Raw genomic sequence first — 57,671 nt, 5'->3', positions numbered from 1 at the left:
GGGGGTCGCGGTGATGGAGGCCCATCCCGGGCGGATCGAGGCCAACATCACCGAGCACGCCGAGCTGCTGGAGGCGATCCGGGGCGGGAACCCCGAGGAGGCCGCGCAGGTCGTGCGGCGCCATGTCGGGCGCGTGCGGGAGCTGGTCAGGGGTGAGGACCGGTGAGTTCAGGGGCCGCGCCCACCCTCCCGCTGCCCGGTGACCCGCCCGGGGGCCGGCGTGCCGCCTGGGTCTGGGGCATCGGCGTCGCCGTCTACTTCGTCGCCATCATCTTCCGTACGAGCCTGGGGGTCGCCGGACTCGACGCCGCCGACCGGTTCGACGTCAACGCCTCCGCCCTCTCCACCTTCTCCATCCTCCAGCTCCTCGTCTACGCGGGGATGCAGATACCCGTGGGGCTGATGGTCGACCGGCTCGGCACCAAGCGGGTCCTCACCATCGGGGTCGTCCTGTTCACGGTCGGCCAGCTCGGCTTCGCGCTCTCACCGTCGTACGGGATGGCGCTCGCCGCTCGTGCCCTGCTCGGCTGCGGCGACGCGATGACGTTCATCAGCGTGCTGCGGCTCGGCAGCCGCTGGTTCCCCGCCCGGCGCGGGCCGCTGATCGGCCAGGTCGCCGCCCTCTTCGGGATGGCGGGCAACCTCGTCTCGACCCTCTTCATCGCCCGGGCCCTGCACAGCTTCGGCTGGACCACCACCTTCGTCGGGAGCTCGCTGGCCGGTGTGGTCGTGCTGGTGCTGCTCCTGCTCTTCCTGAAGGACCACCCCGAGGGCCACGAGCCGCCACCGGCCGAGCACGCCGGAGCCACGTACGTGCGCAAGCAGATCGCCGCCGCCTGGCGGGAGCCGGGGACGCGGCTCGGGATGTGGGTGCACTTCACCACCCAGTTCCCGGCGATGCTGTTCCTGCTGCTCTGGGGGATGCCGTTCCTGGTCGAGGCGCAGGGGCTGAGCCGGGGGACGGCGGGCACGCTGCTCACCCTGGTGGTGCTCTCCAACATGGTGGTGGGGCTCGTCTACGGGCAGGTCATCGCCCGCCACCACGAGGCACGGGCCCCCATCGCCCTGGGCACGATCGGGACGACCGCCCTCCTCTGGGGCTGCGCGATCTTCTACCCGGCCGCCCACACCCCCGTGTGGCTGCTGACGGTCCTCTGCCTGGTGCTGGGCGCCTGCGGCCCCGCCTCGATGGTCGGCTTCGACTTCGCCCGGCCGGCCAACCCGCCGGAGCGTCAGGGCACCGCGTCGGGGATCGTCAACATGGGCGGGTTCACCGCCTCCATGACAACGCTGTTCGCCGTGGGGGTGCTGCTGGACACCACGGGCGGCAACTACCGGGCCGCCTTCGCCTCGGTCTTCGTCCTCCAGGCGCTCGGCGTCGCCCAGATCCTGCGGCTGCGCCGCCGTGCGGCCCTCCGGGAGCGCGACCACCATGTGGTGAGCCGCGTGGAGGCCGTGCACGTACCCGCGTAGGCGCTCGCGGTACGTGTCCTGCGTGCCGCCGCCGTCCGTGTACGGCGGCGCGCCCGCCCGTGAACTCCGGGGCGGGCGCCGCCGATGAGGGGCTTACGGACTTACGGGGTCACGGCGAAGTGGTCCAGGATCGCCGTGGCCAGCTCCTGGTCGCCCTCGGCCTTGATCCGGTCGGCCACGGCCGTGTGACGGACCCGGCCGCAGGCGAGCCGTACGTACGTCTCCCAGTCCATGGACAGCGTCACCGCCGGGCCCAGCGAGGGCGAGCCGTCGACCGAACCGCGGCCCTCCGCGTCGACCCGGACCGTCCGCAGGAACTCCACCGGGCCGTGCACGTCCAGCACCACCGCCGAGTTGGCCGGGGCGCCCGCGTCCTTGGCGACCACCTTCGGCAGCGCGGCGAGCAGCGCGTCCCGGGTGATGAGCGCACCGGGGGAGTCCAGGTTGCCCGGCTGCCCGAGCGCCGCCCGCAGGTCCTGCTCATGCACCCAGAGGTCGAAGGCCCGCATGTGGTAGGCCACTTCGAGGGTCTGCTCGGCACCCAGCGGCGCGCGCACCGTCGTCTCGGGGGCGCGCGACTCGTTGCGGAGGTGCCGGGCACGGCGGATGAGGACGTACTCCAGCTCGGACGTCATCTCCGGGGCGGTGTGGTGGCGCCGGACGTCCACCTGCATCTCCATGTAGCGCGCGAAGTCGCTCTGTACGTGGTAGAGGTCGCGCGGCAGCGTGTGGATGGGACGGGGGTCCCCGAGCATCTCGCACTCCATGCCGATGACGTGCGACACGATGTCCCGCACCGACCACCAGGGGCACGGCGTACGGCGGTTCCACTCCGCCTCCGCGAGCGGCTTGACCAGGTCGGATATCGCTTCGATGGAGTGGGTCGCGGCGTCGGTGTAGTTCTGGAGGCTGGGATGGAGCGTCACGGGACCCCTCGGCGGTTCTCGGTGCATGGGCTGGCGAGCAGGGAGTGCTGTCACGGGCGGGCGGGCACTGACGGCGCTGTCGGCGAGCTGCGTGGGAGGTTCGGTGGCTAAGTTACGCTGCGAGCAGGCACCCCGGCAGTGCTTTCGTGTGACGATCGTAGGCCCGTGTTGACGGCTCGAATGCCAGGACGGTGGTAGTGTGCGCGCCTCCCTCATCCAGATCGCAGTAGACCCGGACGAATCCGTCGAGGCCCGGCGGGAGCGAGCGGCCTCCCTGGTCCTCGCGCAGCGCGGCGCCGACCTGGTGGTCCTGCCCGAGCTGTGGCCGGTCGGGGCGTTCGCCTACACCGTCTTCGAGCAGGAGGCGGAGCCGCTCCAGGGCCCCACCCACGAGGTGATGGCGAAGGCGGCGGCCGAGGCCGGGGTCTGGCTGCACGCGGGCTCGTTCGTCGAGCGCGCGCCGGACGGCACCCTCTACAACACCACGCTGGTCTTCGCCCCGGACGGTGAGCGCTCGGCGGTCTACCGCAAGATCCATCGCTTCGGCTTCGACAAGGGCGAGGCGGTGATGATGGGCGCCGGCGAGGAGCTGGTGACCGTCGCCCTGCCGCAGACCACCCTGGGCCTGGCCACCTGCTACGACCTCCGCTTCCCGGAGCAGTTCCGCGGCCTCGTCGACGCGGGGGCCGAGACGTTCGTCGTGGCGGCGGGATGGCCCGAGCGCCGCCGCGCCCACTGGACGCTCCTCGCCCAGGCCCGGGCCGTCGAGAACCAGGCGTACGTCCTCGCCCTCAGCACGGCGGGCAGTCACGCGGGCGTCCCGCAGGCCGGGCACAGCATCGTCGTCGACCCGTGGGGCGAGGTGCTGGCCCGGGCGGGGGCGGACGAGGAGGTACTCACCGTGGAGTTCGACCCGGCGAAGGCGGGCGTGACGCGGGAGGAGTTCCCGGCGCTCAAGGACCGCCGCCTGGGGCTCGCACCGCCGCCGCGCTGAGCATGCCGCCCGGACACCGTGTTTCACGTGAAACCGGCAACCACGGCACACCGCCGTGTTTCACGTGAAACGAGGAACCGCCTTACGGGACACCGGGCTTGAGCCGGTCTACTCCTTCTCCGCCAGCACGATCACACAGATCGACACGGCGATCAGCAGCGCGATGTCCGCGTCCTCCCGCACCACGTCGATGCCGTACGTGTCCCGGATCGTCAGCCAGCGGCGCGAGATCTGGGCCAGCAGCTCACCGTCGTACTCGATGGCGAACTCGCGGTCCAGGATCTTGCCGCTGACGTCCATCTCCGTACCGTCCACCAGGGTCACCCGGTAGTGGTTGCGGAGCAGCGAGAGCCGCTTGCGCTTGACCTGGGCCAGCTCCTCGCCGCCGCGCTCGATGAGCATGGTGCCGCGCAGGCTGACCAGCTTCTGGCGCAGCTCGACCAGGACCCTGCCCTCGGAGTCCTTCAGCTCGAAGGTGTCGCGCAGCCGCATGGCCTTGCCGTCGACCAGGAAGAGCTTGCGGCCCTCGGCGTCCTCGATCCAGTAGTCGTCACCGATGGAGAACAGGCGCTCACGTACGAGAAGTCTCATGGGAGACAGGTTCCCCCGGCCCCCGGCGGAATGCGTGCAGGCGGTGGCGGTGTTGACTGGTGGCATGGCAACACGTGCACGCGTCCGCGCCCCCGAACTCATCGGCAAGGGCGGCTGGCTCAACACAGGCGACCGGCAGTACACCCTCTCCGAGCTGCGAGGACGCATTGTCATCCTCGATTTCTGGACCTTCTGCTGTGTGAACTGCCTCCACGTCCTCGACGAGCTGCGGGAGCTGGAGGAGAAGCACCGGGACACTGTGGTGATCATCGGCGTCCACTCCCCGAAGTTCGTCCACGAGGCCGACCACCAGGCCGTCGTCGACGCCGTCGAGCGGTACGGGGTCCACCACCCGGTGCTCGACGACCCCGAGCTGGCCACCTGGAAGCAGTACGCCGTACGGGCCTGGCCGACGCTCGTCGTCATCGACCCCGAGGGCTATGTCGTCGCCCAGCACGCGGGCGAGGGGCACGCCCACGCCATCGAGAAGCTGGTCGAGGAGCTGGAGGCCGAGCACGCGGCCAAGGGCACACTCCGCCGGGGCGACGGCCCGTACGTGGCGCCCGAGCCCGTCGCCACGCACCTCCGCTTCCCGGGCAAGGCGCTGCTGCTGCCCGACGGCGGCTTCCTGGTCTCCGACACCACCCGCCACCGCCTGGTCGAGCTGGACGCGGACGGCGAGACCGTACGGCGCCACTTCGGCACCGGCGAGCGCGGGCTGGGCGACGGCGGCCCGGACGAGGCCCGGTTCAGCGAACCGCAGGGGCTCGCGGTCCTCCCCGACGGCCGCATCGCCGTGGCGGACACCGTCAACCACGCGATCCGCGCCCTGGACCTGACGACCGGGGCGGTCACCACCCTCGCCGGGACAGGCCGCCAGTGGTGGCAGGGGAGCCCGGCCGACGGCCCGGCGCGCGAGGTGGACCTCTCCTCGCCGTGGGACCTGGCCTGGTTCGGCGACCGGCTGTGGATCGCCATGGCGGGCGTGCACCAGCTGTGGACGTACGACCCCGAGGCCGGGAGCGTGGGTGTCGCGGCCGGGACCACCAACGAGGGGCTGGTCGACGGACCGGTCGCCGAGGCCTGGTTCGCCCAGCCGTCCGGGCTCGCGGTCTCCGCCGACGGCGAGCGGCTCTGGGTCGCGGACTCCGAGACCTCGGCCCTGCGCTGGGTCGACCGGGACGGCCAGGTGCACACCGCCGTCGGCACCGGCCTCTTCGACTTCGGCCACCGTGACGGGGCCGCCGCCCAGGCGCTCCTCCAGCACCCGCTCGGCGTGACCGCGCTGCCCGACGGGTCCGTGGCGCTCTCGGACACGTACAACCACGCCCTGCGCCGGTACGACCCGGCCTCCGGCGAGGTCACCACGCTCGCCACCGACATCCGCGAGCCCAGCGACGCGGTGCTGGTCGACGGGGACCTGGTGGTCGTCGAGTCCGCCCGCCACCGCCTCACCCGCCTGCGGCTGCCCGAGGAGGCCGTACGCGTCCCCGACCAGGCGCACCGCACCCAGCGCGCGGCCACCGGGATCGCCCCGGGCACGCTCCGGCTGGACGTGGTCTTCCAGGCGCCGGCCGGGCAGAAGCTGGACACCCGCTACGGGCCCTCCACCCGGCTGCTGGTCTCCTCGACCCCGCCCGAACTGCTGGCGGACGGCTCCGGTGCGGGCACCGACCTCGGGCGGGACCTGGTCCTCGCGGACGGGGTCACCGAGGGCGTGCTGCACGTCTCCGCGATGGCCGCGTCCTGCGACGACGACCCGGCCAACGAGTACCCGGCCTGCCATGTCCACCAGCAGGACTGGGGCGTGCCGGTCCGGGTGACCCCCGAGGGCGCGGCCCGGCTGCCGCTGGTGCTGGCGGGGATGGACGAGCAGGGCTGAGGCGAACACCGCCCGCCGGGGCCTGGGGCCTCGGCGGGACGGCCTCAGTGGTAGCGGTGCTCGTCGTCCTGGACGACCGTCGTGGTCGGCGGCACGACCATGCGGCGGCGGCGCGCGATGCTCATGTAGACGAAGACCCCGATGAGGCCGACGAGCATCATGATCCAGCCGACCAGGTCGAGGTTGATGCCGTCGGCCTTCCAGTCGGTCGCGAACGCCAGGATCGCGCCGCCACCGATCAGGAGAATGCATCCTCCGAGTCCCATGATTCCCGCCTCCTCGACGGTCCGGTGTATCCGGACCGGTGTACGGGTCGCGTACCCGGCCCGGCAACAACCATGTCCGAGGCGGCCGTTGGGCGTCGGTGCCGTTCTGGGTCCCGGCCGGTGTCAGTCCGTCAGGAACGCCGTCAGCGCGTTGGCCAGCAGATACGGGTCGTCCGCCCCGCACAGCTCACGGGCGCTGTGCATGGAGAGGATCGCGACGCCGATGTCCACGGTCCTGATGCCGTGCCGGGCGGCGGTGATCGGGCCGATCGTGGTGCCGCAGGGCATCGAGTTGTTCGACACGAACGTCTGCCACGGCACCCCCGCCTTCTCGCAGGCGGCGGCGAACACCGCGCGGCCGCTGCCGTCGGTGGCGTACCGCATGTTGACGTTGACCTTGAGGATCGGCCCGCCGTTGGCGACCGGGTGGTGCGTCGGGTCGTGCCGCTCGGCGTAGTTGGGGTGCACGGCGTGGCCGGTGTCGGAGGAGAGGCAGACCGTTCCGGCGAAGGCGCGGGCGCGGTCCTCGTACGCACCGCCCCGGGCGAAGACCGAGCGCTCCAGCACCGTGCCCAGCAGCGGGCCGTCGGCGCCGGTGTCGGACTGGGAGCCGTTCTCCTCGTGGTCGAAGGCGGCCAGGACGGGGATGTACGGAAGCTCGTCGTCCGGCCGGCCGGCGACGGCGGCCAGGGCGGCGGTCGCGGCGTGCACGGAGAGCAGGTTGTCCATCCGCGGCCCGGCGACCAGCTCGCGGTCCCGGCCCAGATAGGACGGCGGCTCGATGGCGTGCGGCATGAGGTCCCAGCCGGTGACGTCCTCCGGGTCGACGCCCGCCTCCTCGGCGACGAAGCGGATCAGATCGCCCTCGGCCACCTCCCCGAGCCCCCAGATCGGCTGCATGTGGCGCTGCCGGTCCAGCTTGAGGCCGTCGGTGTTGGCCGAGCGGTCCAGGTGCACGGCCAGTTGCGGCACCCGCAGCAGCGCCCGGTCGATGTTGACCAGCCGGTCGGTGCCGTCCCGGAGCGAGATCCGGCCGGCCAGGCCCAGGTCCCGGTCGAGCCAGGTGTTGAGCAGCGTGCCGCCGTAGATCTCGACGGCGATCTGGCGCCAGCCGTGCGACCCGGTGTCGGGCAGCGGCTTCACCCGCAGGTTCGGGGAGTCGGTGTGCGCGCCGACGATCCGGAACGGGGTGTGCGCCGCCGCGCCCTCCGGTACGTACCAGGCGATGATCGCCCCGCCGCGGAGCACGTACTTGCCACCGGGGCTCGCGTCCCAGGCGGCGGTCTCCTCGACCTGACGGAATCCGGCCACCTCCAGCCGGGCGGCCGCGTTGGCCACGGCGTGGTACGGGGACGGGCTCGCCGCCAGGAAGGACATCAGATCATCGGTGTGCGCACGGTCGAACCGGTGGCGAGAACTCATGGTCTTCACTGTATCGAGGGACCCGGCTCCGGATTCCGGTGACCGCCGGGGCCGGCCCGTGTACGGCGGCCGGGCCGGGCCGCGGACCCGTCCCGTCCGGCCGAAACGCGAGCGCCGCCACCCGGACGGGATGTCCGGATGACGGCGCTCGCGTACCAGCGGTGCGGGCGGGACCTAGAAGGCGGCCTCGTCCAGCTCCATCAGCGAGTTGTCGATGTTCTCGGCGAGCGCGCGCTCCGTCGAGAGGCCCGGCAGGACGTTCGCGGCGAAGAACTTCGCGGCGGCGATCTTGCCCCGGTAGAAGGCGACGTCCTTGGCGGAGGCGGTCGGCAGCTTCTCGGCGGCCACGGCCGCGCCCTTGAGGAGCAGATAGCCGACGACGACATCGCCGGAGGCCATCAGCAGGCGGGTCGTGTTCAGGCCGACCTTGTAGATGTTCTTGACGTCCTCGCCGGTGGCGGTGAGGTCGGTGATCATCGCGCCGACGATCGCCTCCAGGTCCACCGCCGCCTTGGCGAGGGAGTCCAGCGCGGGGGCCAGCTCCTCGTTGCCCTGGGCGCCCGCGAGGAACTTCTTGATCTCCTCGGAGAGCGTGTTGAGCGAGGCGCCCTGGTCGCGGACGATCTTCCGGAAGAAGAAGTCCTGGCCCTGGATCGCCGTCGTGCCCTCGTAGAGGGTGTCGATCTTGGCGTCCCGGATGTACTGCTCGACCGGGTACTCCTGGAGGTAGCCGGAGCCGCCGAAGGTCTGGAGCGACTGCGCCAGCTGCTCGTAGGACTTCTCGGAGCCGTACCCCTTCACGATCGGGAGCAGCAGGTCGTTGAGGCCGTTGAGCGCCTTGGCGTCCTCGCCCGCGGTCTCCTTCTCCTGGATCGCGTCCTGGACGGTGGCCGTGTACAGCACGAGGGAGCGCATGCCCTCGGCGTACGCCTTCTGCGTCATGAGCGAGCGGCGTACGTCGGGGTGGTGCGTGATGGTGACCTTGGGCGCCGTCTTGTCCATGAACTGCGACAGGTCGGTGCCCTGGACGCGCTCCTTGGCGTACTCCAGCGCGTTCAGGTAGCCCGTGGAGAGCGTGGCGATGGCCTTCGTGCCGACCATCATGCGGGCGAACTCGATGATGCGGAACATCTGGCGGATGCCGTCGTGCTTGTCGCCGATGAGCCAGCCCTTGGCGGGGTGGCGGTCGCCGAAGGTCATCTCGCAGGTGTTGGAGGCCTTGAGGCCCATCTTGTGCTCGACGTTCGTCGCGTACACACCGTTGCGCTCGCCCAGCTCACCGGTGGTCCAGTCGAAGTGGTACTTCGGGACCAGGAAGAGGGAGAGGCCCTTGGTGCCGGGGCCGGCGCCCTCGGGGCGGGCCAGCACGTAGTGGAGGATGTTCTCGGACATGTCGTGCTCGCCCGAGGTGATGAAGCGCTTCACACCCTCGATGTGCCAGGAGCCGTCCTCCTGCTGCACGGCCTTCGTCCGCCCGGCGCCGACGTCGGAGCCGGCGTCCGGCTCGGTCAGCACCATCGTCGAGCCCCACTGCTTCTCGACGGCGATCTCCGCGACCTTCTTCTGCTCCTCCGTGCCCTCCTCGAAGAGGATGCCGGCGAACGCCGGGCCGGAGGAGTACATCCACACGGCCGGGTTCGAGCCGAGCAGCAGCTCCGCGTAGCCCCAGATCAGGGAGCGGGGCGAGGTGGTGCCGCCGATCTCCTCGGGCAGGCCCAGGCGCCAGTACTCCGAGTCCATGAAGGACTGGTACGACTTCTTGAAGCTCTCCGGGACCGGCGCGGTGTTGGTCTCCGGGTCGAAGACCGGCGGGTTCCGGTCGGCGTCGGCGAAGGAGTCGGCCAGCTCGTTCTCCGCGAGACGGGCGACCTCCTCCAGGATGCTCTTCGCGGTGTCGACGTCCATCTCCGCGAACGGACCGGTGCCGTACACCTTGTCGCGCCCGAGCACCTCGAAGAGGTTGAACTCGATGTCGCGGAGATTCGACTTGTAGTGCCCCATGGGAAGGCTCCGTAATCAATAGCAGTGGCGCGCAGCGCCCCGGGGAGTGATGCGGGTCGGGCGACAGGCAGGCATTCGGTACAGGCAGACGCGGGTGTATCAGCTGACCTCTCCGATGATGCTACCCGTCAGTAATAAGGCGCAACCCCTCAGGCCGTAGATGTGTCCGATTACTCTTTGCAGCATGTACGGCTACGACCAGAACCCTGGTGCTCAGCAGCAGATGGGTCAGATGGGCCAGATGGGTCAGATGGGCGGCGGCTACGGGGAACAGCCGCTGTATCCCGAGCCCTCCCCGCCCTCCCTGGCCGACGCGGTCCGGGCCTTCACCACCGGCTCCCTCTCCGCCGAGGACTTCCAGCAGATCTTCGCCACGTCGAAGGTCTACTGCCCGCGCGGCGACAACCCCGGCTTCCTGGCGCTGCACAACACGCAGCAGCCCGTGATCCCGATGTTCACCACGCTCAAGGAGCTGCGGCGGTACGCGGGCAAGGAGTCCAAGTACTTCGTGATCACCGGCGCCGAGGTGATCGACCTGCTGCCCACGGGGTACGGCTTCGTCCTGGACATGGAGGGTGATCACCGTATGGTCTTCGACGCCAAGGCGGTCGAGCAGATGGTCGACTTCGCGATGCGGCGGATGTACGGGTAGGGGTTCCGCGTCCGCACGTCGCTGACCTGCGGTCTTCTTGTACGGGTGAGGGCCTGCGCCGCTTTCGGCGCGGGCCTTCGCGCTGTCGGGGCGGCGTCCTCGCGCTCTTCGCGCGGTGTCCTCCCGCTGTCCGCGCGGTGGCTCCGCGCCCTCGTCGGCGGGGTGGGAAAACGCCATGTGTACGCCGGGGTGCGCGCCCGGACGCGCTCCCGGGTCCGGCCTGCTGCACATCGAGGCGCCGCCGGAGTCGCTCGTCCTGTCCGGCGGGCTCTTCCACGGCCTCCAGCTCTGGGTGAACCTGCCCAAGGCCGACAAGATGATGAACCCGCGCTACCAGGACATCCGCGGTGGCGAGGTCCAGCTCCTCGCCTCCCCGGACGGTGGCGCACTGCTCCGCGTCATCGCCGGTGAGCTGGACGGACACCAGGGGCCCGGCATCACCCACACCCCGATCACGATGATCCACGCCACCGTCCGGCCCGGCGCCGAGGTGACCCTGCCCTGGCGCGAGGACTTCAACGGACTCGCGTACGTGATGGCCGGGCGCGGCTCGGTCGGCCAGGAGCGCCGGCCCATCCACCTCGGGCAGACCGCGGTGTTCGGCAGCGGCTCCTCGCTGACCGTCCGCGCGGACGAGAAGCAGGACGGCCACACCCCGGACCTGGAGGTCGTCCTTCTGGGCGGCCGCCCGATCCGGGAGCCGATGGCGCACTACGGGCCGTTCGTGATGAACAGCCAGGCCGAGCTGAAGCAGGCCTTCGAGGACTTCCAGGCGGGCCGCCTGGGGACCGTCCCGGCTGTCCACGGCATGTGACGCTCCGCTGGGACACGTCGTGCACGGCCGTGCCTCCGTGAGGGGGCCCGCCGTGCACGACGTGTGACGTCACCGTATGGGGCGTACGGCGTACGGAGACGGGCGCCGCGTCAGGTGACGGCGCGTCACCCGCGCGGTGTACGTCGGCGGGCCCGGCCGTCCGGGCCGTGATCGGGTGGGAGGGTGCCCGCTTCCAAGCCCCTCCTGCCCGAAGGCGCCCGCCGCACGGCCGCCTGGTGCGGTGTCGTCCTGCTGGTCGTGGGGGTCGCCGCCGTCGGGATCTGGCTGGTCGTCGCCCTCAAGACCGCGGTCACACCGGTGCTGCTCGCCCTCCTCGGCACCGCGCTGCTCGGCCCCGTGCACCGCTGGCTCATCGCCCGCAGGCTCAACCGCTCACTGGCCGCCGGGCTCACCTGCGCGGCGCTGGTCGCGGTGGTGGGCGGGGCCGGGTACATCGTGGTCACCGCCCTCGTCGACTCCGGTGACCAGATCGTCCGCTCCCTCAAGGACGCCGGACAGTGGGTCGTCGACCACCTGGACATCGGCGGCAACACCGACGTCGACAGCCTCGCCGACAACGCCAAGAACCTGGTCGACCGGTTCGGAGCGAGCGCCGCGGGCGGTCTGCTCAGCGGGATCAGCCTGGTCGGCACCCTGGTGGCGACCAGCGTGCTGGCGCTCCTGCTGACCTTCTTCTTCCTGCGCGACTCCGACCGGGCCGTCCACCTCGCCCACTCGGTGGCCCCGCGCGGCACCGGTGACCTGGTGGAGGCGATGGGGCGGCGGGCGTTCGAGGCCGTCGAGGGGTTCATGCGCGGCACCACGTTCATCGCGCTGATCGACGCCGTCTGCATCACGGTGGGCCTGCTGATCCTGGACGTGCCGGGGGCGGTGGGGCTGGGCGCGCTGGTCTTCGTCGGCGCCTACATCCCGTACCTCGGGGCCTTCATCTCCGGCGCGGTCGCCGTGCTGGTCGCGCTGGCCGACCGGGGGTTCGTGATCGCGCTCTGGGCGCTGGGGGTGGTGCTCGCGGTCCAGGTGCTGGAGGGGCATGTGCTCCAGCCGGTGATCCAGAGCCGGACGGTGCAGATGCACCCCGCGATGATCATGGTGGCGCTGACGGCCGGGGCGAGCGTCGCCGGCCTCCTCGGCATGCTGCTGGCGGTCCCCCTCTGCGCGGCGGCCTTCGGGGTCCTGGGGGAGCTGCGCCGGGGCTACGGAAACCCGCCCCCGTCTCCCGAGCCCCCATCCGACCCGTCGGGCAGCCACCCCAGCCCGTCCGGCGTTTGAGGACGGAACCCTCACGGCGGGGGCCCGCAGCCATCAGGGCCCCGCACCCACCCGGGCCTACACCCCCGCCCCACCCCCCTCGTACAGCTCGAACCAGATCGACTTCCCCTCCCCCCGCGGATCCACCCCCCACGCGTCGGCCAGCATCTCCATCAGCACCAGCCCCCGCCCGCTGGACGCCATCTCCCCCGGCCGCCGTTTGTGCGGCAGCTCGTCGCTGGCGTCGGCCACCTCCACGCGCAGCCGCCGCTCGCCCCGCTCCCCGGACACCTCCGCCGCCATCAGCGCGTCCCCGTCCGTGTGGACCAGCACGTTGGTGGCCATCTCCGAGACCATCAGGACCGCCGAGTCGACCTGCTCGGGGTCCTTCCAGTCGTGCAGCAGCTCCCGTACGAGCTGGCGGCCCACCGAGATCCGCTCGGGCTCGGCCTGCGCGATGGTCAGCACGCTGCGGCGGGCCGGAGTCTCCGGCGCCCGGCCGCTCTCCCGCCGCAGCACCAGCACCGCGATGTCGTCCTCGCGGCGGTCGGCGAGCGGCCCGGTCGTGTAGTGCGAGGTCGGCCCGTGCACGGCCTGGACCAGGGCGTCGGCCAGCTCCTCCAGGTCCTCTCTGGGCTCCTCCAGGACCGGGCGCAGCCGGGTCCAGCCGGTGGCCATGTCGTGGCCGCCGGTCTCGATGAGCCCGTCCGTGCAGAGCATGATCGTTTCACCCGGCTCCAGGACGACCCGGGTAGTGGGGTAGTCGGAGTCCGTCTCGATGCCGAGCGGCAGCCCGCCCGCCGTCTGCCGGATCACCGCCGTGCCGTCGGCGCTCACCACCACCGGGTCCGGATGGCCCGCCCGGGCGATGTCCAGGGTCCCGGCGTCCGGGTCCACCTCGGCGTACAGGCAGGTCGCGAAGCGGGGCGCGGCGGGCTCGTCGTCGCCCGCCACCCCCTCGTACCCGTCGGTCAGCCCGGAGAGGAAGCGCGAGGCCCGGGAGAGCACCGCGTCCGGGCGGTGGCCCTCGGAGGCGTACGCGCGCAGGGCGATGCGGAGCTGGCCCATCAGCCCGGCGGCCCGTACGTCATGGCCCTGGACGTCACCGATGATCAGGGCGATCCGGCCGTTGGGCAGCGGGATCATGTCGTACCAGTCACCGCCCACCTGGAGTCCGCCGCCGGTCGGCACGTACCGCGCGGCCACCGTCATCCCGGGGATGTCCGGCCCCAGCGTCGGCATCATCGAGCGCTGGAGGCCGAGCGACAGCTCCCGTTCGGTCTCCGCGACCCCGGCGCGGGCCAGCGCCTGGGCCAGCATCCGGGCCACCGTCGAGAGCACCGCGCGCTCGTCCGGCGAGAAGCGCACGGGGTGCTGGAACCCGGCCATCCAGGCGCCCATCGTGCGGCCCGAGGAGACGAGCGGGAGGTACGCCCACGACCGCCGGCCGAACCGGCGGGCGAGGGGCCAGGTGGCGGGGTAGCGGCGGCGGTACTCCTCGGGGGAGGGGAGGTAGATCGCGCGGCCCGTGCGGACCGCCTCGGCGGCCGGGTAGTCGGTGTCCAGGGGCATGTCGGTGAAGGGGTCCTCCTCGCCCGCGCTCTGCCCGTGGTGGCCGATGATCGTCAGCCGCTCGCCCGCGACGCCGAAGACCGCGAGCCCGTCCGGGGAGAAGCCGGGCATGGAGAGGGAGGCCGCGACCCGCAGCACCTCCTCCGTGGACCGGGCCTCGGCCAGCGCCCGCCCGGCGTCCAGCAGGAACGCCTCCCGGGAGCGGCGCCAGTCCCCGGTGATGGGGGTGTCCGCTGCGGACGAGCCCGGCTGGGGTTCCGCGACCTCCTGGAGCGTGCCGATCAGGACATAGCTCTCGGTGTCCCCGTCCGCCGGGACGACCGGCTTGGAGCGGCTGCGTACGGTGCGGAGCACCTGGCCCCGCTCGTCGACGATCCGCAGCCGGGCCTCGGCGAGGGTGCCCTCCGTGACGGCCAGGTTCACGACCCCGTAGATCTCGTTCCAGTCGACCGGGTGGAACCGGGAGCGCACCGCCGCCTCCCGGTAGACGCCGGGCTCGGGGGGCAGCCCGAGCAGCCGGGCCGCCTCCGCGTCGAGCGTGACCGTGCCGGCTGCGTTGTCCCAGCGCCACAGGCCTGTCGCGATCGCGGCCAGGACATCCTCGGTGCGCATTGCCCCACTTTAGGAAGATCTGCTCTCCGTACGCCACCGAGGGGGCGCCGCGCGCGGTCCGCCGCCGGGGGCGGGCGGGAAAGCGAAATGAAGGGGCCCGGCCCCGGGCGGTAGCCTGGGGAGGCTCAATCCACCCCGAATCGCGAAGACTGGATGAACGACGATGCATCGGTACAGGTCCCACACCTGCGGCGAGCTCCGCGCCTCTGACGTCGGCACCGACGTCCGGCTGAGCGGCTGGCTGCACAATCGCCGAGACCTGGGCGGCATCCTCTTCATCGATCTGCGCGACCACTACGGTCTGGTGCAGCTCGTCGCCCGTCCCGGCACCCCCGGTAACGAGGCCCTGGCGAAGCTGACCAAGGAGACCGTCGTCCGCATCGACGGCAAGGTCTCCGCGCGCGGCGCCGAGAACGTCAACCCGGAGCTGCCGACCGGTGAGATCGAGATCGAGGTCACCGAGGTCGAGGTGCTCGGTGAGGCGGCCCCGCTGCCCTTCACGATCAACACCGAGGACGGCGTCAACGAGGAGCGGCGCCTGGAGTACCGCTTCCTCGACCTGCGCCGCGAGCGCATGCACCGCAACATCATGCTGCGCTCGGCCGTGATCGCCGCCATCCGCTCCAAGATGGTGGCCCTCGGCTTCAACGAGATGGCGACCCCGATCCTCACCGCGACCTCCCCCGAGGGCGCCCGTGACTTCGTCGTCCCGTCCCGGCTGAACCCCGGCAAGTTCTACGCGCTGCCGCAGGCCCCGCAGCAGTTCAAGCAGCTGCTGATGATCTCGGGCTTCGACCGCTACTTCCAGATCGCGCCCTGCTTCCGCGACGAGGACGCCCGCGCCGACCGTTCGCCGGGCGAGTTCTACCAGCTCGACGTGGAGATGTCCTTCGTCGAGCAGGAGGACGTCTTCCAGCCGATCGAGAAGCTGATGACCGAGCTGTTCACCGAGTTCGGCAACGGCCGTGAGGTCACCTCTCCGTTCCCGCGCATCCCGTTCCGCGAGTCGATGCTGAAGTACGGCAACGACAAGCCGGACCTGCGGGCCAAGCTGGAGCTGGTCGACATCTCGGACGTCTTCGCCGACTCCGGTTTCAAGGCGTTCGCGGGCAAGCACGTCCGCGCGCTGCCGGTGCCGGACACCGCCGGGCAGTCCCGCAAGTTCTTCGACGGCCTCGGTGAGTACGCCGTCGAGCACGGCGCCAAGGGCCTGGCCTGGGTGCGCGTGGGCGAGGACGGCACGCTGGCCGGACCGATCGCCAAGTTCCTCACCGAGACCGACGTCAAGACGCTGACCGAGCGCCTCTCGCTGGTCCCGGGCCACGCGGTCTTCTTCGGCGCGGGCGAGTTCGGCGAGGTCTCCAAGATCATGTCGGCCGTCCGGGTCGAGGCCGCCAAGCGCGCGGGCCACTTCGAGGAGGGCGTCTTCCGGTTCTGCTGGATCGTCGACTTCCCGATGTACGAGAAGGACGAGGAGACCGGGAAGATCGACTTCTCGCACAACCCCTTCTCGATGCCCCAGGGCGGCCTGGCCGACCTGGAGGAGAAGGACCCGCTGGACATCCTCGCCTGGCAGTACGACATCGTCTGCAACGGCATCGAGCTGTCCTCGGGCGCCATCCGTAACCACGAGCCCGAGCTGATGCTCAAGGCCTTCGAGATCGCCGGGTACGACCGCGAGACCGTGGAGCAGGAGTTCGCGGGCATGCTCCGCGCGTTCCGCCTCGGCGCCCCGCCGCACGGTGGCATCGCCCCGGGCGTCGACCGCATCGTGATGCTGCTCGCCGACGAGCCCAACATCCGCGAGACGATCGCCTTCCCGCTCAACGGCAACGCCCAGGACCTGATGATGGGCGCCCCGACCGAGCTGGACGAGACCCGGCTGCGCGAGCTGAACATCCAGCTCCGCAAGCCGGTCGCGGCGAAGGGCGCCTCGGAGAAGCCCGCTCAGGAGAAGGCCGCCGACCAGTAGGCGTCACCTCCTCAGGCTGCTCCGCTCTGCGCACGTTTCACGTGAAACAGCCCCCGATCACCTGATCGGGGGCTGTTTCGCCGCATGAGCACGAGTGACCCGGACGGCCGGGGCGACGCCGTACAGCCGGATGGCCCCGGATCGGATTCGGCCGCGCCGGGTGCGGCAAGAACTGGCACCGAGACACCCCTCTCGCACCCCGTGCCGCACCGCCGTGCCGTCATCCGAGGAGCCCGTCACCGTGTCCGTCCCGCTCCGCCCGCCCGTACCGCTGCTCGCCGCCCTGTTCCTCGCCCTGGCCCTGCTGCTCACCGGCTGCACCTCCGGCTCCGCCCCCGCGAAGTCCCCCGCCGGCGCCCCGGGGCAGGGCGCAGCGGGCCCGGAGTCCGACGCCGCCTCCGTACGCCTGACCTCCCCGGCGCCGGAGCCGAGCCCGGCCGAGATCCCGGGGCTCGGGCCGCAGACCCGGGCGGAGATCCCGGCGGAGGCCCGGCAGGCGTTCGTGGTCACCGGGGAGAGCGTGGATGCCAACCGGTCCAGTGCGGTCCTGTACGCCCGCGAGGACCCGGCGGAGGGCTGGGCGGCGGTCGCCGGCCCCTGGGACGCCCACAACGGGATGAAGGGCTGGACCGACCACCACGTGGCGGGCGACCTGAGGTCCCCCACGGGCGTCTACACCCTCACCGACGCGGGCGGCCGCCTCCCCGACCCGGGCGCCCTGCTCCCGTACGACGAACACCCCCGGTTCGCGGTGGACGGCGTGGGGTTCTTCGGGGAGCCCCTGGAGGGCTCCTTCGACTACGTCGTGGCGATCAACTACAACCGCACCGAGGGCGTCACCCCCCTCGACCGCACCCGCCCCCTCGGCCTCGAACGCGGCGGCGGCATCTGGATCCACGTCGACCACGGAGGCCCCACACAGGGCTGCGTCTCCATCCCCGAGAACCGCATGGAGGAACTCCTCGGCACCCTGGACCCGGCCATGAACCCGGTCATCGTGATGGGGGACGCGGAGTCGCTGGGGCGGTGACCCGGAACCGTACGCGTACGACAGGGGCCCGGGACCACGAACGGTGGTCCCGGGCCCCTCAGGTACGTACTACGCCGGCTTCTCCTCCAGGCGCGGGAACAGCACCGCGCCCTTCGTCACCGTCGCGCCGGCGGACAGGGTGCCCCAGACGCCCGCGTCCTGGACCTTCTGGTCGGCCAGGGCGCCCAGGGACTCCTCGGCGCCCAGGGACTCCCAGAGCTTCTGGGAGGTCTCCGGCATCACGGGGTTCAGCAGGACCGCGACACCGCGCAGCGACTCGGCGGCCGTGTAGAGGATGGTCGCCAGGCGGGCCTGGCCCTCCGGGGTGGTGTCCTTGGCCACCTTCCACGGCTCCTGCTCCGTGATGTAGCCGTTGACCTGCTTCACGAAGTCGAAGATCGCCAGGATGCCGCCCTGGAAGTCCAGCTCCTCGCCGATCTTCGCGTCCGCCGTCGCGACGGCCTTCGCCAGGCCCTCCTGCACGGCCCGCTCGGCGTCACCGGCGGCCGTGGCCTCCGGCAGCGCCCCGCCGAAGTACTTGCCGACCATGGCGGCCACGCGCGAGGCGAGGTTGCCGTAGTCGTTGGCCAGCTCGGAGGTGTAGCGGGCGGAGAAGTCCTCCCAGGAGAACGAGCCGTCGCTGCCGTACGAGATGGCCCGCAGGAAGTACCAGCGGTACGCGTCCACGCCGAAGTGCGAGGTCAGGTCCTGCGGCTTGATGCCGGTCAGGTTCGACTTGGACATCTTCTCGCCGCCGACCATCAGCCAGCCGTTGGCGACGACCTTGCCGGGGAGCGGCAGGCCCTGCGCCATCAGCATCGCGGGCCAGATCACCGAGTGGAAGCGGAGGATGTCCTTGCCGATCAGGTGCACGTTCGCCGGGAACGTACCGTCGAACTTCTCCTGGTTGGCGCCGTACCCGACCGCCGTCGCGTAGTTGAGCAGCGCGTCGACCCAGACGTAGATGACGTGCTTGGGGTCCCACGGCACCGGGACGCCCCAGTCGAACGTCGAGCGGGAGATCGACAGGTCCTGGAGACCCTGCTCGACGAAGTTCACGACCTCGTTGCGCGCCGACTCGGGCTGGATGAAGTCCGGGTTCGCCGCGTAGAACTCCAGCAGCTTCGGGCCGTACTCGCTGAGCTTGAAGAAGTAGTTCTCCTCCTTGAGGAGCTCCACCGGCTTCTTGTGGATCGGGCAGAGCTTCTGACCGGCGAACTCGCCCTCGCCGTCGATCAGATCGCCGGGGAGCTTGTACTCCTCGCAGCCCACGCAGTACGGGCCCTCGTACCCGCCCTTGTAGATCTCGCCCTTGTCGTACAGGTCCTGCACGAACTCCTGCACCCGGTCGGTGTGCCGCTTCTCCGTCGTGCGGATGAAGTCGTCGTTCGCGATGTTCAGATGCTCCCAGAGGGGCTTCCACGCCTCCTCGACGAGCTTGTCGCACCAAGCCTGCGGAGTGACGTCGTTCGCCTCGGCCGTGCGCATGATCTTCTGACCGTGCTCGTCCGTGCCGGTGAGGTACCACACCTTCTCGCCGCGCTGGCGGTGCCAGCGCGTGAGCACGTCGCCTGCGACGGTCGTGTAGGCGTGGCCCAGGTGAGGAGCGTCGTTGACGTAGTAGATGGGGGTCGAGACGTAGTACGCCGTCGCCCCCTGCTTCTCGGATCCAGTGGCCGCCATGGTCGAAATCCTAACGGTCGGTTGAAGATCCACTCACATCGATAACCGGGGCCCCGGGGGGTGCTCCCCGGCGGGCCGGCGGTGGAGAGCTTTGCGAAACATCCCTTCCCGTAATGCTTCCCGCAGGAAAGTCGCATCCTGGGAGGGAGCGGACAAGCGTGCACGAGGCAGGGGACATCACCATGCGGGTACTGGTCGCCGAGGACGAGGAGATCCTCGCGGAGCTGGTCGCCACCGGGCTGCGCCGGGCCGGCTTCGCCGTCGACACCGTCTACAGCGGGGACGCGGCCCTCGCCTACCTCGGGCTGCACGACTACGACGTCGTCGTGCTCGACCGCGACCTTCCGCGCGTCCACGGCGACGACGTGGCCCGGCGGCTCGTCGCCTCCGGCTCCCGGACGCGGATCCTGATGCTCACCGCCTCCGGCACGATGGAGGACCGCGTCGCCGGGCTCGACCTCGGCGCCGACGATTACGTCAGCAAGCCGTTCGAGTTCCCCGAGCTGGTCTCCCGGGTCCGCGCCCTGCGCCGCCGCAGCGCCCGCCCCGTACCGCCGCAGCTCGAACGGCACGGCATACGGCTCGACACCGTACGGCGCTCCGCGCTCCGTGACGGGCGTGAGCTGGATCTCTCGCCCAAGGAGTTCACCGTGCTTCAGCTGCTCCTGGAGGCGGACGGCGGGACCGTCAGCGCCGAAGAGCTGCTGGAACGGGCCTGGGACGCCAACGCCGACCCCTTCACCGGAGCCGTGCGCGTCTGCATGAGCAAACTCCGCGCCAAGCTGGGCGAGCCCGCGCTGATCCGTACCGTCCAGGGCGTCGGGTACGCGCTGTGAGCCCCCGGGCCCGGCTGCGGCGGCTGGTGACCGCGTCGAAGCTGCCGCACTCGACGATCAGGACGCGCATAGCCCTCGTGTACGGCGGGGTCTTCCTCGTGCTCGGCACCGCCCTGCTCACCACCGTCAACCTGGCCTCCCGCGCCGGTACGGACTCCGAGGCGCGCGCCATCGCCTCCGCCGTCGTCGTCCCGCCCGGCTACACCGTCAACGGCCCGTTCATCGCCCGCAGCTCAGCCGACGGCCCCACTGTCTACGAACTGACCGATCACGTCAGCGACGCGGCCAGCAAACAGCACATGTACTGGTCGATCGCCGCGCTCCTGGTGATGACGGCGGGCGCGGTCGGCGTCGGCTGGTGGATCGCGGGCCGGGTCCTGCGGCCCGTCCACGCGATGACCGCCAAGGCCCGCAGCCTCTCCGAGCGGACCCTGCACGAGCGGATCGCCTCCAGCGGGCCCGACGACGAGCTGAAGGAGCTGGGCGAGACGCTGGACGCGTTGCTGGCCCGGCTGGAGAAGGCGTTCGACAGCCAGCGCAGGTTCATCGCCAACGCCTCCCACGAACTGCGCACCCCGCTCGCCACCCAGCGCGCCGCGATCCAGGTGGGGCTGGACGATCCGAGCCCCGACGACCTCGTCCGCACCCGGCAGACGCTCCTGGACACCAACCGGCGCAGCGAGCGGCTCATCGAGGGGCTGCTCGTGCTGGCCCGCAGCGAACGGGGGCTGGCCGCGGACGAGCGCGAGGACGTGCGCTTCGACCGGGTGGTGGCCGAGGAGACGGCCCGGCGGCCGGGGGCGCGGGCGGAGGGGCCGGGCCGGCCCGCGGTGCGGGTGGACGTGGCGCCCTGTCCGGTCCGGGGCAACCGGCTGCTGCTCTCCCAGCTGGTGTCGAACCTGCTGGCCAACGCGGCGACGTACAACGTGCCGGGCGGTTCGGTCGACATCGCGCTGGCGGAGGACGGCGTCCTGGTGGTGCGCAACACCGGCCCGGTGGTCTCCGAGGCCGATATCGCGGGGTTCTTCGAGCCGTTCCGGCGGGGCGAGGGCCGCGACCGGATGGGCCCGGGGTCGGGGCTCGGGCTGTCGATCGTGCGGTCGATCGCGGTGGCCCACGGCGGTACGGTCACGGCGGTCCCGGGCCCGGGGGGCGGCGGTCTCGCCGTGACCGTACGGCTGCCGGTCGATCAGTCCGTCGACCGGCCTGCTGATCAGCCCTCGGAGCGCTCCTCGCGCGCCGCGATCCAGGCCGGCAGCCCGGCGAGGATCTCCCGGTAGAGCTCGGCGTCCGCGATCTCGCGCGGGGCCGGGCCCGCGTGGAAGAAGCCGGCGTTGGGGGCGTCCAGCCTCCGCAGGAAGTCGAAGCCCTTCCCGTCCTGCTCGCCGAAGGCGACGAACTGGAAGAACAGCGGCAGCCGGGCCGCGTCCGCCAGCGCCTGGCGGGCGAGCTGCTTGGCGTCCGGCGGGCCGTCCGTCTGGAAGATCACCAGGGCGGGACCGGCGTCCTGCGCCTGCTCGCCCGCCAGCTTCTCGTGGTCCGCCACGATCTCCTCGATCGCGCGGTGGTAGTTCGTGCGGCCGAGCCGTCCGAGACCGGCGTTCAGCTCGTCGACCCGGCCCTCGTGGGCGGCCAGTCCGATGGTGCCGGTGCCGTCGATGTCGGTCGAGAAGAAGACCACGGAGACGGTGGCGTCGGCGTCCAGGTGGGCGGCGAGCGCGACGGCGCGGTCGCCCAGGTGCTGGGCGCTGCCGTCCTTGTAGAACGGCCGCATCGAGCCCGAGCGGTCCAGCACCAGGTAGACGCGGGCGCGCAGCCCGGTCAGCCCGTGCCCCTTGAGCGCCGTCTGCGCCGCCTTGTACGGGGCGACGAGCTGCGGCGCGCGGGAGGTGACCCGGGCGAGGGTGGTGGCGGGCTTGGCGGTGGCCTTGGGAGCGGTCTTCGCGGCGGGGGCGGGCGAGGTCACGGAGGTGGCCGCGGGCGCCGCGCTCCCCGCGGCCGCCGTGGGTGCCGCCGGGGGCTCGGGGGCGGCCTCCGGCTCCGGAGCGGCGGTCGCTTCCGCTTCGGGGGCGGTCGCGGCTTCCGGCTCGGGCGTCGCGGCTACGGGCTCCGGCTGAGGGGCCGCCCCGGCGGCGGGCTCCGGCGTGGTCTCCGGAGCGGTCGCGGCCTCGGTCGTCGCGACCGGCTTCGCTTCCGGTACGGGCTCCGGGTCGGGCTTCGGCGCCTGCTCGGCGGCGGGCTCCGGCGTGGCCTCGGCTGCGGGGGCCACGGCCGGGACCGGGGCGGCGTCCAGGTCCAGGTCGAGGTCGATCGTGATGGGGGCGGGCTCCGGCGTGGTGGCGGGCTCCGCCGTGACGGGCTCGGCGGCGGGCTCAGCAGTCCCGACCGGTTCCTCCGCCTTCACCGGCTCCTCCGCCTTCACCGGCGCGGCGGCGGCGGGATCGGCAACCGGCTCCGCGACGGGCTTCGCCTCCGCCTCCGCAGCGGGTGCCTCCACAGGCTCCGCGACGGGCTTCGCCTCCGGCTCCGCAGCGGGTGCCTCCACAGGCTCCGCGACGGGCTTCGCCTCCGGCTCCGCGTCCGGGCCCGAGCCCTGGGCGGGGACGGTCGGCGTGGCGGTGGCGGCCTTGTCGAAGGCCGCGGCCACCAGGTCCGCGGCACCGGCGTCACTGTCCGTGGTCTCCGCGACGGGCGAAGCGGGGGCCGGGATCGATGCCTTCGGCTCGGACGCCTTCGGCTCGGCGGGCTTCGGCTCGGACGCCTCGGGCCCGGCCGCCGCCGAAGTGGCCCCGGCCTCCGGCTCCGTGGACGGGGTGCGCTCGGCCTGGGGCGGGACGGTGGCCGTGGTCGGCGCGTCCTGCTCCGTGCGGCCGAACACCTTACGCAGCAAGCTCCGAATGCCCATGAGCGAGGCCTTTCGCATGAGTTGGGTGCGGGGAATGTCCGACCTGGGTGATTTCATCCCTGGCCAGGACGGATACGTAAGGTTAGCGGCCGGATCCGGCCGTACGCCGGTCCGGCCCACCCGTGCGTCAACCGAGCCGAAACCGATTCCGGACCGAGTCCGGCACGCGTTCCACGAGTAACCCGGCCCCGTTCCCGTACGGCTTCAAAGGAACAGCGGTAGCCCGGACTTCACCCGGCGTTCACCGGGAGTCCCTCGGACCGCGTGGGTCCGCCCCTACCGTCACGCACGACACACCGACGGAGGGAATCCACGTGCGCAACCTGCTGCCGCTCATCAGCTCCCACAACGCCCACCCGGGCGGCCGTTCCGCGCTGACCTGCCGCTTCCGCTGCGGGGACGCCTGTTTCAAGGAGACCCCGAACACCAGCGACAACGAGTACGCGGGCGACATCATCGCCCGTGCCGTATCGCGCCGTTCGATGATGCGCACGGCCGCCGTCGTGACGGTCGCCGCCGCGGCCGGTACGGCCGCGCTGACCGGTCCGAACGCCCCGCGGGCGGAGGCCGCGGCCCTCGCCGGCCACGGCCACAAACCGCACCCGCCCCACAAACCGGCCCCGTCCGGCGCCCGGGGACTGCGGTTCTCGCCGGTCGCGCCCAACAAGAACGACAAGGTCACCGTCCCCGACGGCTACAGCCAGAACGTGGTGATCCGCTGGGGCGAGCCGATCCTGCGCGGGGCGCCCGCCTTCAACCCGGAGAAGCAGACCGCCAAGGCGCAGGCGGGCCAGTTCGGTTACAACAACGACTTCCTCTCGCTGCTCCCGCTCCGCGGCGAGCGCGGCCGTCAGGTCCTGGTCGCCAACCACGAGTACACGGACGAGGTCCTCATGTTCCGTGGCTACGATCCGGCCAACCCCACCCGGGAGCAGGTGGAGATCGCCTGGGCCGCGCACGGACTCTCCGTGGTCGTCGTCCAGGAGGAGAGCCGCACCGGCAAGCTGGGGGCGGTCACCCGTCACCCGCTGAACCGCCGTCTCACCGCCACGAGTGAATTCCGGGTCACCGGACCGGCCGCGGGCAGCCCCCTCCTCCGTACCTCCGCCGACCGCACCGGCCGCAAGGTGCTCGGCACGCTCAACAACTGCGCCGGCGGTACGACCCCTTGGGGCACCACGCTGCACGGTGAGGAGAACTTCAACCAGTACTTCGCCAACGGCACCACGGCCATGCACAAGCGGTACGGGATCGGCTCCGGCGCCACCGAGCGCAAGTGGGAGCGGTTCGACCGGCGGTTCGACCTGGCGAAGGAGCCCAACGAGGCCAACCGCTTCGGCTGGGTCGTCGAACTCGACCCGTACGACCCCGACTCCACCCCGCGGAAGCGGACCGCGCTGGGCCGCTTCAAGCACGAGGCGGCCGAGCCCCGGCTGACGGCGGACGGGCGCCCGGTCGTCTACATGGGCGACGACGAGAAGTTCGACTACCTCTACAAGTTCGTCTCCAGCAAGCAGATGAAGAAGGGCACCTCGCGCGCCGCCCGCGAGCACAACCTGACGCTGCTGGACGAGGGCACGCTGTACGTCGCGAAGCTGACCGGAGACTCCCCGGCCGCCGAGATCGACGGCAGCGGAAAGCTCCCGAACGACGGCGAGTTCGACGGCAGCGGCGTCTGGATCCCGCTGGCCACCGGCACCACCTCGCACGTACCCGGCATGACCGCCGACGAGGTGTACGTCTACACGCGGCAGGCCGGTGACAAGGTCGGCGCCACCAAGATGGACCGCCCCGAGGACGTCGAGCCCTCGCCGCGCACCGGCCGGGTCTACGTCGCGCTCACCAACAACTCCGACCGCGGCAAGGAGGGCAAGGCCCCGGCGGACGAGGCGAACCCGCGCAACGGCAACAAGCACGGGCAGGTCCTGGAACTGGCGGAGAACTGGGACGACCCGACGGGCGACGGGTTCGCCTGGCGGCTCTTCCTCGTGGCGGGCGACCCGGACGACCCGTCGACGTACTTCGCCGGCTTCCCCAAGGAGCGCGTCAGCCCCATCTCCTGCCCGGACAACGTGGCCTTCGACGCCCACGGCAACCTGTGGATCTCCACGGACGGCAACCAGCTCGGTTCGCACGACGGCCTCTTCGGTGTCGCGACCCAGGGCGACCGGCGCGGTGAGCTGAAGCAGTTCCTCACCGTCCCGACGGGCGCGGAGACCTGCGGCCCCGTCATCCAGGACCGCCGGGTCCTGGTCGCCGTCCAGCACCCGGGCGAGGTCGACGGCGCCTCGGTGGAGAAGCCCGCGAGCACCTGGCCCGACGGCCCGGGGAAGATCGTCCGGCCCTCCGTCGTCGCGGTCTGGCGCAAGGACGGGCGCGACATCGGGGTGTGACCCCCGCTCCCTCCGGGACGGCCGGCCATCAGGCCTGTGCCCCTTGGGCGCGGGCCTGATGGAGCAGGCCAACCGCATGCCGGGGTGGGGGGCGCCCTGCGGCGGCACCTCCGTCCACGGCCCCGATCCGGCGGTCGGTCATCGGGCCGGCCGGGGTGAGCGACGCCCCCGCGTCCAGCGAGCACGCTCCCAGAACCTCCTGCCCCGGCCGCGGGCGGGGGCCGTACAGCCACCGCATGAGCGAGGTGAGCGGCGGCCGGGCCCTGAGCGTCCCGGCCGCCGGTCCGTTCTCCCGGAAAACGCACGCCGGTCCGGACACGCGCCGGACTAGAGTCGGACCCATGGTTTCCGGTGATGCGGCGCAGGCTCAGGGAAGCGTCCGGGTCGATGTGTGGATCTGGTCGGTCCGGCTGACGAAGACCCGTGCGCAGGCGGCTGCCGCCTGCCGGGCCGGGCATGTGAAGGTCGGCGGCGAGCGGGCCAAGCCCGCTCAGGCCGTCCGGGTCGGTGACGAGGTACGGCTGCGGCACGCGGGCCGGGACCGGGTGGTCGTCGTCTCGAAGATCGTGAAGAAGCGGGTCGGGGCGCCGGTGGCCGTCGAGTGCTTCGTCGACAACAGCCCGCCCCCGCCGCCGCGCGAGGTGGCGATCCAGGTTCCGGTACGGGACCGGGGCACGGGCCGCCCGACCAAGCGGGACCGCCGGGAGATGGAGCGCCTCCAGGGCCGCCCGCCGGAGCGCTGAGCCGAGCGGCGGGCCCGTGACGGTCCCTGCGGCGGTGCCGTCCCGCTGTTTCACGTGAAACAGCGGGACAGGCTGACTCGGGGCTAACCGGCCCTCCGGCGCCCCAGCAGCACCCGGGCCACCACCGCCCCCACGAGCAGGACCGCGCCGACCACCAGCACGATCCACACCGTGGTCCGCAGCGAGTCGGTCAGGGCGTCGACCACCGCCGCGGCCGCGCCCCGGTCACCGTCGGGCACCTCGTCCAGCACCCTGCTCCGGCCGACGGCCACCAGGATCCGCAGCACGATCGCGCCGAGGACGAATCCGGCGCCCACCGCCGCCGTGGCGGTCAGCCCGGCCCGGACCCCTCCCCGTACCGTCGCGACGCCCACCACCAGCACGAGGAGCACCAGGGTGGCGACGGCCGGCCAGATGCTGCAGTAGCGCAGCCAGCGGAACGAGTCCCGGAGAGTGTCCGCGCGGTCGGCGCCGATCACCGTGATCTCCGTCCGCTCGACCGGGATCTGATCCGCGAACGGCACCCCCTGGCTCACCAGATCCTGTTTGACCTGCTCGATCACCGGCGCCAGGTCGATGGTGACGGCCTCGCCGCTGTCGCCGTCCAGGGCGGTCGTCACGGCCTGGTGGGCGGTCCGGTTGGCGGTGTCCCAGGCGGTGCGGAAGGCCTCGGTGGAGGTGAAGGAGCGCACGGTCTCGTGCAGGAAGTCCCGGACGGTCTCCTGGAGCGGGCCGAGGTCGATCTGCTCCATGGCCTTCTCGGTGACCAGGTCCGCGACGGTGCTCTGGACCGCCGGGTCGGAGGAGAGCGGGGAGACGGCGGCGACATACCGGTCGGTGTCGTCGATCTCCAGGTCGACCCAGGCCGAGAGCGCGCTGAACGGCACGAGGACCGTGAGCAGGACGAGCAGGACGGCCGAGAGGGCCACCGAGCCCGCCGAGGTCCCCCGGGCCGTCGAAGCCTTCGAAGCCGCCGGGTCGGCCGAGTCCGCCGAGTGAGAGGTCCGCACCCCTCCAGGGAATCCCCTCCGGAGCCGGGCCGCTGCGGACCGTACGCCGTTCGAGTTGCCGGGGTGCGCGGGCGGGTGTGCCCTGGAGGGACGGGAGCGCGCGACGGGGGTGACGGAAGGAGCTGTCCGCGATGGTCACACACGCAGCCATGCCCGGCAGGAAGCGGGCCGGAGCCCACGCACGGCCCCGCAGTCTCAGCCCGTACGCCGTGGGGGTGCCGCTGGCGCTCGGCATCATCTACGGGTTCTACGCCGCGTTCATCCGGCGCGACGGCGGCCCCAGCACCGGCGGGCAGGTCGTCCTGGGCCTGGTCTCCGGAGCGGTGCTGGCGGCTCTCTGCTTCACGCTGGGCCGGATCCAGCGCGACCTGCGGCACGGGCTGCGTGCCCTGGCGTACGGCGCTCTGACCGCCTGCGCGATCGGCTTCCTGGTGAGCCTCACGGACACCAGCGTGCTGCGGTCCGCCGGGTTGGGACTGGTGGTCGGTGTGGGCGTCTTCCTCGCCACGTTCTACCTCTTCTACTCGCGGGAGCCCTGAGCCGGACCCGGCCGCCAGGCCCCGTCCAGCAGTGCGTTCCACCCGTGGGGCGCGGCCGCCAGATCCGATCTGGCGGCCGCGCCCCGGCATCTGGCGCCCCAGGGATGAGGGCACCGGAGAGCGGGCGGGAGGAGGCGGGAGCGATGGCGGACGACGAGCCGCTGCGGGTGGCGGTGATCATCGGCAGCACACGTGAAGGACGGATCGGCGACGCGGTCGGCCGCTGGTTCATGGAGCGCGCCCGGGCACGGGACGAACTGGACCTCGCCGTGCTGGACCTCGCGGAGTTCGACTTCCCCGTGCACCACCCGCGGCGGGCGACGGAGCAGATGACCGTGTTCACCGGAGCGATCGGCAGGGCCGAGGCCTTCGTCGTGGTCACCCCGGAGTACAACCGCTCCTTTCCCGCCTCCCTCAAGCAGGCCATCGACTTCGCCTACGACGAGTGGCAGGCCAAGCCGGTCGGCTTCGTGAGCTACGGGCACGGCTCCTCCGGGCTCTACGCGGTGGAGCAACTGCGCTCGGTCTTCACGGAGCTGCACACGGTGACCCTGCGCAACGGGGTCGCGCTCGACTTCCTGCACACACCGCTGGAGGACCACGCAGGAGCCTGCGCGCGGGACCGGGCGGCCGGGCTGATGCTCGACCAGCTCGGCTGGTGGGGCCGGGCCCTGCGCGAGGCCCGCGCGGTCCGCCCGTACGTCTCCTGACGGCCGGGACGGCGACGGTACACCCCGAGTCAATGACGACCTACAAGGAATGGATTCATGAGCACTGAACTGGCCATCGAGACCGCGGGGCTGGTGAAGGTCTTCGGCGAGAACCGCGCGGTGGACGGCGTCGACCTCGCGGTCCCGACCGGCACCGTCTACGGGGTCCTCGGACCCAACGGGGCCGGGAAGACCACCACCGTACGGATGCTCGCCACGCTGCTGCGCCCCGATGGCGGGACGGCTCAGGTGTTCGGCAAGGACGTGATGAAGGACCCCGACGCGGTCCGCAGCCGGGTCAGCCTCACCGGGCAGTACGCCTCGGTGGACGAGGACCTCACCGGCACCGAGAACCTGGTCCTGCTCGCCCGCCTCCTCGGCCACTCCAAGCCCGCGGCCCGTGACCGGGCGGCCCAGCTGCTCGAAGGATTCGGGCTGAGCGAGGCGGCGGGCAAGCAGGTGAAGAACTACTCGGGAGGCATGCGGCGCCGCATCGACATCGCCGCCTCCATCCTCAACACCCCCGACCTGCTCTTCCTGGACGAGCCGACCACCGGACTCGACCCGCGCAGCCGCAACCAGGTCTGGGACATCGTGCGCGCGGTCGTCGCCCAGGGCACCACGGTCCTGCTGACCACGCAGTATCTCGACGAGGCCGACCAGTTGGCCTCCCGGATCGCGGTGATCGACCACGGCCGGGTGATCGCCGAGGGCACCAAGGGCGAGCTGAAGGCCTCCGTCGGCTCCGGCACGGTCCACCTGCGGCTGCGCGACGCCGCCCAGCGGCCCGAGGCCGAGCGGGTGCTCTCCCGGGCGCTGGACGCCTCGGTCCTGCTGGACGCGGATCCGGTGGCGCTCACCGCCCGGGTCGATGCCCACGGCTCCGACCGGGGCGCGGCGGAACAGGCCGCACGGGCCCTGGCCGAGCTGGCCCGGTCCGGCATCACGGTCGACAACTTCTCGCTGGGGCAGCCCAGCCTCGACGAGGTCTTCCTCGCTCTCACGGACAAGAAGGGGGTGGCGGCGTGAGCACCACGACCACCAAGACGGAGCTTGAGGACGTCGCGCTCGCGGCGCCGGACGCGGAGCGCCTGTCGGCTCTCCTGGTCGGTCTGGACCGGCCGCCGAGGCCGAGCGCGCTCTCGGCCTCGTTCACCTTCGGCTGGCGCGCCATGCTGAAGATCAAGCATGTGCCGGAGCAGCTCTTCGATGTGACGGCCTTCCCGATCATGCTCGTCCTGATGTACACGTACCTCTTCGGAGGAGCGCTGGCCGGCTCCACGCAGGAGTACATCCAGTTCCTGCTGCCCGGCATCCTGGTGATGAGCGTCGTGATGATCACGATGTACACGGGCGTCGCGGTCAACACCGACATCGCCAAGGGCGTCTTCGACCGGTTCCGCACGCTGCCGATCTGGCGGCCCGCGCCGATGGTCGGCTATCTGCTCGGTGACGTCCTGCGCTATCTGCTGGCTTCGGTGGTGATGCTCTCCGTCGGCATGATCATCGGCTTCCGGCCCGAGGGCGGGGTGCTCGGGGTGCTGGCCGGAGTGGCCCTGCTGCTGGTGTTCTCGTTCGCCTTCTCGTGGATCTGGACCATGTTCGGGCTGATGCTGCGCACGGAGAAGTCCGTGATGGGCGTCAGCATGATGGTGATCTTCCCGCTGACCTTCCTCAGCAACGTCTTCGTCCTCCCGAGCACGATGCCGGGCTGGCTGCAGGCGTTCGTGAACAACAGCCCCATCACCCACCTGGTCTCGGCGGTGCGCGGGCTGATGGCGGGCGACTGGCCCGTCGCGGATCTCGCCTGGTCACTGGGGTGGGCCGGAGTGATCATGCTCGTCTTCGGCGCCGTGACGATGCGGCTCTACAACCGCAAGTGACGGGTGGCGGCGGCGACTCGGCGTCGGGTCACAGCCGCCAGTCGGGGGTGCGGCCGGGGCGGTAGGCGCAGGTGGTTCCCGTGGTCACGGACTCCCGCAGATGCGCCGCGAGTCCGGGGTGGAGGGAGTCCAGCTTGCGCAGGGTGTCGCGGATCCGGGCGGTGACAGTCTTGCGGGCCCGCTCGGTCTGGTCGCCCAGGCGGCGGCTCCGGCCACCGAGGCCCGCCGCGGTGCGCAGCTGGTCCAGGAGGGCCTGCCGCTCCCGGTCGTACGCCGCCATCTGCCGGGTGTCGTCCCGGGCCGCCGCACGGTCTATCTCGGCGTCCAGCCGGTCCAGGTGCTCCTTGTAGCGGCGCTTGGCCTCCTCGTCGAGCACCGGGTCGCCGCCGAGCCGCCCGGCGGCGACCACGGCGCTGCCGCCTTCGGGGGCGAGCAGCTGCACGGCCGGGACGTCGGCGCCCGGGAGCCCCAGCAGACTGTGCAGGTCCCGCAGCCCCTTGGCGTCGGGCATGTGCACGGTCCGCCCGTCCCAGCGCAACTGCCAGACGGGCCCGTCGCGACGGAACTCGGCGGCCGGGGCCGAGGCCTGGGCTTCGCCGGAGCTGGAGCCGGAGCCGGAACTGGAGTCGGAACCGGAGTCGGACTTGGACCCGGAGCCGGGTTGCGAGGCGGTGGCGGGGTGGGCGGCGTCAGGGGCGGGGAAGGCGGGGGTGGTTGGTGTGGCCGCTCCGGATGCGTCGGCGGGGAAGGAGAGTTCCAGGGGTGCGGCGGCTGGGCGGCGGGCCGCGGGCCAGGAGGCCGTACGGATGGAGGCCGCCTCGGACGCCAGGTGGTGCAGGCCCAGCTCGGCCGCCTCCCGCTCCGCTTCGGTGAGGATCGCGCGGGCCCGGCCGGTGTCGCCCGGCTCCGCGCGGGCGAGGAGGGAGCGGGACAGGTCCAGCCGGGAGCGTACGGCCCAGGGGCGGGCGCCGAGGCGGTCCGCGGAGGCGGTGGCCTCGGTGAGCGCGGCGACGGCGGCGTCCCGGTCGTGGCGGGCGGCGGCGAGCATTCCGAGCCAGAGGTCGGCGGGGCCGCTGATGTCGCACCCGTACAGCGAGACGACCCATTGGCCTGTGCAGGGGGTGAGTTCGTCCTCCGCGCGGGCGATCAGGTGCCGGTCGCCGGTGGCCGCGGCGGTCCGGGCCAGCAGCCGGAGCCAGAGCGGCATGAACACCCGCGGGTAGGGGGCGGGGCGGTCCGACTGCTCGGCGATCAGGCGGAGGGCCGGGGCGGCGTCGCCCTGCTCGACCGCGGTGAGCGCCTCCAGCAGCCGGGGGTACGGATACCGGACGCGCGGGAGCGTGGCGAGGATCTTCTCCGCCTCCGCGAACCGGCCCTGGAGCAGATACCGGGACCAGTGCAGATGGGACCGCATGAAGCCGAACGCCTCGTGCTCCTCGTCCTCGGGGCCGAGCACCTCGTCCCGCAGCGCCTCGGCCGCCTCGCCGAACCGGCCCTGGAGGGAGGCGATCAGGCTGCTGTCGATGGCGATGGACACGGCGAACCGGGGCAGCTCGGAGCGCTCGGCGGCCCGGACGAAGGTGCGGAACTGGTCGATGAAGGCCGGGTCGCCCAGCTCCAGCAGCGTCACCCACCGCATGGAGGCGGCGTGCAGCTCCATGTCCAGGTTCTGCGTGCGGCGGCCGACGACGGCCATCTCGTCCGTCAGCCCCAGCCGCTCCACCGCGGAGCCGAGGCCCCAGACGGAGTCATGGCGGGCCCAGAGGGAGAAGGCGAGCGCCTCGTCGTCCGAGCCGTCGCGGGCGAGGGCCATGATGTGGATGGCCAGCTCCTGCGCGAGCCGGTCGGCGGAGAGACCGTCCTGCCCGTCCTTGCCGGTGACCTTGCGGTGGGCCTCGCTCAGGAAGGCCACCATGAACGCCTCGCTGCCGCCGAAGGCGCCCTGGCGGTACAGGGTGATCGCCACCCGGGCCACCAGCTCGGGGTCGTCCAGATCCCGGGCCAGGGCGACCGCCCGGTCCAGCAGCCGCTCCCCCTCGGCGGGCTCCCCGGTGTGCCGCAGGTGTTCGCCCAGGTCGAGACAGATGAGTGCGACCCGGCGGCGGTCATGGGCCGGGAGGCCGTCGGCCCCGCGCCCCGGAGTGCCCGCCGGTGCCGCCTCCCCGGCTGCCCCGCCCCGCGCCCCCGGCCCGGAGCCCGTCCCCGTCTCGCCACCCGTCTCCGGCTCCTCGCCTTCGCCGCCCGCCTCGCCTTCCGCGCCTTCCTCGTCCGAGGCGACCGCGAGGGCCCGGCGGTAGTGGCCGGTGGCCTCCTCGTCGGCCAGGCGCCCGGAGGCGTCCCGGGCGGCGGCGAGCAGCAGGTCGATCCGGCGGTCGCGCTCCAGCTCCCCTCCGGCGAGGTGGGCGTGGCGGGCGAGGTCCCCGGGCCGCACGGCGTCGTCGAGGCCGCCGTGCGCGTCCAGCGCCCGTACGGCGGAGGCGTGGCGGCGGCGGGCCTCTGGCCCTCCGAGGGAGGCGTACAGCGTCTCGCGGAGCAGGTCGTGGGCGAAGGCGTAACTCCCGGAGGGGCGCGGCACGACGACCCGGGCGATGACCGCCGACTCCAGCAGTCGCTCCACCCGGGGGACCGGGGAGCCGTGCACCACGGCCAGCACCTGCCGGCGGAACTCCCGGCCCAGCAGGGCGGCGGACGTCAGCAGTGAGACGACCTCCCCGGGCAGCAGGCTCAGCCGCTGCCGGACGGCCTCCCGCACGCCGGGCGGGATGGTGGAGACAGGACTCCCGCTGTGCCAGAGCCGGGCCGTCTGCTCGACGAAGAACGGGTTGCCGCCGGTGCGCCGGTGGACCTCGTCGACCAGGTGCGGGGCGGGCTCGCGGCCCGTCGTCACGGCCATCAGCGCCCCCACCTCGTCCCGGCCGAGGCCGGTCAGCGTGAGGGTGGCCGAGGCACGCGACACGAGGGGCAGGATGAGCTGCTGGAGCGGGTGGCCGTGGGCCTCCACCTCGACGTCCCGGTAGGTGCCGATGAGCAGCAGCCGTTCGAACCAGGTGTGCTGGGCGGCGAATTCGAGCAGCCGGAGCGAGGCGGGGTCGGCGCTGTGGAGATCGTCGAGGACCACGGCCAGCGGGCGGCTCTGGGAGATGGTGACCAGGGCCGTCGTCACCGCGTCGTACAGCCCGAAGGCCTCGACCCCGTCCGGCGTGCCCCCGGCGGAACCGGGCACCCCGGTGGAACCGGACCCTCCGACGGAACCGGACCCTCCGGCTGAACCCATACCGGCCGTACCGGCACCGGTCGCACCGGCATCGGCCGTACCGGCACCCGCCGTACCGGCACCGGATCCTTCGCCGTCTGCTGCCCCCACTGCCCCGGAGGCCCCGGCCGCCGCCGCATCGACAGCGACACCGGCGCCCCCGCCCCAGCCCTCCGCCCGGCCGTCGCCCGACGGGTCGCCGAGGAGGACGCCGAGGCGGCCGTCCGACGCCTCCTGGGCCGCCGCCCACTCGGCCGCCGTGGCGGAGCGGCGCAGCCCGCGCAGCACCTGCACCCAGGGCCAGTAGCCGGGGGTGCTCCCGGAGTCCCAGCAGGAGCCGCCGACCACCAGCGCACCGCGCCGCCGCGCCTCGTGCGCGGCGTCGGTGACGAGGGTGGTCTTCCCGATGCCGGCCTCGCCCGTGACGAGCACGAGACCGCCGTGGCTCTCCGTCGCCCGGACGATCTCCGAGCGGAGGATGCCTGCGGGGTGATCGCGCCCGAACAGAGCAGGGGTCATGACCACACGATAGGAGCACCCACTGACAACAGCCCCTCCACCGGCCCGTGAACGGCAGGTGCCCCCTTCCCACCGGGCCGAAGCCGTCGGAGGCCGTGGACTCCGGAACGAGAACCGTGGGCTCCGAAACGAGAACCGTGGGCTCCGGGCCGGAAACACCGGGCTCCGGAAGGAAGCCCGTGGGCTCGGGAGGGAAAGGGGGCAGCCCCGTACCGCCGCATCGCACGGCGCGGGGGAGGTGTCAGTCGCGTACCACTGTCACCGGGCACGGAGCGTGCTGCGTGACGTGCAGGCTGACCGAGCCGAGCAGCGTCGCCTTGAGGCCGCTGCGGCCCCGGGCGCCCACGACGAGCAGGCTGGCGCCCCTGGCCCGGTCGAGCAGGGTCTGGGCGGGGTTGCCGATGACCACGACCTTGGTGACCGCGGCGGCCCCCTCCTGGCCCAGGGCCTCCTCCAGGGCCTCGTTGAGGGAGACCGTGGCGAGCGCCTGCGGGTCGAAGTCCTCCGGGAGGCCCGGCATCATCGAGGCCCAGCTGGTCGCGGGGTACTCCCAGCTGTTGACGGCCTCCACGGTGTCACCGGTCAGCTCGGCCTGACGGACGGCCCAGTGCAGTGCCTTGATCGAGGGATCGGACCCGTCCACGCCCACGACGATCCTGCCCATGTCTGCCTCCAGCTCGCTAGCTCGCTCCGGCTCGTACCGCGTCCGGCTTCCTCGTACAGCGTCCGGCTTCACTGTAATCAAACGGGACAATCGGGCCGCCCGGCCCCTTCGGTCAGGACTCCCGCCCGGCCCCTTCGGCCCGGCCGCCCGCCCGGGGAGTCGGTCCAGCCTTCCTCCCGGCTGCCCACCCCGCCCCGGACCCGGCCCGCCCCGGCCCGCCCCGGCCCGGACCCGGCCCGGCCGCCGCCGGGGGCAGTCGAGCCGAGGCCCGGGGGTCACTCCAGTCGCGCCCCGGGAGTCAGTCCAGCCGCAGGTCCGCGAGTTGCTGTTCGAAGGGGACGAGCGCGTCCTCCCCGTCGTCCAGGCCCGGTGTCCGGGAGGCCCCGGAGACCGTGCGGCCCAGGACCGCCGAGGCCAGCTCGCCGCCCGCGCGCCGGATCCGGGACGGCAGGCCTTCGGTGTGCTCGTCGCCGGCGGAGCCCCAGTCCTCGGAGGCCGCGTAGACGGAGGTCGGTACGGTGACGGCCCGCAGATAGGCGAAGAGCGGCCGCAGCGCGTGCTCCAGGACCAGCGAGTGGCGGGCCGTGCCGCCCGTCGCGGCGATCACGACGGGCTTGCCGGTCAGCGCGGTGTGGTCGATCAGGTCGAAGAACGACTTGAACAGACCGCTGTACGAGGCGGTGAAGACGGGCGTCACGGCGATCAGCCCGTCCGCCTCCGTCACCGCGTCGATCGCCTCCCGCAGCGCGGCCGGCGGGAACCCGCTGACCAGGTGGTTGGCGATGTCCACGGCGAGGTCTCGCAGTTCGATGACGTGGACCTCGACGTTCCGGTCCTGGTCGGCCGCGAGGCGCTCCCGGGTGGCGGTGGCCAGCCGGTCGGCGAGCAGCCGGGTCGAGGACGGCCGGCTCAGCCCCGCCGAGACGGCGACGATCCGCAGGGGGGTGGTGGCGAACATCGGGGTCAGCCCTCCTTCCGGGCGGCCCGGGCGGCGGTCACCGCCGGGTGGACGGGCGCGGACTCCGGCACTCCGGCCGGCCGCAGGTTGGCGAACTCCTTGCGCAGCACGGGCACGACCTCCTCGCCGAGGAGGTCGAGCTGCTCCAGGACCGTCTTCAGCGGGAGTCCCGCGTGGTCCATCAGGAACAGCTGACGCTGGTAGTCACCGACCGCGTCCCGGAACGTCAGGGTCCGCTCGATGACCTCCTGCGGGGAGCCCACCGTCAGCGGGGTCTCCCGGGTGAAGTCCTCCAGGGACGGGCCGTGGCCGTAGACCGGCGCGTTGTCGAAGTACGGCCGGAACTCCCGTACCGCGTCCTGCGAGTTCTTCCGCATGAACACCTGGCCGCCGAGCCCCACGATGGCCTGTTCGGCGGTGCCGTGGCCGTAGTGGGCGTACCGCCGCCGGTACAGCGAGACCATCTTCTTCGTGTGCTCCATCGGCCAGAAGATGTTGTTGTGGAAGAACCCGTCCCCGTAGTACGCGGCCTGTTCCGCGATCTCGGGGGAGCGGATGGAGCCGTGCCAGACGAACGGCGGGACGCCGTCCAGCGGGCGCGGGGTGGCGGTGAAGGACTGCAGCGGCGTACGGAACTTGCCCTCCCAGTCCACGACGTCCTCGCGCCACAGCCTGTGCAGCAGGGCGTAGTTCTCGATGGCCAGCGGGATGCCCTGGCGGATGTCCTTGCCGAACCAGGGGTAGACCGGTCCGGTGTTGCCCCGGCCCATCATCAGGTCGACGCGGCCGTCCGCGAGGTGCTGGAGGGTGGCGTAGTCCTCCGCGATCTTCACCGGGTCGTTGGTGGTGATCAGGGTGGTGGACGTGGACAGGATCAGGTTCTCGGTACGGGCGGCGATGTAGCCGAGGGTCGTCGTCGGGGAGGACGGGACGAACGGCGGGTTGTGGTGCTCGCCGGTCGCGAAGACGTCCAGGCCGACCTCCTCGGCCTTCTGCGCGATGGCGAGAGTGGCCTTGATCCGCTCGTTCTCGCTCGGCGTCCGGCCGGTGGTCGGGTCGGTGGTGACGTCTCCGACCGTGAAGATCCCGAACTGCATGGCGTCCGCCTCCTGAGGGTCGCGGGGTGATCCATAATTGGTTGAACGTTGAACTACACCCTACAACGGGACGCCCCCGCGACCTATTCCTCCACGGCTCACCCCCAGGCTTCGTGGCTTCCGCGGGTTCTACGGCGTCACGATCGGGAACGACCTGTCCGGTTCCGTGAGTACGGAGACGAGCTCCCCGAGGAGGGACGCGTCACCGTTCTGCTCGATCCCGGCCACCCCCTCGCCCGCGAGGACGGAGAGCAACTGCGGCTTGCTGAGGGTGAGCGTCAGCCCCGCCGGGGCCCAGGAACCGGCGCCCGGCCCAGCGGTGCGGTGGGTGAGGGCCCCGTTGTGCAGGGTGAGCCGGTGGCGGACGGGGGCGGCGGCGGAGCCGTCGGTCACGACCAGGTCGATCACCAGCTCCATGTCCCAGGCGCGTGGCCCGTCCACACGCACGGCGAGCGAGTCGAGGAGCTGCTCCACGGTGAGCGCCATCACCACCTCGGGGCTCGCGGAGTCCAGCGCCAGGGTTCCCGCGCCCTCCTCCAGCTCCTTGGCGCCCATCAGGTAGAAGTTGCGCCACGGGCCGTTCTCCGCGCCGTGGCCCAGCCGCCGGTAGACCCCGGCCAGCTCGGTACGGGCGGCCCGGTGCGAGGCGTCCGCGAAGACGACATGGTTCAGCAGGGTCGCGGCGAACCGCAGATCGCCCGCCTCCGCGTACGCGCGCGCCTTGGCCAGCACGGCGTCGGCCCCGCCCATGCACTCCACGTACCGCTCGGCCGACTCCACCGGCGGGTGCTCCCACAGGTGGGCCGGGTTGCCGTCGAACCAGCCCAGATAGCGCTGGTAGACCGCCTTCACGTTGTGGCTGAGCGAGCCGTAGTAGCCGCGGGCGTGCCAGCACTTCTCCAGGGCGGGCGGCAGCTGGATCGTCTCCGCGATCTCGGGGCCGGTCAGCCCGGCGTTGAGCATGCGCAGGGTCTGGTCGTGGAGGTACGCGTACAGGTCGCGCTGGGCGGTGAGGAACTCCCGTACGTTCTCCCGGCCCCAGGTGGGCCAGTGGTGTGACGCGAAGGCGACGTCCGCCGCGTCCCCGAACAGCTCGACGGCCTCGTCCAGATAGCGCGACCAGACGCGCGCGTCCCGGACCACGGCCCCGCGCAGGGTCACGATGTTGTGCATGGTGTGGGTGGCGTTCTCGGCCAGGCAGAGCGCCCGGTGGTCCGGGAAGAGGAAGTTCATCTCGGCGGGCGCCTCGGTGCCCGGGGTGAGCTGGAAGACGATCCGTACGCCGTCGAGCACCTCCTCCTGGCCCGTGTGCGTGATGTCCGTCGTGGGCGGGATCAGCGTCAGCGTCCCGGTGGAGGTGGTCATGCCGAGCCCGGCGCCGATCTGGCCGTCGGGGCCCTTCGCCAGGCTGTCGCCGTACATGAACATCGCCCGCCGGAGCATGGCGTTGCCCGCGTAGACGTTCTCGCTGGCGGCGTGCTCCAGGAATCCGGCGGGGGCGAGCACCGGGACGCCCGCCTCCGTGCCCGGGGGCAGCACCCCGCGCGCCCCGCCGAAGTGGTCGCCGTGCGAGTGGGTGTAGATCAGCGCGGTGACGGGCCGGTCGCCCCGGTGGCCCCGGTAGAGCGCCAGCGCGGCGGCCGCGGTCTCGGCGGAGATCAGCGGGTCGATGACGACGACCCCGCGCTCGCCCTCGACCAGGGTCATGTTCGACAGGTCGAGCCCGCGCACCTGGTAGATGCCCTCGGTGACCTCGTACAGCCCCTGCCGCGCACAGAGCCGGGCCTGCCGCCAGAGGCTCGGGTGGGCGGTGTCGGGGCACGGGTCGTCGAGGAAGGCGTAGCTGTCGTTGTCCCAGACCACCCGGCCGTCGTCGGCGGTGATCACGGCGGGGTCGAGGGCGGTGACGAAGCCGCGGTCGGCGTTCGTGAGATCGGTGGTGTCGTCGAACGGGAGGTGGCTCATGGAAGCCCAGTAGAGCGGAAGCGGTCCTAAGGTGCATATCGTCACATCGCCGTACTGTCCGACCGGACCGGGCGTAGCCTGTCCTGCGCACTGAGGGAGCTGTCCTGCGCACTGCGGGGGCTGTCATGCGCGCTGAGGGAGGCGGATTCCATGGGTGGCAGGGACATCGAGAGCTGGAAGGCCCGGGGAGTCGCCCTGCGCGTCTTCGTCTACGTCTTCGTGACGCACCTCTTCGCGGGCTTCATCTGGATCCTCTTCTCCGTGGGCGGCCACGCGGACAAGTAGCCGGCAAGGAGCGGACGGCGGGGGGCGGCAGGACGGCGGGGCGGCGGGGCAGCAGGGCAGAGGGCAGCAGGACAGCAGGAGGCCGCGGTCGGCGGGCCCGGCTGTTATTCATGCGCCCGGTAGGCCCGTGGCCGCTACACTCGCCGTATGACCTCCGTACCGTGCCGGAACTGGTGGCGCTCCTTCTAGGAGCGGCCACAGCATCTGTCTGCACGGAACCCAGGGCCGTTCACCATGGACGGCCCTTTCGCATGCCTGCTCCACCCCGCTCCGGGCCGTCCTCCGCGCACCCACCCGCCACCGCGAGGAGCCCCGCCATGACGATCACCGCCACCCCCTCCCCGACGGCCACCGGCGCCGGACTCCGCAGCGCCGGACTGGAGCACCGGATCGCCCGGGACCCCGCCCGCTTCCGGGTCCTCACCGGCGACCGCCCCACCGGCCCCCTCCACCTCGGCCACTACTTCGGCACCCTGCGCAACCGGGTCCGCCTCCAGGACCTCGGCGTGGAGGTCTTCGTCCTGATCGCCGACTACCAGGTGCTCACCGACCGGGACACCGCCGAGCGGCTCCAGGAGCACACCGACGGGCTTCTCCTGGACCATCTGGCCCTCGGTGTCGACCCCGCCCGGTCCACCGTCTTCACCCACAGCGCCGTTCCCGCGCTCAACCAGCTCCTGCTGCCCTTCCTCAGCCTCGTCTCCGTGGCGGAACTGGGCCGCAACCCCACGGTGAAGGACGAGATCGCGCACTCCCGGCAGTCGGCGGTGAGCGGGCTGATGTACACCTACCCGGTCCACCAGGCGGCCGACATCCTCTTCTGCAAGGGCAACGTGGTCCCCGTGGGACAGGACCAGCTGCCCCACCTCGAACTCACCCGGACGATCGCCCGCCGCTTCAACGAGCGGTACGGGGACGTCTTCCCGGAACCCGAGGCCCTGCTCTCCGCCGCACCCCTGCTCCTCGGCACCGACGGCACCAAGATGAGCAAGAGCCGCGCCAACTCCATCCCGCTCGGCGCCACCGCCGACGAGACGGCCCGCCTGATCAGGGGCGCGACCACGGACGCCGACCGGCACATCACCTACGACCCCGAGACCCGCCCCGGCGTCTCCTCGCTCGTCCTGCTGGCCGCCCTCTGCCTGGAACGGGACCCGCGCGAGGTCGCGGCGGAGATCGGCGGCGGCGGTGCGGCCGCACTCAAGCGGACGGTGACCGACGCGGTCAACAGCCACCTGGCGCCCGTCCGGGCCCGGCGGGCGGAGTACGCGGCGGACCTCACGTACGTACGGTCGGTCCTGCGCGCGGGCAACGAGCGGGCCGTCGCGGTCGCGGACCGGACCCTGGAGGAGGTACGGGAGGCGATGGGCACGTTCCGGTAGCGGGTGACCGGCCACCGGTCACCGGATCGGCGGACGCCTCCTCACGACCGCCTGCTCACGGCCTGCTGCTCACGGCCGCCTCCTCACCGCCGGTTCCGGTTTCGCGGCCGGTTCCGGTGGCGGGTCACCGGGCCGGCCGTCGCCTCCTCATCGCCGGCATCGGCCGGCGGCTCACCGGGCCGGCCGTCGTCCCCGTCTCCACCTCACTGGCCCGGCACCACCGACCGCTGCCGGCGCAGCAGCTCCGCCAGCCCCCGCCGGGTGGCCGCGATGACCACCCGGTCCTGGGCGCGGAGCACATACCCGGGGTGCAGGTCCCACACCAGGCCGGAGGGCGGCGGAGTGCCACCGTCCGGGGGGTACGGGGGGAGGGCGGCCAGGTCCGGGTTGCGGTCGGCGGGCGGGGTGGCGTCGATGGCCAGGACCCGCCAGGCACGGGCCTGGAACGCCTGCTCCACGGTGCGCCCCTCCAGCTGCGGATGGCCCGCCACCTCCAGGGCCGCGAAGAGCATCACCTTCCGCTCGACCGGCACCGCGCCGAGGATCTGACGGCCCATCATGGCGACGGCGAAGGAGGGGGCGGCCAGGTGGGAGACGGAGCGGGAGCGGGTGAGGGCCTGGGGGTGCGCGGTGCGCAGGGTGCGGTAGACGGCGGTGGCGAACTCGTCGTCGTACAGCCGCAGCGCCACCCTCAGGTCCGGCTTGACCGACCGCGCGTACAGCGTCGCCTCCAGGTTCGTCGTGTCGACGCTGGTGAGCGCGAGGAGGGCATGGGCGCGGCGGATCTTGGCGGCTTCGAGGACGCCCTCCTGGGTGACGTCGCCGAGGACGGTCGGTACGTGCATGGAGCGGGCCAGCGGGATGCCCCGCGCCTCGGGGTCCTCCTCCACGACGACGACGGGGATGTCGAGTTCGCGGAGGTGCACGAGGACGCGCGTGCCGATCTTGCCGAGTCCGAGCAGCACCACGTGCCCCGACAGGCCGCGCGGCGGGCGGCGCAGCGAGGAGGCGGTGCGCAGGGTGCCGAACGCCTCCAGGACGGCCGCGATCAGCAGCGGGAGCAGCAGGATTCCGGCGACTCCGGAGAAGATCTGGATGACCTTCCGTGCCGTCGTGCCGTCCTCCGAGGGGTCGTTCATGCTCAGCAGGTCGAGCAGGATGAGGTAGGCGGAGTGCAGCAGGCTGTCCTCGGTGGTGAGGACCGAGACGATCACCAGGGCGACCGCCGCCAGCGCGAACCCCAGGGCCGACCAGCGCAGCCGGCGGGAGAAGACCTGGGCGAGCGGGGCGCCCCTGCCGCCCATCCGGGTCGCGGGGCGGTCCGGGTCGGCGCGGCTGACGGCCTCCAGGACGACGGTCCCGCGCCCGGTGGCGGCGGCCACGGACCGGTCGTCAGGCAGGAGTTCGGGACCTTCGTCACCGCTGCTGTCCGAACCCTCCGTGCCTGCCGGGTCGTTGGTGGTGGAGGAGAGCAGGGCGAGCGTGCAGAGCCCCGGATCGGCCCTCTCGCCCGGCCCCGGTGGCGGGCGTTCGGCGGCGCGCAGGAGCAGTCCCTCGGCCTGGATGACCTTGCTGCTGCCGGTGACGGCGGTCGCGGCGAGGGCCGGGGCGGCGGTGTCGGCGTCGGAGAGGACGGTGGTGGAGGCGTCGAGCGTCGCCGGGTCGATGCCGGGCATGGCGACGGCCGCCGCCTGGTCGAGCAGCTCCTCCAGGTGCAGGCCGAGCTTGCGGTTGTAGAGCCGGATCACCAGCCGCAGACGGGGGTTGAGGCGGCGGGCGGTCAGGGCGGCGCGGATGTTCCGCTCGTCGTCGTCGTAGACGAGCGCGAGGGCGGCGGCCCGGTCGACGCCCGCCTCCTCCAGCACGTCGTCGGAGGGTTCGGGCGCCTCCATGATCCGGACGGCCTCGACCCCGGCGTTGGTGTCGTTGCCCGCGCCGCCCGCTCCGCCGTTCCCGTTCCCGGTGGTGCGGTTCATCGCCGCCGACATCCGGCCGAACAGGGCGGCCGCGCGCCCCCGTTGGGTCAGCGGTGTCTCGGGGCTGTTGGCGTCACGGCCGGGCGGCAGGAGGAGGGTGACCCGTTCGCCGTAGACGAAGCGCAGCTCCACGGCGAGCCGGCGCGCCAGCGCGTCGTCGCCGCAGACGATCATGTGACCGGTGGACGGGGGGTGTCCCGGCTGGGGGCGTCCGGGCTGCGGTCGCCCCGTCGGGGGCCGTCCCGGCTGCTGAGGAAGTGGGGGCACGAAACCCAGCATGCCGTGATCCTTCCGGCTCGGTCTCCCCGGTCACTGTGGAATGTTTGTGATCTTCGCACGGTGGTTCTGAAGCTCTGGCCGGTTCTGTTCTCCCGCTGGCCGGTTCACGGTTCCCTGGTGGTTCGAGGGAGCCTGCGTTCCCCCGTGGTTCGGCGGTCCGGCCAGCAGGTGGCGTGGATCGGCCGCCCGCTGGATCGCCGTCTCCACCGCCGCGATCCGGTCCGCGAGCAGCCCGAGCGCCGCCACCGCCCGGGTCATCGGGTCGCCGTCCGGGCCGCCGAGCGCCTGCGTACGCACGTACGAAGAGGTGATGGCGGCCCACCGCCCGGCCTGCTCGGCGGTGAGCGTCCCCCGCAGCGCGGCCAGCTTCAGCAGGTTGGCCTCGGCGCCCGTGGTGAGCGTCTGGGCCTCCCCCGCGTAGTGGTCGTCGACGACGGCGGAGAGTTCGGCACCGTTCATGACGGGCACGATCCGCTCCGCGATCTTGTTCATGTTGCGGTACGACCCCTGGAGCCGGAACGGCGGCTCGGTGCGCGTCGCGTCCGTCTGCGCGGCCGAGGCGATGTACGCCGCGTTGACCGCGAGGACGGTGTCCCGGGCCGTGAGCAGATGCCGCAGCACGGCCAGTACGGCGTCCAGCTCCACGGCCGAGTAGGGGTGTTCCAGGTGCTCTGCGCGGGCCGAGGGGTCGCCGCCGCCCGCCAGCCGCACCAGCAGCGCCAGGTCGTCGCGCGAACGCCCGGCGAGCGGGGCGAGCACGGGGTTGGCGGTCAGCGCGTTCTCCACGAAGCTCAGCGCGAAGACGTCCTCGCGCCCGCTGAGCACCTCGCCCAGGTTCCACACGTCGGCCCGGTTGGCCAGCATGTCGGGGATGCGGAACTGCTCGCCCGACTCGGTGTACGGGTTGCCTGCCATGCAGACCGCGAACCGCTTGCCCCGCAGGTCGTAGCTGCGCGGCTCCCCGTCCCGTACGCCCTCGATCCGGCGCGTGGCGTCGCACAACGGGATGAACTTCTGGAGGAGTTCGGGCGAGGTGTGCTGGATGTCGTCCAGGTAGAGCAGCGTGTTGTTGCCCGCCTCCAGCGCGAAGTTGATCTTCTCGACCTCCTGCCGGGCGGTCGCGCTCGGCGCCCGGTCCGGGTCGAGCGAGGTCACGTCGTGGCCCAGGTTCGGCCCGCTGATCTTGACCAGGACCATCCCGAGCCGGTCCGCGACGTACTCCATCAGCGTCGTCTTGCCGTAGCCGGGCGGCGAGACGAGCAGCAGCAGGCCCTGCGAGTCGGTGCGCCGGTCGGCGTCGGCGGTGCCGAGCTGCTTGGCCAGGCTGTCCCCGATCAGCGGCAGATACACCTCGTCCAGCAGCCGGTTGCGGACGAACGCCGACATCACGCGCGGCCGGTGGTCGTCCAGCCGCAGCCGTCCGCGCTCGGCGTCCACCAGGGAGGTGCGCAGCCGCTGGTAGGCCCGGAACCCCGGCACGGCCCGCGTCCGGAACTCCCCTGTCCGCGCCAGCAGTTCATCGATCCGCACGGTCAGGCTCCCGCCGCCGATGCGCGGGTGGTCCCCGAGAAGGCCGTCCACGCGCTCGGTGAGCGGGGCGTCGCATCCGTACCGCTCCAGCTCCGGGCAGAGCTCCACCGCCACGGCCTCCGCGAGGTCGCCGTCCGCAGGGACCTCGCCGGAGGACCGCGCGTACGGGGTGAGCCACCCCTCCACGAGCTGCTTCCGGGCGGCCAGGTCGCCGCCGAGGGCGGCGAGGTCGTCCGCGTACGCGCCGGGCCCGGCGGCCCGGTGGAACCCCGCCAGGAAGGCACGGACCCCGGATCCCACGACGAACCCGCCGGGCCCGCCGGTCAACTCCTCGAAGAGGTAAGCGGATACGGCGGCGGCTCGCCCCTCAACGTCACCCCCAGGTCCACCGTCGAACGCGAACCCGCCGTCGCCCCCGAACCCGCCGATGGCGGAAGCCCACTCCTCCTGGAGCACCGCGATGGCCGGGGCTGGCCCGAAGGTGTCGCGGGCGCGGGCCAGGGAGACGGCACGCCGGGTCCAGGAGACACGCTGCGCCTCCTCGGTGCCGTACGCCCAGAAGAGCTGGGCGGCCGCCCGGACGGCGGGCTCGTGGCGCAGCAGCCCCGCGCCCGTGTGCAGTCGCAGCAGGGCGCGCAGGACGGCGGTGGCGTCCTCGTCGTGGACGCCCCGGGTGTACCCCTCGTCGTATGCCTCGGCCGCCGAATCCCTGACGAGCGCGGCCAGTTCATCGGCGCTCAGCGCGCCGAGCCGGTCGGCGCCGTGCTCCTCCAGCAGCCGGGCCGCCAGGTACTCGCCCCGGTAGACGGCGGCCGACTCGGAGGGCAGCAGCTGCTCCCAGTACGGGCGGGTCGCCTCGAACGCCGGGTCGGTGACCGGGGCCCGGTAGTCGGTCCCGGTCAGCGCGAAGGCGAGCCGGTCCCCGGAGGGCACCAGCGTGAGGTCGAACGGCTGGGTGTTCACCGCGAACCGGTGCCGCCCCAGCCTGATCACCGAACCGCCGTCCGCGTACAGCTCGCTGCGGTCCCGGAGGGCGCGCCCGGCCTCCTGGCGGGCCGCCTTCAGCCGCCCGTCCAGCTCCTCCGCCCGTACGGGGTCGCCCAGTTCACGCAGTTCGTCAGCCGTGCGGCGGACCTTGGCGACCATCGGGTCGGAGGCGAAGTACGTGTGGACGGCGTCCGGATCGTCCAGCCCGGCCACCCGCCGGCCGATGGTCTCCAGGACCCGCTGCGCCGACCCGGCCAGCCGCTCGGCCCGCCGCGCCCGCTCGTCCTGGAGCGTCTGCCTACGGGCCGAGAACGCCTCGTACACCTCGCCCCGGCGCTCGGCCAGCTCCGCCAGGAAGTCGTCGAACTCCGCGAACCGCGACTCCAGGTTCTCCAACTGGAGCAGGAGTCGAGCGAGTTGGTCGTCACAGTGCTCCGGGGTGTCGGCGGCGGCCAGCGCGCCCGTCACGGCCTGGCCGAGCAGCGCGAACTCGGCGGCGAACTCGGCCCGCCCCTCCTTCGACAGCAGCTCCCGCCGCCGCGCGTCCAGCGTGGCGCGGGCCCGGTTGGCGCCGCCCAGCACCTCCGCGATCCGCTCCAGGATCGACGTGCGGACGGTCGCGTCACCGATCTCCAGCCCGGCCACCACGTCCGTGACGGTGGCGAGCCCGTCCGTCATCGCCGCGAGCCGGTCGGAGACGGCCGAGGCGTCCCGTACGGTCGCCAGCGCGCCCGCGTCCTCGACGAGCCCGGCGATCTCCGCGTGGTACCCGTCGAAGGCGTCCTCGCGGGCGAGGAAGGAGACGGCCCGCTGGGCCGCCGAGGCGATGTCGTCCTCGGTCCGGGCCGACAGCTCCGCGATCCGCTCGACATCGGCGTACCGCATCTCCCCGACGGTCGCCAAGTGGCCGTGCGCCTGCCGGAGTTCGGTCAGCCGCTCCACCCACGCGGCGGCCGACCCCGGCGCCTCCCCGCGTACCCGCCGCACCAGCGCGGTGATGCGCGTGGCGGTCTCCTCCAGCGCGTCGGCGGCCCGCCGCGTCAGCTCCTGTACGGCGGTGAACTCGGCCAGCACCTGCTGGGCCGTGGCCCGCAGCTCCGCCAACGGCTCACCCAGGGAGCCCAGTTCGGGGTCGGAGAGCCAGTGGTAGCGGTCCTGGGCGCGGGCGCAGTCGGTGGCGAGCTGCCCGTACACGGCGGTCGTCGGCGTCATGTCCCGCACCCCGTGCGCGAGCGCCAGACAGTCGGAGATACCGCGGACGAGGTCGGCGTTGCCCGTCCGCGCGAGCGGCCCGGTCCCGGCCGGGCGGGCGGCGGCGTAGGTGTCGGAGACGAACGGCGTCTGCCACCGCTGCAAGGGGTGGACGCGTGCCGGAACGTCCGGGCCGTCGGGGTTGTCGCGGAGCAGGATCAGCGTTCCGTCGTCCAGCAGGGCGTGGCCGCGTCCGGTGAGCGGGGTGGCGACCTCCTGGCGGATCAGGTTGTAGGGGAGGAGCAGGCTCCGTACGCCGTCGCGGGAGCGGAAGACGTACAGCACGTCCTCGCCGTTGGGCGAGCGCACCGCGCCCTCGAAGACCGGCTCGTTCAGCTCCTCGGCGGTGTCGAAGGTCTTCGCGGTGCCGGTGGTGAGGTAGTAGCCGCCGGGGAAGATGATCCCCTGGTCCTCGGGGAGCCGGTGGCAGGCGGGCCCGATCGCGTCGAGCCGCCGGACGCTCCCGAGGAGGGAGTTGAAGACGAGATGCCGCCAGCTCTCCTCCTTGTACGGCCGCACGCGCAGCAGCGTCAGGGGTCCGACCTCGGCGTACTCCACGTCCGCGTCCGCCAGCGACTGCAACGGCTCGTCGACGGGCTCCTCGTAGATCCCGTCCGGCGACTCGGTGTCATCGGTGACCTTCACGGTGAGCGTCCCGCCGAGCGTGTCGACGAAGAGCCCGCCGCCCTTGCCGACGGCGATGTGCGGGTGGCGGCCGGTGCGGTGGTCCTCGCGCCCGGCGGCGGTCCAGTCGAAGTCGTGGGAGGCCGGGAAGACGTGGTCGCGCTCGCCCTGCGCGTCCAGGAACGCGCCCGGCGTCCCGTCCGCCCCGAGCGCCCAGCGCAGCACGCGGATGTCCTCGGCGTCCTTGCCCGTACGGAAGACGGCGAGCAGCTTGCCGTTGACGCGGCGCAGCCGGAGGAGCCGGGCGTCGCGGAAGTAGCGGTGGAGCGAGGAGAACTCGCGCCGGAAGGCCTCGTCGTCGAGGAGGGTGGGGAGGGATGTGGGCGTGCCGCCGTGGGGGATTGCGCCGGGGGAGTCGGGTGTGCCGCTGTCGGGGCGGGTGGCCGGGGACGCGGGTGTGGCGCCGTCGGGGCGGGTTGCCGGGGACGCGGGTGTGGCGCCGTCGGGGCGGGGCCCCCGGGACTCGGGCGCGTCCTCGTCCGCCCCGGTGTCCTCGGCACCGGCGTCCCGTACGAGGAGTACGTCGTCGACCCCGGCCTCGCCTCGGGCCCCCGGTCCCCGCTCGAACCCGAAGAGCAACTGTCCGCCGAGGCCGACGAGGTCGCGCGGGACGGCGGGGTGCCCGGTGCGGACCTGCTCGGTGGCGAGGAGCCGCAGCCCGGTGGAGCCGAACTCCTCGGTCCGCCGCGCGTTCAGCGCCTCGGCCCGCCGGATCAGCTCGCCGGCCTGGGCGGAGAGCCGCCGCCGCAGCACCTCGTAGGCACCGGCATCCACGTCGGCCGACCCGCCCTGCGGCGGGGTGGCGGTGGTGGTGATGTCGCTGTCCATGCGTACGGCTCCCTACGTGTCTTCGTCATGTCCCGGGCCCGGCTCCGGCCGGGTCCGCACCCGTCCGGCCCGCCCGCGCCTATCCGGCCGGGTCCGGCTGGGTCCGGCTGGGTCCGCACCCGTCCGGCCCGCCCTCGCCTATCCGGCCGGTCCGGACCTATCCGGCCCGCCCGTAGCCATCCAGCTTGCCCGCGCCTATCCGGCCGGTCCGCGCCTATCCAGCCCGTCCGGCGTTTGAGGACGGAACCCTGGCCCTGGGGGGCCTGTCCCGGCCGGGTGGGGTGCCCACCCCCGTGGGGCACCCCACTTGCGCGGTTCGGGTCCCTCCGGCCGAGGGTTCCGCCCTCAAACGCCGGGCGGGCTGGAATCGGCGGCCGGTGCCTCCGGCCGAGGGTTCCGCCCTCAAGCGCCGGGCGGGCTGGGGGTGTCGGCCTGTCCCGGCCGATGAGGTGCCCACCCCCGTGGGGCACCCCGGTCGCCCGGTCCCGGTCCCTCCGGCCGAGGGTTCCGCCCCCGAGCGCCGGGCGGGCTGGAGTTGGCGGCCGGTCCCACAGGCCCGGGGTTCCGCCCTCAAGCGCCGGGCGGGCTGGGGGTGTCGGCCGGTCCCGGCTGGTGGGGTGCCCACCCCCGTGGGGCACCCCACTTGCGCGGTTCGGGTCCGTCCGGCCGAGGGTTCCGCCCCCGAGTGCCGGGCGGGCTGGGGCTGGCGGGCTACCCCACGGCCCCGGCACCGGCCCCGTTCCGCGCTGCCACGTCCCTCGCGGGGGCGCCGACGCCCGCCGAGGACACCGGCAGGTCCGCCAGGCCCAGTTCCTTCGCCGCCGCCAGCAGCTGCTCGACCTGGGCCGAGGCCGCACCCGACGAGCCCATCAGCCGCATCAGCAGCGCCGACACCGTCAGGTTCTGCACATCACCGGTGGAGACCGATCCCAGCACCCGGCTCAGGTCGTCCGTGAACGAGGACGAACCGTCCAGCCACGGCCCCGCCAGCGCCTGCGCGGTCTGCGAGTTGTCCACGAAACCGTCCACCGCCTTGCCGAGGGAGACCGACGAGACGAGCCGGTCGAAGAAGACGGACTCCCCGCCGACGATGTCGATGTCGGCGTTCTCCAGACCCGTCGCCAGCACCGTCGCCTGCGCCTCGGCGACCTGCCGCTGCACTTCGAGACCGGCCAGCCGGATCTCCTTCTCCGCGTCGAGCCGCAGACGGTACTCCTCGTGCGTACGGGAGGCCTCGTCCAGGGCCGCCATCGCGGCCGCCTTCTCCGTGAGCCCCGCGGCCTCCGCCTTCAGCTTCTCGCCGATGACCGCCGCGTCCGCCGTGGCCTGGGCCTGGGTGCCCTCGGCCGTGGCCAGCGCCTTGAGCCGCGCGCCCTCCGCCTCGGCCTTGAGCCGGGCCGCCGTGGCCTCGGCCTCCGCGAGACCGGCCTTCTCGATGACCTCCGCCTCCGCATCGCGGACCTGCACCGCCGCGAGCCCCGGCGCGGCCGACTCGGCCTGCACACCCTCGGCCAGCCGCAGCTTGGCCTGCGCGTCCAGGTCGGCCGTCTTGAGCCGGGCCTCCGCGAGCGTGAGCTGCTCGGCCGCCAGGTGCGTGGAGGCCGCCTCCGCCGCCTCGGCCGCCTTGATGTCCTTGACCAGCTTCTCCTGGGCCTCCGCCTCGGCCGCGATGATGACCGACTTGCGGGCCCGCTCCGCGTCCTCGACGGCGCGCAGGGTCAGGATCGACTCCTCCTGCTCGGCCACCGTACGGTCCACCGCGATCCGCTCCCGGATGACGTCCGCGACCTCGCGGCGCTCGGCCTCGACCTCCTTGGTGGCGGCGATGCGGTTCAGCTCGGTCTCGCGCTCGCGCCCGATGACCTCCAGCATCCGGTCCTTCTCGATGCGCTCGCTCTCGACGGCGATGACCCGCTCGCGGTTCTTCTGCGCGACCGCGATCTCCCGCGCCTGGTTCTCGCGCTGGATGCCGAGTTGCTCCTCGGTCTTGATGAACGCGGTCTGCGCGCCGAGCCGCTCCTCCTCCTGCACCCGGGCGGTGGCCGCCTCCTCGCGGGCGCGCAGCGTCTCGACCTCGCGGCGCTGCTTGATCTCGGCCTCGGCCTGCCGGCGCTCCAGCTCCAGGATGGTCTCGCGGGCGTCGACGTCCTGCCGGGTGATCTCCTTCTGCTCGGTGCGCTGGAACTCGTTGGTGCGCACGTGCTCGATCGCCGTCAGTTCGGTGATCTTCCGGATGCCCTGGGCGTCCAGGATGTTGGAGCCGTCGAGCTGGGACATCGGGGTCTGCTCGAGGAAGTCGATCGCGGCGTCGTCGAGGTGGTAGCCGTTCAGATCGGTCCCGATGACCTGGATGATCCGGTCCCGGAACTCCTCGCGCTTGGTGTACAGGTCGACGAAGTCGAGCTGCTTGCCGACGGTCTTGAGGGCCTCGGAGAACTTCGCGGCGAAGAACTCCTGGATGGCGGCCCGGTCGCTGGCCCGCTCGGTGCCGATCGACTGGGCGACCTTGATGACGTCCTCGACGGTCTTGTTGACCCGGACGAAGAAGGTGATCTGGATGTCGGCGCGGATGTTGTCCTGGCAGATCAGCCCCTCGCGCCCGGCACGGTGGATCTCGATCTTCTTCACCGAGATGTCCATCGTCTCGGCCTTGTGGAGCACGGGCAGGACGACGGCACCGGTGAAGGTCACGTCGACCTTCTTGGTCTTGGAGATGATCAGCGCCTTGCCCTGCTCGACCTTGCGGAACAGCCGGGTGATGACGAAGGCGATGGTGATGACGATGAGCAGGACAACGGCGATGAGTACGCCGACGCCCAAGGAGATGGCATCCATAAGAGTCCTTGGCGGCTGGAAGATACGGAAAGAAGTCGGGCGAAGCGAAGAGAAGCGAAGAGAAGAGAAGGGGAAGGTGGGCAGAGGCCGCGGCGGCCACCGGCATGGGCATCGGGCTTAGGCCCGGCCGCGCACCGTCCGGGCGGCACCGGCCTGGGCACGTACCGTCCGGGCGGCACCAGCCCGGGCACGTACCGTCCGGGCGGCACCGACCCGGGCACGTACCGCCGGAGGTGCACAGGCACTCACCCGCGCAGGCGCACACCGTCCGGTCGGGCCGCACCGCACCGCGGCCGGGCGCCGGCACCGGACGACCGGCAGGTTCAGCCGTTCCCGGCTTCCGGCAGCCCCAGCAGCCCGCCCGGTTTCTCCTTCGGGCCCGGGGCGAGAGCCGCGTCGTACGGCGACACCCAGAAGAACTCGCCCTCTTCGTCGAACGCGTAGAGGAGTCCCGTGCTGCCCCGGACGAGGATCTCCTCGGCGTGCGGCGCGGCGGGCCGCGGCCCTCGGGGGGCCTGGCGGACCTGGACGACGGCCGTCGAACCGTCGGCCGCGGCGACCTCGGCCTGGCCGAAGACGGCGGTGACGGAGCCGGTGCGGATGGTGCACACGCGCCCGACGAAGTCCATCCGCGATGGCGGAGGTTCCGCCGGGAAGTACCGGCGGAAGAGGTGTGCGAGAAGGCGTACGGCGCCCCAGGCGAGGAGGAGCGAGCCGAGGAGTACGGCGACGGCGAGCGCCGTGCGGGCGGTCCCCGCGACGCCGGTCCGGTGCAGCAGGACCGTACCGCTCAGGCTGCCGAACCAGCCGACGAGGACGAGCAGCGACACGGAGACGGTGACGGGCACGCCGCCGAAGCCGGCCGATCCCGAATCCGGTCCGGTCCCGGAGCCGATGTCCGAGTCGAAGGCGTCCTGGTCGGCGGCGCCGACGAGCACCAGGAGCCAGAAGCCGACGACGACCACGAGGGCCGCGCCGAAGATGACGGCGGGGAAGCCGAGTGCCGCGTCCAGGAACTCGCCCACAGGTCCCACCCCCCTCTGCTGTTCCGTGCGCCGGCCCGATGCCGGGGCGCGGTGTTCGTCCTGCGGTACGGGGGAGTGGCGACCGGGTCGCCGGGCTGCTGCCCGTGGTCGTCCGGCCCGGTCGCCCCGGGGGCATACGGACCGGGGCGTGCGGATCGGTGGTGGTGGCGGGGCCCGGCGCCGGTGCGCTGCGAACGGCGCCGCAGCGCCGGGCCGTTCCCCTCAGGTGCCGCCGTCGAATCCCGAATCCCCCGTGGATCCCCCGTGGATTGTCCGGCGGGCCGCCTGTTCTCCCCCGTTCCCCCGTTGCCCCGTTCCTTCGTCCCCCGGTTTCCCCCGATTTCCCCCGTGCCCCCTCGGTCTCCCGTGGGGTTCCCCCGTGTGTTGCTGACCTGATCCTGTCATCTGGACCCCACCCGCCGCATTGCCGGATTCCGGCAATCTTTACGCTTTCCTAATGCCGGGCACCGGCACCGCCCGGTGTGCGTTGGGGAAATGACAGGACTGTTGCAAGGCTGAAGGAGTGTGCGTGGCCGAGCCAAGGATTCCCGGCGAAATGCTGGGAAATTATGCCCACATTCTGGCTGAAGTTGCCACAACGGGACGGCGTCTGACGCGTAACGAACTGGAGATGCGGCGGGCGTTGGGCCGCGAGGCGGCCGACGCGGGCCACCAGTTGCGTGCGTTGGTGGCGATGCATCTGGCCCAGACGCGCGAGGCCTGGCCGCGCGCGGCTGCCGGAAACAGCCCTGCCACGGTGGACGCGGTGCTGGCCGCCGTGGAGCAGGCGGTCGACGCGTTCGCGGAAGGCTTCGAGCGCGCGCAGCGGCTGACGGTCCGGCGGGAGGAGGCGGCGCGCCGCGAGTTCATCGACGACCTCCTCTACGGGCGGAGCGACCTGGTGCGGCTGGCGGAGCGGGCCACCCGCTTCGGCCTGCGGCTCTCCCGGGCGCACGCGGTGGCGGTGGCGTCGGGCCCGGAGGCGTACACGGAGACGGACGCGGTGCCGCGGAGCGTGGAGGCGGCGCTGCTCACCCGGTTCAGCGGGCGCAAGATCCTGCTGACGACGAAGGACGGGCGGATCGTCTGCATCGCGCCCGGCAGCCAGCCCGACGTCCTGCGCTACTTCGCCAAGCAGTCGCACGCGGCGACGGACGGCGGACAGGTCGCGGTCGGCCGCCCGCACAAGGGCCCGGGCGGAGTGGTCCACAGTTACGACGAGGCGCTCGAAGCCCTCGACCTCGCCGAGCGGATGGGGATGGAGGACCCGGTGCTGTACGCCTCGGACCTGCTGGTCTACCCGGTGCTGACCCGGGACCGGCAGGCGATGGCGGATCTCGTCCGCAGCGAGCTGGGCCCGCTCCAGAAGGCGCGGGGCGGGGCGGAGCCGCTGCTGAAGACGCTCGCCGTCTACTTCGACGCGGGGTGTGTGGCGGCCGAGACGGCCCGCCGCCTGGCGCTGAGCGTACGGGCGTTGACGTACCGCCTGGAACGCATCCACCAGCTCACCGGCTCCGACCCGGCGGACCCGATGCACCGCTACAGCCTGCAGACGGCCGTCATCGGCGCCCGTCTGCTGGACTGGCCGGCCAAGGAGCTGTGAAGCGCCCCGACCGGCCCGTACCGCACGTGTCCCGCAGGCCGAAACGGTCTGCGGAACGGTCTACAGGTCGAACTCGTGCGGCGGCAGGTCGAGGGCGAAGCACGCCTCGCGCACGACGGCCTGCTCCGTCTTGTCGAAGTCGCCGTCGGCGCCGCCGATGATGATGCCGATCTGGATGACGGCACGCGCCTCGGCGGGCTTCTTCTTCGCCTTGGCGATCTCCTGGAGCACGCTGACCTTGCCGAAGTCGAAGTCGGCGGTGAGCTTGTTCAGGTAGTCGTTGAAGCGCCGCTGAAGGTCGTCCGCGGGGAAGTTCTTCAGGACGTCGTTGTTGGCGATGAGCGCGGCCACGCGCTGGCGCTCCGACGGGTCGATCTGGCCGTCGGCCGCGGCGACCAGAGCGCACATGGCCATGCTCGCGTCGCGGAACGCCCCCGACTTCAGGTCGTTCTTCTTCGCCTCCAGCTGCGTCTGCATAGACGAAGCCGATTCCTTGATCCGATCCCACAGGGCCATGACATCTCCATACGTTGCGGTGCAATGCCGGAACAAAAGAAACTCTACAGACGTGTAGAAACTAGCAGGACCGGTGGTCCCCCGCCCCGGGTTCACGCCTGCTGCCCCGGCCGGCCCGTGCGCACCGTCCCCGCCCCGGGACAGCGCAACGGCCGCCCCGGACCGCCGTGTTGACGGCGGCCGGACCGGCCGTTGCGGAACCGCTCAGGTACGTCGGTCAGTCGCCGCGGGTCTCACCCGCGGGTTCCGGGGTGAGGTCGTCGTGGGAGGCGGTGGCCCGGCGCTCGGGAGCGGACTTCGGCGGCGCCTCCGCCACCGCGCCCCCGGACCTCGCACCCCGCAGGGCCTGGATCTTCGCGGCGGCGGGCTCGGTCCAACGGGCGGTGAGCGGACCGACGATGACGAGGATGAGGACGTACGCGGTGGCCAGCGGCCCGATCCGGGGCTCGGTTGCCACGGCCAGACCGGCGATGACGATGGAGAACTCCCCGCGCGCCACGAGCGTTCCGCCCGCCCGCCAGCGCCCGCGCGACCCGACTCCGGCGCGGCGGGCCGCGTACCAGCCGGTGAGGATCTTGGTGAGCACGGTGACGACGGCGAGGACGGCGGCGGGCAGCAGGACCGGCGGGATGTCGGCCGGGTCGGTGGAGAGCCCGAAGAAGACGAAGAACACGGCGGCGAACAGGTCGCGCAGCGGGGTGAGGAGCTTGCGGGCGCCCTCCGCGACCTCGCCGGAGAGCGCGATGCCGACGAGGAACGCGCCGACGGCGGCGGACACCTGGAGCTGCTGGGCGATCCCGGCGACGAGCACGGTGAGACCGAGGACGACCAGGAGCAGCATCTCCGGGTTGTCGGAGGAGACCGCGCGGCTGATCAGGCGTCCGTGGCGCAGGGCCAGATAGAGCACGAAGCCGACGGTGCCGAGGGCGATCACGAGCGCGAGGCTGCCGCCGGCCAGGCTGACCCCGGCGAGCATGGCGGTCAGCAGCGGCAGGTAGACCGCCATCGCCAGGTCCTCCATGACGAGGACGCCGAGGATCACGGGGGTCTCGCGGTTGCCGAGCCGCCCGAGGTCGGTCATCACCTTCGCGATGACGCCGGAGGACGAGATCCAGGTGACCCCGGCGAGCGCGACGGCCCCGACCGGCCCCCAGCCGAGGACGAGCGCGGCGACGGCGCCGGGAGTCGCGTTCAGCACGAAGTCGACGGCCCCGGACGGATACTGCGTCTTGAGGCTGGTCACCAGCTCGGAGGCGCTGTACTCCAGGCCGAGCAGGAGGAGCAGCAGGATGACGCCGATCTCGGCGCCCACCATGGTGAACTCCTCGCTGGCGTCCAGCGGGATGAGCCCGCCGTGGCCGAAGGCGAGCCCCGCGAGCAGATAGAGCGGGATCGGCGAGAGCCCTATCCGCCCTGCGACCCGCCCGATGAGCCCGAGCCCCAGGATGACGGCGCCCAGCTCCACCAGCAGTGCGGTCGTGTCATGCACGGTCAGCCCTCCGCAATGATCTCGGAGAGCGCGTCGACGCCCTCACGCGTACCGACGGCGACGAGCGTGTCCCCGATGGCGAGCCGGAAGTCCGGCTCCGGCGACGGGTGCGCGCTGTGCGTACGGAGCACCGCCACGATGGACGCCCCGGTCCGCGTCCGCGCCCGCGTCTCCCCCAGCAGCCGCCCGCCGTAAGGGGATCGCGACCCCAGCGGGATGTGTTCGGTGACCAGGTCGATGCCTTCGGTCCGTACGGCGTCGATGGGCGCCGGGTCGATGAGGTGCGCCAGCGCGGTGGCCTCGGTGGTGGTCAGCGGCACGGAGAGCCGGCACGAATCAGGGTCGTCCTGATCGTAGAACCCGATGAACCGCCGGCCGTCGTGGTGGACGACGACGGAGATGTGCTGCCCCGTCTCGGTGGTGAAATCGTACTGAGCGCCGACTCCGGGCAGCGACGTGCGACGGGTCCCCATGACTACCTCCCGAGACGTGCGTCGGTGTCTCGGCGCACCTGGTGAACTCTCTTTCCGGCCATGACCCTATCGGGCGGCTTCACGGGGCCGGCGGGCCTACCGGCGAGGTACTGCCGCAGGGCCGCGGACAGGTGCCGGCGCAGGTCCCCTCGCCACGGATCATGAGGCCATGTGTCCGCTTGTGCGTAGGTGAGCACTGAATCTGCTCAAGTCCGGGTCCTTCGCCGACTCCCCGTGCCAGGCTGCGTGGCCAAACCGGCGTTTCTCACCGTAGTCATCTTCGAGGTGTTGTTCGGACGACCGTGGGAGAGGCAACTTGACAGCGACCGTGGCCGCCATGGTGGTGGCAATTCTGCTGAGTGAGCTGGCATTCGACACACGCGACATCGCTTACTGGCGCCGGTGGCTCGGTCGGTTCGGCTACCGATGGCGCCGCGCGCTCCTGATGCTGGTTCCCGCCGTGCTCGCCCTGGGCGTGCAACAGGCGGCACCCGACACGACCAGCATCGCCGCGCAGTTGATGGTCGGTGCCGCGGCCGGGGTGACGGCTGCCGCGGTCCTGCGTGCGGACACCCGGGGGCACACGAGGATCCGCAGCGGAGGGTCCGACCACGAGCAGATGCAGGTCGCGTCGGCGCTCTCCTGGATGTACCGGCAGGTGTGCCGGCGCTATGACGCGCGGGCGCGGGCGGGCATCGACCGGTTCCTGCGGTCGCTGCGGAACGGGACGCCGGGTGATCCGCAGCGGCTTCTGCAGACGGCCGAGGAGATCGAGGGCGTCATCAGCCAGGAGCTCACGTCCGTCCAGAAGACCGGCCCGCGCAAGGAACTTCAGAAGCGCCTGGACACCCTGCGGGAACAGATGGACCTCGTGGTCGACCCTCTCGCGGAGCCGCGCGACAGGCGGCGGGCCTCCCACCAGCTCTCCGAGTCGATCGCCGAGGAGATGTCCACCCGCCGATGGAACCGTCCGCCCGCACACCATCAACGCTAGGAGCGCCGGTGACCGATACCACTCCCCAGCAGAATGCCTTCTCCTCCCACTGCGCCACGATCGTCAGAATCCTCAGGCAGCAGGGCGACCGCGGAGCCCTGAGCCCGGCCGAAGAGCTGGACCTGGAGACGGCGGTCTCCCACGTCACCTCCTCGCTGCCACGCATGATCAGCGCGCGGGTCCGGGAAGCGGGGCTTGAGCCGCAGGACGTCGCCCAGCAAGCGCTGGAGCGCTTCATCCCCGCGGCGAGCACCGGCCGGGTGGATCCGGAGGGGGCACCGGCCGGCTATCTCATGACCATCGCCATGAACGTCGTACGGGACGCCCTGCGGCGTGGGCCCGACCCCATCCCCCTGGACAGCCGTGCTCCGGCGTTCGACGCCGAGGTCAACCCTGTCACCAAGCTCCTCGACGAGCTGGCGTCGGCCGACTCCGTGCGGAGCGCGCTCACGCTCGCCCATGCCCAGGGGGACCAGATGGTCCTCGACGTGATCGCCGCGTGGCTCGACCTCGCGCACCGCAACGGCATGGAGCCCACGAGCCGGGCTGTCGCCCAGGAGGTCGGCATCAGCAAGACCACCGTGGCCAACGCCCTTCTCCGGTTCAGGCGGTATCTCGGTGAACAACATTGAGATTCACCCTCCCGCGGTGGCCAAGCGGTCGCCCGTGTACGTACGAGTAGTGGAAACCGATCCAGGTAAGCCAACCCGAACGATGGTGGGGGTAGAGAGGTGCCCGATGGAGCGGTCAGACAGCATGCCTAACAATGTCGGCCAGACGGACGAGCCACTGATCAGGCCGGAGATCGATGAACTGGCCCAGGCCGTACCGGCACGGCTCGCCGATTTCATGGCGAGCCTGGTGTATCTCGCGCCGTCCGGCCAGGAGCACGCCCTGCAG

Annotated in this window: 43 protein-coding genes and 1 pseudogene (2 of these 44 only partly in view); 23 read left to right on the top strand and 21 right to left on the bottom strand. The window is 72.3% G+C overall.

What is annotated here, in order from left to right; translation table 11 throughout:
* Positions 1-166: the final stretch of a GntR family transcriptional regulator gene (locus ACQ9ZG_RS16215; protein WP_109916473.1), read on the top strand. It extends 527 nt beyond the left edge of the window; the window shows 166 of its 693 coding nt (coding positions 528-693); its start codon lies beyond the left edge, outside the window; the stop codon is at positions 164-166.
* Complete coding sequence (locus ACQ9ZG_RS16210) at positions 163-1,473, top strand: MFS transporter (RefSeq protein WP_109916471.1); 1,311 nt, start codon at positions 163-165, stop codon at positions 1,471-1,473. Before ACQ9ZG_RS16215 ends, ACQ9ZG_RS16210 begins: the two co-directional genes overlap by 4 nt.
* 101 nt (positions 1,474-1,574) lie before the next feature.
* Here the strand turns inward: ACQ9ZG_RS16210 and ACQ9ZG_RS16205 are convergent, their stop codons facing one another.
* The gene (locus ACQ9ZG_RS16205) at positions 1,575-2,399 is read right to left on the bottom strand and encodes a maleylpyruvate isomerase family mycothiol-dependent enzyme (RefSeq protein WP_018489757.1); all 825 of its coding nucleotides are present in this window, start codon (positions 2,397-2,399) and stop codon (positions 1,575-1,577) included.
* A gap of 199 nt (positions 2,400-2,598) precedes the next feature.
* Between ACQ9ZG_RS16205 and ACQ9ZG_RS16200 the strand changes: the two genes are divergently transcribed.
* A complete protein-coding gene (locus tag ACQ9ZG_RS16200) occupies positions 2,599-3,393 on the top strand; it encodes a carbon-nitrogen family hydrolase (protein WP_028415864.1) in 795 nt (264 codons plus the stop codon).
* Between the two features lie 108 nt (positions 3,394-3,501).
* On the opposite strand, the gene ACQ9ZG_RS16195 is transcribed toward ACQ9ZG_RS16200, so the two are convergent.
* Positions 3,502-3,984 carry an LURP-one-related/scramblase family protein gene (locus tag ACQ9ZG_RS16195; RefSeq protein WP_018489755.1) on the bottom strand — a complete coding sequence of 161 codons (483 nt, stop codon included), beginning with the start codon at positions 3,982-3,984 and terminating at the stop codon, positions 3,502-3,504.
* Between the two features lie 64 nt (positions 3,985-4,048).
* Between ACQ9ZG_RS16195 and ACQ9ZG_RS16190 the strand changes: the two genes are divergently transcribed.
* Positions 4,049-5,866 (top strand): NHL domain-containing thioredoxin family protein, encoded by a 1,818-nt coding sequence (locus ACQ9ZG_RS16190; RefSeq protein ID WP_109916470.1) that lies wholly within the window; start codon positions 4,049-4,051, stop codon positions 5,864-5,866.
* A gap of 44 nt (positions 5,867-5,910) precedes the next feature.
* Here the strand turns inward: ACQ9ZG_RS16190 and ACQ9ZG_RS16185 are convergent, their stop codons facing one another.
* The 3 genes from ACQ9ZG_RS16185 to ACQ9ZG_RS16175 all read right to left on the bottom strand — a co-directional run bounded on the left by ACQ9ZG_RS16185 (position 5,911) and on the right by ACQ9ZG_RS16175 (position 9,555).
* Positions 5,911-6,132, bottom strand: coding sequence for a DUF6458 family protein (locus ACQ9ZG_RS16185; protein WP_018489753.1), 222 nt, complete (start codon positions 6,130-6,132; stop codon positions 5,911-5,913).
* A 123-nt stretch (positions 6,133-6,255) separates the two neighbouring features.
* Positions 6,256-7,554 (bottom strand): M18 family aminopeptidase, encoded by a 1,299-nt coding sequence (locus ACQ9ZG_RS16180; protein ID WP_028415866.1) that lies wholly within the window; start codon positions 7,552-7,554, stop codon positions 6,256-6,258.
* 174 nt (positions 7,555-7,728) lie between these two features.
* Complete coding sequence (locus ACQ9ZG_RS16175; RefSeq protein ID WP_109916469.1) at positions 7,729-9,555, bottom strand: acyl-CoA dehydrogenase; 1,827 nt, start codon at positions 9,553-9,555, stop codon at positions 7,729-7,731.
* 184 nt (positions 9,556-9,739) lie between these two features.
* Between ACQ9ZG_RS16175 and ACQ9ZG_RS16170 the strand changes: the two genes are divergently transcribed.
* The 3 genes and pseudogenes from ACQ9ZG_RS16170 to ACQ9ZG_RS16160 all read left to right on the top strand — a co-directional run bounded on the left by ACQ9ZG_RS16170 (position 9,740) and on the right by ACQ9ZG_RS16160 (position 12,311).
* Complete coding sequence (locus tag ACQ9ZG_RS16170; protein ID WP_006125898.1) at positions 9,740-10,207, top strand: SseB family protein; 468 nt, start codon at positions 9,740-9,742, stop codon at positions 10,205-10,207.
* A gap of 211 nt (positions 10,208-10,418) precedes the next feature.
* Positions 10,419-11,021: pseudogene (locus tag ACQ9ZG_RS16165) on the top strand (pirin family protein); the annotation flags it as partial.
* Positions 11,022-11,204: 183 nt separating this feature from the next.
* On the top strand, positions 11,205-12,311 hold the full coding sequence (locus tag ACQ9ZG_RS16160; RefSeq protein WP_084993900.1) for an AI-2E family transporter: 1,107 nt from the start codon (positions 11,205-11,207) through the stop codon (positions 12,309-12,311).
* 57 nt (positions 12,312-12,368) lie between these two features.
* On the opposite strand, the gene ACQ9ZG_RS16155 is transcribed toward ACQ9ZG_RS16160, so the two are convergent.
* The gene (locus tag ACQ9ZG_RS16155) at positions 12,369-14,474 is read right to left on the bottom strand and encodes an ATP-binding SpoIIE family protein phosphatase (RefSeq protein WP_499280726.1); all 2,106 of its coding nucleotides are present in this window, start codon (positions 14,472-14,474) and stop codon (positions 12,369-12,371) included.
* A 163-nt stretch (positions 14,475-14,637) separates the two neighbouring features.
* Here ACQ9ZG_RS16155 and aspS point away from each other — a divergent pair, with 163 nt between their 5' ends.
* Entirely contained in the window at positions 14,638-16,446 is a 1,809-nt protein-coding gene (gene aspS, locus ACQ9ZG_RS16150) for an aspartate--tRNA ligase (protein WP_109914211.1), read from the top strand.
* A gap of 241 nt (positions 16,447-16,687) precedes the next feature.
* The gene (locus ACQ9ZG_RS16145; RefSeq protein ID WP_028415870.1) at positions 16,688-17,476 is read left to right on the top strand and encodes a L,D-transpeptidase family protein; all 789 of its coding nucleotides are present in this window, start codon (positions 16,688-16,690) and stop codon (positions 17,474-17,476) included.
* Between the two features lie 69 nt (positions 17,477-17,545).
* Here the strand turns inward: ACQ9ZG_RS16145 and metG are convergent, their stop codons facing one another.
* A complete protein-coding gene (gene metG, locus ACQ9ZG_RS16140) occupies positions 17,546-19,159 on the bottom strand; it encodes a methionine--tRNA ligase (RefSeq protein WP_028415871.1) in 1,614 nt (537 codons plus the stop codon).
* A 182-nt stretch (positions 19,160-19,341) separates the two neighbouring features.
* Here metG and ACQ9ZG_RS16135 point away from each other — a divergent pair, with 182 nt between their 5' ends.
* The gene (locus ACQ9ZG_RS16135) at positions 19,342-19,995 is read left to right on the top strand and encodes a response regulator transcription factor (protein WP_026237833.1); all 654 of its coding nucleotides are present in this window, start codon (positions 19,342-19,344) and stop codon (positions 19,993-19,995) included.
* Positions 19,992-21,275 (top strand): sensor histidine kinase, encoded by a 1,284-nt coding sequence (locus tag ACQ9ZG_RS16130; protein WP_181398055.1) that lies wholly within the window; start codon positions 19,992-19,994, stop codon positions 21,273-21,275. Before ACQ9ZG_RS16135 ends, ACQ9ZG_RS16130 begins: the two co-directional genes overlap by 4 nt.
* Here ACQ9ZG_RS16130 and ACQ9ZG_RS16125 read toward each other — a convergent pair.
* On the bottom strand, positions 21,209-22,900 hold the full coding sequence (locus ACQ9ZG_RS16125) for a VWA domain-containing protein (RefSeq protein WP_499280725.1): 1,692 nt from the start codon (positions 22,898-22,900) through the stop codon (positions 21,209-21,211). The genes ACQ9ZG_RS16130 and ACQ9ZG_RS16125 overlap by 67 nt on opposite strands.
* A gap of 314 nt (positions 22,901-23,214) precedes the next feature.
* Here ACQ9ZG_RS16125 and ACQ9ZG_RS16120 point away from each other — a divergent pair, with 314 nt between their 5' ends.
* Together ACQ9ZG_RS16120 and ACQ9ZG_RS16115 are read left to right on the top strand one after the other, a co-directional pair.
* Positions 23,215-25,293, top strand: a complete 2,079-nt coding sequence (locus tag ACQ9ZG_RS16120) for a PhoX family protein (protein ID WP_109914922.1) — start codon at positions 23,215-23,217, stop codon at positions 25,291-25,293.
* 341 nt (positions 25,294-25,634) lie between these two features.
* Positions 25,635-26,036: an RNA-binding S4 domain-containing protein gene (locus tag ACQ9ZG_RS16115; RefSeq protein ID WP_028415875.1), complete on the top strand. Its 402-nt coding sequence runs from the start codon at positions 25,635-25,637 to the stop codon at positions 26,034-26,036.
* 83 nt (positions 26,037-26,119) lie between these two features.
* Here ACQ9ZG_RS16115 and ACQ9ZG_RS16110 read toward each other — a convergent pair whose 3' ends face one another.
* Positions 26,120-27,046: a hypothetical protein gene (locus ACQ9ZG_RS16110; RefSeq protein ID WP_181398162.1), complete on the bottom strand. Its 927-nt coding sequence runs from the start codon at positions 27,044-27,046 to the stop codon at positions 26,120-26,122.
* Positions 27,047-27,177: 131 nt separating this feature from the next.
* Here ACQ9ZG_RS16110 and ACQ9ZG_RS16105 point away from each other — a divergent pair, with 131 nt between their 5' ends.
* From ACQ9ZG_RS16105 to ACQ9ZG_RS16090, 4 genes are all read left to right on the top strand, one after another.
* Positions 27,178-27,585 carry a hypothetical protein gene (locus ACQ9ZG_RS16105; RefSeq protein WP_109914921.1) on the top strand — a complete coding sequence of 136 codons (408 nt, stop codon included), beginning with the start codon at positions 27,178-27,180 and terminating at the stop codon, positions 27,583-27,585.
* 143 nt (positions 27,586-27,728) lie between these two features.
* Positions 27,729-28,295 (top strand): NADPH-dependent FMN reductase, encoded by a 567-nt coding sequence (locus ACQ9ZG_RS16100; protein WP_028415878.1) that lies wholly within the window; start codon positions 27,729-27,731, stop codon positions 28,293-28,295.
* Between the two features lie 57 nt (positions 28,296-28,352).
* Positions 28,353-29,324, top strand: coding sequence for an ATP-binding cassette domain-containing protein (locus ACQ9ZG_RS16095; RefSeq protein WP_018489735.1), 972 nt, complete (start codon positions 28,353-28,355; stop codon positions 29,322-29,324).
* The gene (locus tag ACQ9ZG_RS16090) at positions 29,321-30,178 is read left to right on the top strand and encodes an ABC transporter permease (protein WP_028415879.1); all 858 of its coding nucleotides are present in this window, start codon (positions 29,321-29,323) and stop codon (positions 30,176-30,178) included. The genes ACQ9ZG_RS16095 and ACQ9ZG_RS16090 overlap by 4 nt, the downstream gene beginning before the upstream one ends.
* A 28-nt stretch (positions 30,179-30,206) precedes the next feature.
* On the opposite strand, the gene ACQ9ZG_RS16085 is transcribed toward ACQ9ZG_RS16090, so the two are convergent.
* From ACQ9ZG_RS16085 to ACQ9ZG_RS16065, 5 genes are all read right to left on the bottom strand, one after another.
* Positions 30,207-33,950, bottom strand: coding sequence for an ATP-binding protein (locus tag ACQ9ZG_RS16085; RefSeq protein ID WP_499280722.1), 3,744 nt, complete (start codon positions 33,948-33,950; stop codon positions 30,207-30,209).
* A 241-nt stretch (positions 33,951-34,191) separates the two neighbouring features.
* Positions 34,192-34,614: a universal stress protein gene (locus ACQ9ZG_RS16080; protein ID WP_109914670.1), complete on the bottom strand. Its 423-nt coding sequence runs from the start codon at positions 34,612-34,614 to the stop codon at positions 34,192-34,194.
* 298 nt (positions 34,615-34,912) lie between these two features.
* Positions 34,913-35,572, bottom strand: coding sequence for an FMN reductase (locus ACQ9ZG_RS16075; protein ID WP_109916099.1), 660 nt, complete (start codon positions 35,570-35,572; stop codon positions 34,913-34,915).
* Positions 35,573-35,577: 5 nt separating this feature from the next.
* A complete protein-coding gene (locus ACQ9ZG_RS16070; protein WP_109916098.1) occupies positions 35,578-36,669 on the bottom strand; it encodes an LLM class flavin-dependent oxidoreductase in 1,092 nt (363 codons plus the stop codon).
* Between the two features lie 129 nt (positions 36,670-36,798).
* Positions 36,799-38,634, bottom strand: coding sequence for an alkyl/aryl-sulfatase (locus ACQ9ZG_RS16065; RefSeq protein WP_109916097.1), 1,836 nt, complete (start codon positions 38,632-38,634; stop codon positions 36,799-36,801).
* Between the two features lie 150 nt (positions 38,635-38,784).
* On the opposite strand from ACQ9ZG_RS16065, the gene ACQ9ZG_RS16060 reads away from it, so the two are divergent.
* Both ACQ9ZG_RS16060 and trpS read left to right on the top strand, forming a co-directional pair.
* A complete protein-coding gene (locus tag ACQ9ZG_RS16060; protein WP_219995620.1) occupies positions 38,785-38,919 on the top strand; it encodes a DUF6126 family protein in 135 nt (44 codons plus the stop codon).
* Between the two features lie 317 nt (positions 38,920-39,236).
* Positions 39,237-40,301 (top strand): tryptophan--tRNA ligase, encoded by a 1,065-nt coding sequence (gene trpS, locus ACQ9ZG_RS16055; protein ID WP_109916096.1) that lies wholly within the window; start codon positions 39,237-39,239, stop codon positions 40,299-40,301.
* A gap of 203 nt (positions 40,302-40,504) precedes the next feature.
* Here the strand turns inward: trpS and ACQ9ZG_RS16050 are convergent, their stop codons facing one another.
* The 4 genes from ACQ9ZG_RS16050 to ACQ9ZG_RS16035 form a co-directional block, all read right to left on the bottom strand.
* Positions 40,505-42,556, bottom strand: a complete 2,052-nt coding sequence (locus ACQ9ZG_RS16050) for an NAD-binding protein (RefSeq protein WP_109915230.1) — start codon at positions 42,554-42,556, stop codon at positions 40,505-40,507.
* Between the two features lie 30 nt (positions 42,557-42,586).
* On the bottom strand, positions 42,587-47,836 hold the full coding sequence (locus ACQ9ZG_RS16045; RefSeq protein WP_109915229.1) for a DNA repair ATPase: 5,250 nt from the start codon (positions 47,834-47,836) through the stop codon (positions 42,587-42,589).
* A 711-nt stretch (positions 47,837-48,547) separates the two neighbouring features.
* Positions 48,548-50,671 (bottom strand): flotillin family protein, encoded by a 2,124-nt coding sequence (locus tag ACQ9ZG_RS16040; protein ID WP_136015581.1) that lies wholly within the window; start codon positions 50,669-50,671, stop codon positions 48,548-48,550.
* A gap of 323 nt (positions 50,672-50,994) precedes the next feature.
* Complete coding sequence (locus tag ACQ9ZG_RS16035) at positions 50,995-51,696, bottom strand: hypothetical protein (protein ID WP_109914740.1); 702 nt, start codon at positions 51,694-51,696, stop codon at positions 50,995-50,997.
* Positions 51,697-52,225: 529 nt separating this feature from the next.
* Here ACQ9ZG_RS16035 and ACQ9ZG_RS16030 point away from each other — a divergent pair.
* On the top strand, positions 52,226-53,299 hold the full coding sequence (locus tag ACQ9ZG_RS16030; protein ID WP_026237829.1) for a PucR family transcriptional regulator: 1,074 nt from the start codon (positions 52,226-52,228) through the stop codon (positions 53,297-53,299).
* Positions 53,300-53,359: 60 nt separating this feature from the next.
* Here ACQ9ZG_RS16030 and ACQ9ZG_RS16025 read toward each other — a convergent pair whose 3' ends face one another.
* The 3 genes from ACQ9ZG_RS16025 to ACQ9ZG_RS16015 form a co-directional block, all read right to left on the bottom strand.
* Positions 53,360-53,815, bottom strand: coding sequence for a tellurite resistance TerB family protein (locus ACQ9ZG_RS16025; protein ID WP_026237828.1), 456 nt, complete (start codon positions 53,813-53,815; stop codon positions 53,360-53,362).
* A gap of 217 nt (positions 53,816-54,032) precedes the next feature.
* Positions 54,033-55,304, bottom strand: a complete 1,272-nt coding sequence (locus ACQ9ZG_RS16020) for a cation:proton antiporter (protein ID WP_084993931.1) — start codon at positions 55,302-55,304, stop codon at positions 54,033-54,035.
* A 2-nt stretch (positions 55,305-55,306) separates the two neighbouring features.
* Entirely contained in the window at positions 55,307-55,777 is a 471-nt protein-coding gene (locus ACQ9ZG_RS16015) for a cation:proton antiporter regulatory subunit (protein ID WP_018489719.1), read from the bottom strand.
* 316 nt (positions 55,778-56,093) lie between these two features.
* Here ACQ9ZG_RS16015 and ACQ9ZG_RS16010 point away from each other — a divergent pair, with 316 nt between their 5' ends.
* From ACQ9ZG_RS16010 to ACQ9ZG_RS16000, 3 genes are all read left to right on the top strand, one after another.
* Positions 56,094-56,771: a hypothetical protein gene (locus tag ACQ9ZG_RS16010; RefSeq protein ID WP_499280718.1), complete on the top strand. Its 678-nt coding sequence runs from the start codon at positions 56,094-56,096 to the stop codon at positions 56,769-56,771.
* A gap of 8 nt (positions 56,772-56,779) precedes the next feature.
* Positions 56,780-57,403 carry a sigma-70 RNA polymerase sigma factor region 4 domain-containing protein gene (locus tag ACQ9ZG_RS16005; protein ID WP_018489717.1) on the top strand — a complete coding sequence of 208 codons (624 nt, stop codon included), beginning with the start codon at positions 56,780-56,782 and terminating at the stop codon, positions 57,401-57,403.
* Between the two features lie 124 nt (positions 57,404-57,527).
* Positions 57,528-57,671, top strand: partial view of a hypothetical protein gene (locus tag ACQ9ZG_RS16000; RefSeq protein ID WP_109917127.1) — the beginning only. The gene runs 507 nt beyond the window's last position; only the first 144 of its 651 coding nucleotides appear in the window; the start codon lies at positions 57,528-57,530; the stop codon falls past the right edge of the window.

The sequence above is a fragment of the Streptomyces araujoniae genome, from assembly GCF_050871195.1.
Lineage (GTDB): Bacteria > Actinomycetota > Actinomycetes > Streptomycetales > Streptomycetaceae > Streptomyces > Streptomyces bacillaris.
This window is presented reverse-complemented; position numbering and strand designations above follow the sequence as displayed.

Coding starts and splice junctions, on each gene's coding strand:
- ACQ9ZG_RS16135 (WP_026237833.1), top strand. CDS start 19,342: ATGCGGGTACTGGTCGCCGAGGACGAGGAGATCCTCGCGGAGCTGGTC.
- ACQ9ZG_RS16045 (WP_109915229.1), bottom strand. CDS start 47,836: ATGGACAGCGACATCACCACCACCGCCACCCCGCCGCAGGGCGGGTCG.
- ACQ9ZG_RS16185 (WP_018489753.1), bottom strand. CDS start 6,132: ATGGGACTCGGAGGATGCATTCTCCTGATCGGTGGCGGCGCGATCCTG.
- ACQ9ZG_RS16170 (WP_006125898.1), top strand. CDS start 9,740: ATGTACGGCTACGACCAGAACCCTGGTGCTCAGCAGCAGATGGGTCAG.
- metG (WP_028415871.1), bottom strand. CDS start 19,159: ATGGCGGCCACTGGATCCGAGAAGCAGGGGGCGACGGCGTACTACGTC.
- ACQ9ZG_RS16195 (WP_018489755.1), bottom strand. CDS start 3,984: ATGAGACTTCTCGTACGTGAGCGCCTGTTCTCCATCGGTGACGACTAC.
- ACQ9ZG_RS16190 (WP_109916470.1), top strand. CDS start 4,049: ATGGCAACACGTGCACGCGTCCGCGCCCCCGAACTCATCGGCAAGGGC.
- ACQ9ZG_RS16180 (WP_028415866.1), bottom strand. CDS start 7,554: ATGAGTTCTCGCCACCGGTTCGACCGTGCGCACACCGATGATCTGATG.
- ACQ9ZG_RS16095 (WP_018489735.1), top strand. CDS start 28,353: ATGAGCACTGAACTGGCCATCGAGACCGCGGGGCTGGTGAAGGTCTTC.
- ACQ9ZG_RS16080 (WP_109914670.1), bottom strand. CDS start 34,614: ATGGGCAGGATCGTCGTGGGCGTGGACGGGTCCGATCCCTCGATCAAG.
- ACQ9ZG_RS16100 (WP_028415878.1), top strand. CDS start 27,729: ATGGCGGACGACGAGCCGCTGCGGGTGGCGGTGATCATCGGCAGCACA.
- ACQ9ZG_RS16040 (WP_136015581.1), bottom strand. CDS start 50,671: ATGGATGCCATCTCCTTGGGCGTCGGCGTACTCATCGCCGTTGTCCTG.
- ACQ9ZG_RS16070 (WP_109916098.1), bottom strand. CDS start 36,669: ATGCAGTTCGGGATCTTCACGGTCGGAGACGTCACCACCGACCCGACC.
- ACQ9ZG_RS16060 (WP_219995620.1), top strand. CDS start 38,785: ATGGGTGGCAGGGACATCGAGAGCTGGAAGGCCCGGGGAGTCGCCCTG.
- ACQ9ZG_RS16155 (WP_499280726.1), bottom strand. CDS start 14,474: ATGCGCACCGAGGATGTCCTGGCCGCGATCGCGACAGGCCTGTGGCGC.
- ACQ9ZG_RS16025 (WP_026237828.1), bottom strand. CDS start 53,815: ATGGCCCTGTGGGATCGGATCAAGGAATCGGCTTCGTCTATGCAGACG.
- ACQ9ZG_RS16105 (WP_109914921.1), top strand. CDS start 27,178: ATGGTCACACACGCAGCCATGCCCGGCAGGAAGCGGGCCGGAGCCCAC.
- trpS (WP_109916096.1), top strand. CDS start 39,237: ATGACGATCACCGCCACCCCCTCCCCGACGGCCACCGGCGCCGGACTC.
- ACQ9ZG_RS16175 (WP_109916469.1), bottom strand. CDS start 9,555: ATGGGGCACTACAAGTCGAATCTCCGCGACATCGAGTTCAACCTCTTC.
- ACQ9ZG_RS16015 (WP_018489719.1), bottom strand. CDS start 55,777: ATGGGGACCCGTCGCACGTCGCTGCCCGGAGTCGGCGCTCAGTACGAT.
- ACQ9ZG_RS16115 (WP_028415875.1), top strand. CDS start 25,635: ATGGTTTCCGGTGATGCGGCGCAGGCTCAGGGAAGCGTCCGGGTCGAT.
- ACQ9ZG_RS16125 (WP_499280725.1), bottom strand. CDS start 22,900: ATGGGCATTCGGAGCTTGCTGCGTAAGGTGTTCGGCCGCACGGAGCAG.
- ACQ9ZG_RS16065 (WP_109916097.1), bottom strand. CDS start 38,634: ATGAGCCACCTCCCGTTCGACGACACCACCGATCTCACGAACGCCGAC.
- ACQ9ZG_RS16050 (WP_109915230.1), bottom strand. CDS start 42,556: ATGCTGGGTTTCGTGCCCCCACTTCCTCAGCAGCCGGGACGGCCCCCG.
- ACQ9ZG_RS16085 (WP_499280722.1), bottom strand. CDS start 33,950: ATGACCCCTGCTCTGTTCGGGCGCGATCACCCCGCAGGCATCCTCCGC.
- aspS (WP_109914211.1), top strand. CDS start 14,638: ATGCATCGGTACAGGTCCCACACCTGCGGCGAGCTCCGCGCCTCTGAC.
- ACQ9ZG_RS16075 (WP_109916099.1), bottom strand. CDS start 35,572: ATGTTCGCCACCACCCCCCTGCGGATCGTCGCCGTCTCGGCGGGGCTG.